The organism is Dyadobacter bucti, from assembly GCF_005869225.1.
Lineage (GTDB): Bacteria > Bacteroidota > Bacteroidia > Cytophagales > Spirosomataceae > Dyadobacter > Dyadobacter bucti.
In genome coordinates this window covers 288358-336582 of sequence record NZ_SWFP01000010.1, presented here as the reverse complement: position 1 = coordinate 336582, position 48225 = coordinate 288358, and the positions used below count along the sequence as shown (strand labels likewise).

The 48225-nt window shown below is 46.6% G+C and carries 42 protein-coding genes and 1 pseudogene (1 of these 43 only partly in view); 11 read left to right on the top strand and 32 right to left on the bottom strand.

What is annotated here, in order from left to right:
• Positions 1-186: hypothetical protein (locus FBF61_RS34925; RefSeq protein WP_205748329.1), on the top strand; the 186-nt coding region annotated here is incomplete at its 5' end.
• A 266-nt stretch (positions 187-452) separates the two neighbouring features.
• On the opposite strand, the gene FBF61_RS28745 is transcribed toward FBF61_RS34925, so the two are convergent.
• The 3 genes and pseudogenes from FBF61_RS28745 to FBF61_RS28735 all read right to left on the bottom strand — a co-directional run.
• Positions 453-833 (bottom strand): nuclear transport factor 2 family protein, encoded by a 381-nt coding sequence (locus FBF61_RS28745; RefSeq protein WP_138483989.1) that lies wholly within the window; start codon positions 831-833, stop codon positions 453-455.
• 309 nt (positions 834-1142) lie between these two features.
• The gene (locus FBF61_RS35675) at positions 1143-1481 is read right to left on the bottom strand and encodes a tannase/feruloyl esterase family alpha/beta hydrolase (protein ID WP_138484018.1); all 339 of its coding nucleotides are present in this window, start codon (positions 1479-1481) and stop codon (positions 1143-1145) included.
• A gap of 41 nt (positions 1482-1522) precedes the next feature.
• A pseudogene (locus FBF61_RS28735) lies at positions 1523-2527 on the bottom strand (tannase/feruloyl esterase family alpha/beta hydrolase); the annotation flags it as partial.
• A 477-nt stretch (positions 2528-3004) separates the two neighbouring features.
• Between FBF61_RS28735 and FBF61_RS28725 the strand changes: the two are divergent.
• From FBF61_RS28725 to FBF61_RS28705, 5 genes are all read left to right on the top strand, one after another.
• A complete protein-coding gene (locus FBF61_RS28725) occupies positions 3005-3319 on the top strand; it encodes a cupin domain-containing protein (RefSeq protein ID WP_138483983.1) in 315 nt (104 codons plus the stop codon).
• Between the two features lie 234 nt (positions 3320-3553).
• Positions 3554-4144, top strand: coding sequence for a TetR/AcrR family transcriptional regulator (locus tag FBF61_RS28720; protein WP_138483980.1), 591 nt, complete (start codon positions 3554-3556; stop codon positions 4142-4144).
• Between the two features lie 325 nt (positions 4145-4469).
• A complete protein-coding gene (locus FBF61_RS28715) occupies positions 4470-5471 on the top strand; it encodes an NADP-dependent oxidoreductase (RefSeq protein WP_138483978.1) in 1002 nt (333 codons plus the stop codon).
• Positions 5472-5614: 143 nt separating this feature from the next.
• Positions 5615-5956, top strand: coding sequence for a hypothetical protein (locus tag FBF61_RS28710; protein WP_138483976.1), 342 nt, complete (start codon positions 5615-5617; stop codon positions 5954-5956).
• Between the two features lie 10 nt (positions 5957-5966).
• The gene (locus tag FBF61_RS28705; protein WP_138483974.1) at positions 5967-6173 is read left to right on the top strand and encodes a helix-turn-helix transcriptional regulator; all 207 of its coding nucleotides are present in this window, start codon (positions 5967-5969) and stop codon (positions 6171-6173) included.
• Between the two features lie 671 nt (positions 6174-6844).
• Here the strand turns inward: FBF61_RS28705 and FBF61_RS28700 are convergent.
• The 8 genes from FBF61_RS28700 to FBF61_RS28665 form a co-directional block, all read right to left on the bottom strand.
• A complete protein-coding gene (locus FBF61_RS28700) occupies positions 6845-8284 on the bottom strand; it encodes an energy transducer TonB (RefSeq protein WP_138483971.1) in 1440 nt (479 codons plus the stop codon).
• A 345-nt stretch (positions 8285-8629) separates the two neighbouring features.
• A complete protein-coding gene (locus FBF61_RS28695; protein ID WP_138483969.1) occupies positions 8630-9724 on the bottom strand; it encodes a nucleotidyltransferase family protein in 1095 nt (364 codons plus the stop codon).
• The gene (locus FBF61_RS28690; RefSeq protein WP_138483967.1) at positions 9705-11366 is read right to left on the bottom strand and encodes an ATP-binding cassette domain-containing protein; all 1662 of its coding nucleotides are present in this window, start codon (positions 11364-11366) and stop codon (positions 9705-9707) included. Before FBF61_RS28690 ends, FBF61_RS28695 begins: the two co-directional genes overlap by 20 nt.
• Positions 11344-12024: a glycosyltransferase family 2 protein gene (locus FBF61_RS28685; protein ID WP_138483965.1), complete on the bottom strand. Its 681-nt coding sequence runs from the start codon at positions 12022-12024 to the stop codon at positions 11344-11346. Before FBF61_RS28685 ends, FBF61_RS28690 begins: the two co-directional genes overlap by 23 nt.
• Positions 12021-13439 (bottom strand): glycosyltransferase family 2 protein, encoded by a 1419-nt coding sequence (locus FBF61_RS28680; protein ID WP_138483963.1) that lies wholly within the window; start codon positions 13437-13439, stop codon positions 12021-12023. The genes FBF61_RS28685 and FBF61_RS28680 overlap by 4 nt, the downstream gene beginning before the upstream one ends.
• The gene (locus FBF61_RS28675) at positions 13426-14454 is read right to left on the bottom strand and encodes a hypothetical protein (RefSeq protein ID WP_138483961.1); all 1029 of its coding nucleotides are present in this window, start codon (positions 14452-14454) and stop codon (positions 13426-13428) included. Before FBF61_RS28675 ends, FBF61_RS28680 begins: the two co-directional genes overlap by 14 nt.
• Before the next feature lie 12 nt (positions 14455-14466).
• On the bottom strand, positions 14467-14877 hold the full coding sequence (locus FBF61_RS28670; protein ID WP_138483959.1) for a hypothetical protein: 411 nt from the start codon (positions 14875-14877) through the stop codon (positions 14467-14469).
• Positions 14878-15088: 211 nt separating this feature from the next.
• Complete coding sequence (locus tag FBF61_RS28665) at positions 15089-15877, bottom strand: methyltransferase, TIGR04325 family (RefSeq protein ID WP_138483957.1); 789 nt, start codon at positions 15875-15877, stop codon at positions 15089-15091.
• A 117-nt stretch (positions 15878-15994) separates the two neighbouring features.
• Between FBF61_RS28665 and FBF61_RS28660 the strand changes: the two genes are divergently transcribed.
• Together FBF61_RS28660 and FBF61_RS28655 are read left to right on the top strand one after the other, a co-directional pair.
• Positions 15995-16984 carry a glycosyl transferase gene (locus FBF61_RS28660; protein ID WP_138483955.1) on the top strand — a complete coding sequence of 330 codons (990 nt, stop codon included), beginning with the start codon at positions 15995-15997 and terminating at the stop codon, positions 16982-16984.
• A gap of 9 nt (positions 16985-16993) precedes the next feature.
• On the top strand, positions 16994-17863 hold the full coding sequence (locus FBF61_RS28655) for a glycosyltransferase family 2 protein (RefSeq protein ID WP_138483952.1): 870 nt from the start codon (positions 16994-16996) through the stop codon (positions 17861-17863).
• On the opposite strand, the gene FBF61_RS28650 is transcribed toward FBF61_RS28655, so the two are convergent.
• The 3 genes from FBF61_RS28650 to FBF61_RS28640 are packed head-to-tail and all read right to left on the bottom strand — an operon-like array spanning position 17860 to position 20199.
• Positions 17860-18567, bottom strand: a complete 708-nt coding sequence (locus FBF61_RS28650) for a glycosyltransferase (RefSeq protein WP_138483950.1) — start codon at positions 18565-18567, stop codon at positions 17860-17862. The two genes, FBF61_RS28655 and FBF61_RS28650, sit on opposite strands and share 4 nt — an antisense overlap.
• A 5-nt stretch (positions 18568-18572) precedes the next feature.
• Positions 18573-19418, bottom strand: coding sequence for a glycosyltransferase family 2 protein (locus FBF61_RS28645; protein WP_138483948.1), 846 nt, complete (start codon positions 19416-19418; stop codon positions 18573-18575).
• Positions 19402-20199, bottom strand: coding sequence for a glycosyltransferase family 2 protein (locus FBF61_RS28640; RefSeq protein ID WP_138483946.1), 798 nt, complete (start codon positions 20197-20199; stop codon positions 19402-19404). Before FBF61_RS28640 ends, FBF61_RS28645 begins: the two co-directional genes overlap by 17 nt.
• Positions 20200-20745: 546 nt before the next feature.
• Here FBF61_RS28640 and FBF61_RS28635 point away from each other — a divergent pair.
• Positions 20746-21666, top strand: coding sequence for a ClpXP adapter SpxH family protein (locus FBF61_RS28635; RefSeq protein WP_138483944.1), 921 nt, complete (start codon positions 20746-20748; stop codon positions 21664-21666).
• 308 nt (positions 21667-21974) lie between these two features.
• Here the strand turns inward: FBF61_RS28635 and FBF61_RS28630 are convergent, their stop codons facing one another.
• From FBF61_RS28630 to FBF61_RS28620, 3 genes are read right to left on the bottom strand one after another with little or no spacing between them, the layout of a single operon-like run.
• Positions 21975-23447, bottom strand: a complete 1473-nt coding sequence (locus FBF61_RS28630) for a hypothetical protein (protein ID WP_138483942.1) — start codon at positions 23445-23447, stop codon at positions 21975-21977.
• A gap of 33 nt (positions 23448-23480) precedes the next feature.
• Positions 23481-25049 (bottom strand): SusD/RagB family nutrient-binding outer membrane lipoprotein, encoded by a 1569-nt coding sequence (locus FBF61_RS28625; protein WP_166444628.1) that lies wholly within the window; start codon positions 25047-25049, stop codon positions 23481-23483.
• 26 nt (positions 25050-25075) lie between these two features.
• Positions 25076-28270 carry a SusC/RagA family TonB-linked outer membrane protein gene (locus FBF61_RS28620; protein WP_138483938.1) on the bottom strand — a complete coding sequence of 1065 codons (3195 nt, stop codon included), beginning with the start codon at positions 28268-28270 and terminating at the stop codon, positions 25076-25078.
• Between the two features lie 331 nt (positions 28271-28601).
• On the opposite strand from FBF61_RS28620, the gene FBF61_RS28615 reads away from it, so the two are divergent.
• The gene (locus tag FBF61_RS28615; protein WP_205748328.1) at positions 28602-29648 is read left to right on the top strand and encodes a dihydrodipicolinate synthase family protein; all 1047 of its coding nucleotides are present in this window, start codon (positions 28602-28604) and stop codon (positions 29646-29648) included.
• Here FBF61_RS28615 and FBF61_RS28610 read toward each other — a convergent pair.
• From FBF61_RS28610 to FBF61_RS28570, 9 genes are all read right to left on the bottom strand, one after another.
• On the bottom strand, positions 29642-31273 hold the full coding sequence (locus FBF61_RS28610; protein ID WP_166444627.1) for a RagB/SusD family nutrient uptake outer membrane protein: 1632 nt from the start codon (positions 31271-31273) through the stop codon (positions 29642-29644). The genes FBF61_RS28615 and FBF61_RS28610 overlap by 7 nt on opposite strands.
• A 10-nt stretch (positions 31274-31283) precedes the next feature.
• The gene (locus FBF61_RS28605) at positions 31284-34340 is read right to left on the bottom strand and encodes a SusC/RagA family TonB-linked outer membrane protein (protein ID WP_138483934.1); all 3057 of its coding nucleotides are present in this window, start codon (positions 34338-34340) and stop codon (positions 31284-31286) included.
• A 210-nt stretch (positions 34341-34550) separates the two neighbouring features.
• Positions 34551-35546, bottom strand: a complete 996-nt coding sequence (locus FBF61_RS28600) for a DUF6807 family protein (RefSeq protein ID WP_138483932.1) — start codon at positions 35544-35546, stop codon at positions 34551-34553.
• A gap of 38 nt (positions 35547-35584) precedes the next feature.
• Positions 35585-36904 carry a Gfo/Idh/MocA family protein gene (locus FBF61_RS28595; RefSeq protein WP_138483930.1) on the bottom strand — a complete coding sequence of 440 codons (1320 nt, stop codon included), beginning with the start codon at positions 36902-36904 and terminating at the stop codon, positions 35585-35587.
• Positions 36905-36975: 71 nt separating this feature from the next.
• On the bottom strand, positions 36976-38154 hold the full coding sequence (locus FBF61_RS28590; RefSeq protein WP_138483928.1) for a four-carbon acid sugar kinase family protein: 1179 nt from the start codon (positions 38152-38154) through the stop codon (positions 36976-36978).
• A 12-nt stretch (positions 38155-38166) separates the two neighbouring features.
• Positions 38167-39201 (bottom strand): 4-hydroxythreonine-4-phosphate dehydrogenase PdxA, encoded by a 1035-nt coding sequence (pdxA, locus tag FBF61_RS28585; protein WP_229215267.1) that lies wholly within the window; start codon positions 39199-39201, stop codon positions 38167-38169.
• Positions 39198-40127 (bottom strand): dihydrodipicolinate synthase family protein, encoded by a 930-nt coding sequence (locus tag FBF61_RS28580; protein WP_166444626.1) that lies wholly within the window; start codon positions 40125-40127, stop codon positions 39198-39200. The genes pdxA and FBF61_RS28580 overlap by 4 nt, the downstream gene beginning before the upstream one ends.
• Positions 40111-41286, bottom strand: a complete 1176-nt coding sequence (locus FBF61_RS28575; RefSeq protein ID WP_138483924.1) for an iron-containing alcohol dehydrogenase — start codon at positions 41284-41286, stop codon at positions 40111-40113. The genes FBF61_RS28580 and FBF61_RS28575 overlap by 17 nt, the downstream gene beginning before the upstream one ends.
• A 67-nt stretch (positions 41287-41353) precedes the next feature.
• Positions 41354-42385, bottom strand: a complete 1032-nt coding sequence (locus tag FBF61_RS28570) for a LacI family DNA-binding transcriptional regulator (RefSeq protein WP_138483922.1) — start codon at positions 42383-42385, stop codon at positions 41354-41356.
• Between the two features lie 248 nt (positions 42386-42633).
• Here FBF61_RS28570 and FBF61_RS28565 point away from each other — a divergent pair, with 248 nt between their 5' ends.
• Positions 42634-44208 (top strand): sodium:solute symporter family protein, encoded by a 1575-nt coding sequence (locus tag FBF61_RS28565; RefSeq protein WP_138483920.1) that lies wholly within the window; start codon positions 42634-42636, stop codon positions 44206-44208.
• Between the two features lie 12 nt (positions 44209-44220).
• Here FBF61_RS28565 and FBF61_RS28560 read toward each other — a convergent pair whose 3' ends face one another.
• The 6 genes in view from FBF61_RS28560 to ureC are tightly spaced (at most 26 nt apart) and all read right to left on the bottom strand, a layout consistent with a single transcriptional unit that may run on beyond the window.
• Positions 44221-44922, bottom strand: coding sequence for a hypothetical protein (locus tag FBF61_RS28560; RefSeq protein WP_138483918.1), 702 nt, complete (start codon positions 44920-44922; stop codon positions 44221-44223).
• The gene (locus tag FBF61_RS28555; protein WP_138483916.1) at positions 44895-45704 is read right to left on the bottom strand and encodes an urease accessory protein UreD; all 810 of its coding nucleotides are present in this window, start codon (positions 45702-45704) and stop codon (positions 44895-44897) included. The genes FBF61_RS28560 and FBF61_RS28555 overlap by 28 nt, the downstream gene beginning before the upstream one ends.
• Positions 45701-46336 (bottom strand): urease accessory protein UreG, encoded by a 636-nt coding sequence (gene ureG, locus FBF61_RS28550; RefSeq protein WP_138483914.1) that lies wholly within the window; start codon positions 46334-46336, stop codon positions 45701-45703. The genes FBF61_RS28555 and ureG overlap by 4 nt, the downstream gene beginning before the upstream one ends.
• Positions 46337-46362: 26 nt before the next feature.
• Positions 46363-47049, bottom strand: coding sequence for an urease accessory protein UreF (locus tag FBF61_RS28545; RefSeq protein WP_138483912.1), 687 nt, complete (start codon positions 47047-47049; stop codon positions 46363-46365).
• 8 nt (positions 47050-47057) lie between these two features.
• Positions 47058-47555, bottom strand: a complete 498-nt coding sequence (gene ureE, locus FBF61_RS28540) for an urease accessory protein UreE (protein WP_138483910.1) — start codon at positions 47553-47555, stop codon at positions 47058-47060.
• A 21-nt stretch (positions 47556-47576) separates the two neighbouring features.
• Positions 47577-48225 carry the final stretch of an urease subunit alpha gene (gene ureC / locus FBF61_RS28535; protein WP_138483908.1) on the bottom strand. 1088 nt of this gene lie beyond the right edge of the window, so only the last 649 of its 1737 coding nucleotides appear in the window; its start codon lies beyond the right edge, outside the window; the stop codon is at positions 47577-47579.

Sequence of the window (48225 nt, the reverse complement as noted above, 5' to 3'; positions counted from 1 at the left end):
AACGAGCATTCTGATCATTTCTTCCTTGAACTCAGCGTCGTAGCTCCGACGACTTTTTACAGATTTTTGGTCTTTCATTTTGCATCATGTTGTGCAAAAATGTGTGCCGCTTTTCGGAACCACCTCAACGAACCTTTCGGTTTTCACAACGACATACAACCCAATAATCCATACTCAGCATTTTAGATACAAAAAAATATACAAAATACTCATTATCAATTATTTACATAAACTCCCGCAATGTATGACAATACCAAATACACACCTCTGGTCGTTGTGAGGCATTCACATTCGCTAAAAATGGGTTTTAACCGCTACAAATGAATGCGCAGGTCCTGAATATTAACGGTTTCAGTTAGATATTGAAAATCCTATTTTTAAAAGATCAGGTGAGACATCCGGATGAGCCGCATGAATCAGTAATTAATGTTTCCGGGATCTGATTCCGCATATTATGGTAGTTGCATAAAGCTTGCACCGATCACTTTCAACCCATCATCAAAGCGTTTCCAAACTCTAAAATATCTAAATTTACCCTCCAATGGTGTTCCCATCATTTTCCCTTTCGCTGTCATTGTAACGATTGAAAGTGCGGTGTCGCCAAATATTTTAATGTCATCAATTTTTGTTGAAGCGTCTTCAATAATCATGGTTTTTGCTTTATGTGAATCCAAGTCCATTTTTTTGGTCAGAACTTGTCCTGTCGGCGCAACTGCAATTAGATCATCGTGTAACAATTGGTCAAGAATGTCAACGTTGCTCACAAGTTGAGCCGAAAAAAGTTTGTTTTCAGCTTCGACAACGTCTTGTTTGGTAATTTCTATTTTTTCCATATTTCTATTTTTAAGAACAAATCTTGTTGGTAAGCCGGCAAGAATATTCAGGGTATAGGTTGATAGTGCGTGGATCAGCGAAAGAGTAAATCGTTCGTTGGACCGGTCAAAAATAAGACGGCTTGTTAGCAATGGATGTCGGTAAAACTTGAGATTATATGTGATTTGCTTGAGACGGTACCCTATCGCCTACCTGCCCGGATCTGCCCCAATTTCCGGACGTTTCGTGAGACAGATCCTAACGTGATGACCGCCGTTCTATGGTTCGACAATTTCTAATTCAGATCTTAATTTGAGAAGCAACACCCCCTACTCCTTCGGATAAGCAAAAACAGCCCTGGTAGCAACCTTTTCCCCGACCTGTTTCGAAGCAATGATCTGGTCAGGCGCTTTCGACTGTTCTACCCAGTCTATAATAAGGCTGACCCAGTCTACCCTGTCGCAGCCTGGGCCGCCGCCGCAGTGCAGAACACCCGGAAGAAGGAACAGTCTTGCAAAAGACTGTGCGTCTTTGTCAGTTTTTAAAATGCCATTGTAATGCTCAATGGTTGCGTTTGCCGAGAGTGCAGCGTCATTCCATCCGTGAAAAAAAATGATTTTGCCATTTCGTTTTTTGAACCCGCTGTAATCGGTACTGGTGGCATCCAGGTAAGATGAAGCATACGCAGTTCCAAGGCGAAATTTTGGAAGTTGTACTTCGTATAGTTAAATGTAGAATCGTTGAAGATGAGATACTTAAAAATGTTTGTAGCAAACATATAATGCAGGCTGGGCTCTTTTTGCCGGGCGGAAACTGCCGCAGTAATCCACGGGTCCCAGGAACCGCCCTCGGCTTCTCCGCCAAATGGAAAACCGGGATAAATTTGGTTGCCATTGGCAACCAAAGGACTGTAAATCGACTTGATTGCCACGAGCTGGGCTTTTGTAAGACATGCGTTTCCCGGTTTTTGGTTAGCGCAAACAGGTAATTTAGAAAAATCAAACCTGCATTTACCTGGGTTGTTGATGATCCCGTCACCCGTCCCATCGAGTTGGTCACATTGTTTCAGAACTTCCTTGTGTAAAAGTTTGAGATTATCGGTAGTAATGACCGGGTTCGGATCTTTCGGATTCGGATAATTGAATTGGCTGTGCTGCAAAAACTTAGCAGCAATTGCCGGCCAGGCGAATGCTGGTGCCCCGGCCACGATCCCGTCAAAATCCTCGGGATAATATTGAGCCTCCACCATCGCCTGCCCGCCCCCACGCGAGCAGCCTACAAAATACGATTTGGAAGGTGCTGCACCGTAATAATTTTGCATAATGGCTTTCGAAACCACGGCGGTACGATGGATGGCAAGCCGCCCGAAGTTGAGCTGTCGCTCCATGTTGTTTTACGCCCATTTGGCATCGCCACCTCCCTCGTGGCCGGTGTCGGTGCCTGCGGTTGCAAATCCTTCGTCTATCTTAGACTTAAAATCATTTTGAATGTTTCCAACAAAACCGCCTCCTCCTGACATCAGAAAACGCGTATTGCCTTCGTCAGGCAAAAGGAGTTCAAAATTAATTTCCCGGCTTATCCTGCCCAGTACGCGACAGAAAGACTTCCTGATAACGATAGTTCCGCGCCATGGTTCCTCCGAATTCCTAATCGTATCCCCGGCATTGGACTCCGCGGCCAGAATCGTAACATCAGGAAATTGCAGGTTTTTCAACTCCGCTCAGGGCTTGCAAGGTTTTACAGTTTGGGCCGAGACAAGGCCGACAAACAAAATGAGGGCGAAGGAAACATAAAATTTTCTCATATATGAAAGGTTTTATAAGGTCGTCTCGCATTTCGTTAATAAAGCAAGATGAATTGACTTTATCCCCATTCACGCCTTGGCTGTTTTGAAAGTACCGGATGAGGCAATTCGAAATTTTTGAGGACAAAGCCGTGAACATTATTTCAAATACATTTCAGGGAAGCTCATTGTTAAATGCAGAAAATACGAACATTCAACATTCATCCCGTCAAAGAAATCAGAAAGTTACACGACAAAAAAATGGCACTTTATGAGCGGGTGTTGAAAGAAAATGATGAGATATGGGCAAGCATTAAACAATATTACAGCGTCGTAATATGAAGCGTTGACGTCCTGACATAGTCCTGAGAACCTTATTTGTTCAATTTACCTACCCAAATCATTTCGATGAAATCAATACACCGGTATCATTTTTTCCAGGGAAAATACGGCAAAGAGTTATTGGTAGACCTTGTTAGTATTTCGGACATTAACAAATACATTGAAGTTGCTCCTACCCACAGGTTAACATATTATGATATCACTTTTATAACAGATGGCAGGGAAAAAATTATTGTAAATCAGCACAAACTGTCTGTCCAACCTGGTGATGTTATCTGTTCAATTCCGGGAGAGGTATGGAGTTGGCCAAAACAAACAGTGCTTCAAGGTTATGCTTTGCTTTTTGAAGAAGCATTTCTTCTCTCGTTCTTCAATGGATAAAGGGCTTTTAAAAAAATTTCAATATTTAAAAAATGACAGCCTATTTTCAGTGCATAGACCGGGTGAGCAACTGTTCACTAAAATCCTAAATTATCTAGATCAAATCAAGAATGAACTCCAAATCGGTATAGATAGATGGAGACTGAATGTAACGGGTTAAAAATCAATAAAAGCTAGGTATTGAAATATACTTTTTAGTACATTTGTGTCGAAGTAAGATTTATATCCAGAGACATGCTTACCAAAGCGGAAAAGACCAAACAATTCATATTAGAAACAGCAGCACCCCTTTACAATGAAAAAGGTATATCAGGTGTAAATATCGATGACGTTCTGGCAGCGACCCAGTTGACGAAGGGTTGTTTATATGGGCATTTTGAAAACAAGGAAGACCTTTCCGGACAAGTAATTGATTTGTTATTGAAGAAAATATCTGACAAAATCCACTCGGCAGTAACCGAAAAGAAAACGTCAAAAGCAAAAATTTTCGCATTTCTGGATTTTTACAAAGACCCAATTGATACCTATATATCAGGAGGTTGCCCAATTTTTAACACTGCCGTGGATGCAGATGATAATTACCCGCTTATCAAAAAGAAGATAGCCGGCGTGTTCAGAGCCGGCCAGCAGGATCTTATAAATATACTTACAGAAGGAATCAGTAAAGGAGAATTCTCTTCAAATCTCGATGCTCCAGTGTTTGCTTTTAAATTGATGGCATCCATAGAAGGTGGTATCGTTATGTGCAGAACTATGGATACTGCAAAGCCAATGCAGTCACTGATCAAAAGCCTGAAGGCTGAACTAGAACAATACGGAACCTAATTTTTTTTGATACAAAATATACTAAAAAGTATATTTTGTATCAAAAAGTATAAGTTAAATTCATTAACAGCTCGCACCCAACAATCTCAAAATTTCAGTACTATGAATTTGAATAACAAAACAATCCTGATTACCGGTGGAGCTTGAAGCAAAAAAGATCAATACTTAATGCAAACGATAGGAAACAGACCATTTTTTAACAGCTGTATCGTGAGCGTTTGGGCTGTTGACGACAACTATGCTTCATGAAAGTACCTGCAACGCTCTTAGCACAAGCCGTAACCCTGGGAAGTATCAATATCATTTTAATAAAAACACCTAACGAATGAAAGCGTTTCAAATCAAAAAATATGATAAAAAAGAAGGGCTTCTTCTTGCAGAAGTCCCTAAGCCGTCTGTCAAAGACAATGAAGTTCTGGTAGAGGTACACGCCAGTGGTTTGAACCTTCTGGACTCAAAGATCAAGTCAGGTGAGTTTAAAATGATACTACCGTACCAGTTTCCATTAACCCTTGGGCATGATGCCGCCGGGAAAGTGGTCCAGGTTGGTAAAAATGTCAAACACTTCAAAGTCGGGGATCCGGTTTATGCTCGTCCGGCCGATTTTCACATCGGCACATTTGCCCAATACATTGCCATCAATGAAAACGACGTGGCCTTAAAACCAAAGAACATATCAATGGAAGAAGCGGCATCCATCCCACTCGTCGCGTTAACCGTCTGGCAGGCACTGGTAGAAATAGGCAATGTACAGAAAGGTCAGAAAGTATTTATCCAGGCAGGATCCGGAGGGGTTGGAACGATTGCTATTCAGCTGGCTAAATATCTCGGAGCAACAGTGGCGACAACAGCCAGTGAAAAAAGCTTTGACACACTAAAAAGTCTTGGTGCGGATGTACTGATCAACTATAAAAAACAGGATTTTGAAAATGTATTGCAAGATTATGATCTCGTACTTAACAGCCAGGACACGGCCACACTTAAAAAATCTCTCAATGTACTCAAACCTGGAGGCAAGCTCATCTCAATATCCGGGCCGCCAACACCCGATTTTGCAAGAGCCATCGGCGCTCCCTGGTACATAAAAATGATCCTCTCCCTAATCAGTTCAAGCGTACGGAAAAAAGCAGATAAACTCGGCGTACAGTATTCGTTCTTATTTATGAGAGCCAATGGTAAACAGCTGCACGAGATAACAAAACTGATCGAGTCGGGAGATATCAGACCTGTTGTGGACAAGGTCTTTCCATTCGCCCAAACCAATGAGGCGCTTGCCTATGTAGAGAGCGGGCGCGCGAAAGGGAAAGTTGTAGTCAAGGTCAGGTAAAGGCGTGGCACTACCATGGCATTTCTGAATGGAGGGAAACATTATAAACACTCGCTCAATCAAAAAACCAAACCATAAAAGTAAAGTTTATTTGTCTTTTAGATAAACAAAGTGTACTTTTAGACCATCGAACTTACAAAGCTATGACTAGGATATTTAAAGCTCTGGGTGTATTATTTGTTCTCGCCGGTGTTGCGATATTTTTTATTGACGAATCAACAGGTTCTGAAATACCTTTGCTGGTGGGGCTGTTTATGATATTTGTAAGCAAAGAAAAAATAGAAGACGAACGTGTCAAAATGTTAAAATCCTCTTCTGCATATACTGCACTGATTGTGGGGTACGGATTCAAGCTGATTAGTACGAATCTTCATGAACACCAAGCAATTTCGTTCCAGCTGACCGATATTAATCACTTCCTCCTACTCGTATTCGCTTTGGCTATTTGTATTTACTATTTACGATTATACCTTTCTTGGGAATAGCGGTTTAAACATGAAAAATTCCCTCAAAGTCGAACGTGCAAAACAGAATATAACGCAAGCCGAACTGGCTGAAAAAGTAGGTGTTTCACGGCAAACCATCAATTCTATCGAGATTGGAAAGTTTGTTCCATCAACGCTACTCGCCTTAAAGATTGCTTTCGTTTTCGGGACAACGGTCGACGAAATATTTGCCCTGGCAGAAACAGACTGGACTTAGCGCTGCGGATTATTTATCGCACGTTTTAAGACAAACTCATTCATCTCAATCATTCCCTGATATTACCCCCTCCCATACAGTAAAACGACTCCTATCCAGAGAAATCCTGTCAACCACATAACCCATTTTTTGCGGCGCTTCGGCCACTGTCGGATGGTAAAATAGAGAATTGTATTCACAGCGAGGGATGCCACAGCTGCTAGTGCATAATATCGAAATGGCAGTCTTTCAATTGGAATATTCCCTTTGATAAAAACATAAAATATCTGATACAAAAAAATCCCAATAATTATAAACCGCCAGGGGTCTTGTCGCATTTCGTTACGGGTATGCTCATCCATGGTATTTAAAATAACTGATGCCTGTGCCTATCGCTGCTAAACTTAAAGAAAGGCTTTTTGTATTACAATTTAAATGTCAGAAGCTTATTGTCAGTAATACCGCTATGAGAATCATATCGCCTAGGGAATTTCGGGAAAAGAATAAGAAATCAGTTTTACTGGCGCCAATCGATGAAAGTACTGAAACTGATGTCTTTTTCGGACCAGCAAGTGTTAAGTTCTCTTTAAAAGAGAGTATTGAGAACGTGAAAACTGGAAGAGTGACTTCTATCCGCGACCTCAAAACATGTGGACAGATATTCTGTAGCCTTCCCCGACAAACTTTCACCTTTACCTACTTTCAAAGTTAATGGGCAATGTATGCCTGGTAGCCACTTTTTTACCTTTTTTTACTGCGGGATCCCAGGCGCCACTCGTTTTCCTCACCAAGTCCATTACCTGCCGATCCACATTTTTGGTTACACCCCTATCCAGCGAATAGTCGCTCAGTTTTCCATTCTCGTGCACAACAAAAGAAACCAGAAGTTTGCCCCTTGGAATGCCGTTTGCAGGATTTATGGAAGGAAAGATATCGACATGCTCATTCAGTAGTTTTACAAACTCCTTTGGCCCCCCACGAAACTGCGGCGGGATTTCATCAACCGTGTATTCCGTTGGCTGCTTACCTGGATTTCGCACGCCTTTCAGTAATATTCCATCCTGATAATCTTCTTCGTAAACCAGATCATTGATGGAATGCCGACCAACCCAATGGCCTGTTTTTAAACCATTTACAACGAGTCCCTCTTCGTAAACCATTTCTCCATCATAAATTCCAGCCTGAATTCTGGCCGTTCCGGCCCCCTCTTTTACCAGAATTGTTCCGTCCATATCCCAGTTTTCAATCACTGAAACCTTCTTCTTGTTGTCCAACAGTATCACATTTCCAAGCTGGCCGTTCTCGTACCAGCTGGTGACCTGTGTGAGACTGTCTGCTGTAATTCTTTCTTCCCGCAACATTCCGTCCCTGTAATAGGATTTACTTACTGACGGTAGTTTCCCACTCCCCGGGTAGGCAACAAACGAGAGAAGCCGTCCGTCGGCCTGGGTTACTATTTCTTCCGAAGGACTTTCCCAATTGCCCATGTTGGCAGAAATACGGTAAGCCTGCACGGAATCCAGTTTGACCGGACCGGATAGCTTTACCCAGATCTCATCCTTCTGAAAAGGGAAGCTTTTCACTGTTTTCCATTCTCCACTTCTTTTTTCCTGAAACAGAATATCCGCACGTACATCCCCGTAGCGGTTTACTGGAATTACATTTCTGAATTTGAATTTTTTCTCGTCAGTAATCATCGTATGATTTTTGTCAAAATATTCAATCATTGCACTTTGCGTGCTGTCATAAGATTGAATGGGAGGCGTCCGGAAAACGACCGGGTACACAACAGCCTGCCTTACCGGCTGGCCTTTTAACATGGCAGGTTTCCAGGCTTTGTACAAACTCACGACCCGCAGCGCTTCGATATCGCACAAGCTATCCAGCGACCGCGCAATCCCGATGGCAGTCATTGTTCCGTCCGTTTCCACGACACCTTTGATCAGCACCCGTGAATTAAGTCCTTTTGCAGCGGCATGGATCGGAATCCTCAGGTTGGCCACGACGAAACGGTTGAAGAGTGCAAGCCCGCCACCAGGCTCTGCAACTTTTTCAACTTCGTTGGCCTGGTAAACTGTTTGTGCAAATGTTGAAAAACTAATCAGACAGAACAGTGCTACTATATTTTTCAATGACTAATTGTTTGATTATAGAAAGATAGAACTAGAATATTTCAATATCGCAAACATAACCAAATGTGTTATGAACTCAATGAATTCACGCTACAAACGTTGCGCATCCAGACCTATTTACACGAATGTGCCTTTCCGGTAGCCAAAGGATGCGGCATCCTTTTATACGCGCCGTCCAGATAAATCAACTTCACATGAACAGACCGGCATGGCATTCGAAGCAAAATATCATTTTTAAACAGATAGAAACATGGCCCAAAACAAACCGAGGGAATTCTCATTGGACTGGCGGAAGACGAGTGAAAAAAAAGATATAGTAGTTAGAACATTACGGCAGACATGCACTCATTTCAAAAAATAGCCGTTTTTCCGTAAAATGTATTTGTAATAGATACTCTTGCCGAGTTGAAAAGCTTTTACAAAACGATTCGCGTGAGGGAACATCCAATTAACAAATAACCTGTGATTATGAAATCGGTAACGTGCTGTTTTTCGGTAGCCTAAGTCTTTCCTGTCCGCTTCATTCGTTCGAATTGCGCCTGTCGGCATTTTAACCTCTCCCGGATTCGGAACCTCGATGCCTAAACTGATCAACAATGAACAACCGTAATCAAAAAGATCTTCCTTTTTCTCTGAAACGGCCAAATTTCTTGCCTCCTGCCAATATGTGCCCGTTGCCGTTTTATTGATCGTGGCAACATCAATAATCCAGTTAAGATTATCCCTGTTTTTAGATTCAATGGCATGGATCACAAGCATAAATATTTCGTACGCCAATTGCGGTTTTCTTGCATTCGGGATGAGCGGATAGTCATCCAAATGATCCCATAAATCTTTGGTAAAAGAAAAAGAACAGTGAGAACCTATGCGCCAATGCAAATCCAGTTGGCTGTCGTTCTTGGTATGAACACAAGAAATAGCATGATTGAAATACTGAAAAACATCCCTCCTTTTATCAAAATATTGAGCCAGTTTTTCAACAATTTTGAAATCATGAGCATGAATTATCTTCATAGCCCTGTCCAAGTCTGAGGGGTGGATCAGTAAATCAAAATCTGCCATAGGCCTGAGTTCACCAAGATCATAGAATGTTTTAAGGGAAGCTCCTTTGATTACAACACTCTCTATGCCCACATCCGCAAAGGCACTATGTATTACTCTTAATTGATTGGATAAATGCTGATTTTTTAGCCACCAGTATTTATATACGATCTTCAGACGCTTATCGTGGCTGGTAGTGATCCCATATTGTTCATTGCCATGATAAAAAAGTGGGAGTAGACGAAAACAGCCATAATCCAGTTCATCCATCACGACCTCTTTCTCCCACAAACGCACGAGATATTCACGCTCATCTTTGGTTTTTGCCAAACATGCCTTCACCATTAAAAGTTGGATGGATGTGAGGTTATCCACTGTGCTAAAAGTCTCTGATTTCATCTGCTACACGCTCAAAACCTGATTGATGACTAATGATAATAACAATCGCCTCAGCCTTGATGTTGACAATTTCGCGCTCAATCTCTTGAATAACATACTCGTCCAGGTGATTGAGAGGTTCGTCCAGAATCAGTATTTCTGACGATCGCAGAAGTTCCCGAATGAATGCTATCCGTTTTGATTCTCCGCCCGAAAGCCCTTCTCCCCTTTCGCCAACCCTTCGTCCTCCTTCCTGATGTAAGCCCGGCAGTAACCTGTACAGCCAGCTGGTTTGTAAGCTTTCCCATGCCAGCTGCGGCTCCGGATGTCCGAATAATGCATTTTCTTTGATATCGCCCATAAAAATAGGCGAGTCCTGATTCAGATAGGCAAATCGGTTTCGCAAGGACTTCAGTGTAACCCAGTCGGCCGGTTGATCATTGATTTCTAACCTGCCTTGCCCGGGCTCGATCAGTCCCATTAAAATATGTGCAACTGTCGTTTTACCGCTTCCATTGGCACCTCGCCAAAGATAGATGTTACCGGCATGTAGATCTAAGTCAACATGTTCAACCACCCATGTATCCTGGTAGCCGTATGATAAATCCCGAATGGAAATTTTTGTTATTGCCGGAAATTCCGTGAAAGAATCAGGGTCCGGGACCTTCTCTTCCTTTAAACCCAGAAACAGGGAAATGGTTTTCAGGGACTCCTGCGCTTCCATAATGTTACCCATGCCGCCAGTAACCTGACTGATATTTCCCTGTACTATGCTCACTATCAACAGGGTCAACAACAAGGCGTCCAAACCAATGAACCCCACCTTTACCCAGTAGATCCCGATTATGAATACAGCTACACGAACCATATTCGCCACGAACTGATTAATATTCCGCCAACGGGCCTGCGTCAGCAATAGTTGACTGTTAACGGCTACAAATTCGCCGGTCTTTGTCTGGTGCGCGTCGAATGACTCTGCATAGGCGCGATCCATTTTGAGCAGATCAAATTGATCCACACATTTCGCGATCCAATGATGCTGCACGCGCCAGGCTTCATGAAATTGTTTCATAAATGGCCTGGTTTGAACGGTAGCAAGTATATGGGCCGATCCCATGATCACTAAACCAGCCAGGCAGACAAAAAACAATGGTAAACTGACAAAACCAATAAAGATGCTTAAAATGCCGGCAATGAGGGCGTTGACAACAATTGATTCCAAAATGGCCACCAAACCATTCCTAACCCGCCAGGTTTCAATCAAAAGCATATCAAAATAATAAACGCGATTTTTGCCGTGGAATGTCAGCCAGTCAAGGGCATTCATTTTCTTCCAGATCCGGCTGCTTAGCTCTACCGTAAATTCACTCAGGACCGCAATGTTTATTCTTGATTGAAAATGGTGGGAAACAGCAGCGAGCAGCAGCATGAACAGCACCACCATGATATTGAAAAGGATCGCCGTGTCCGATGCAATTCCTATTTGCTTTAAAGACCGGTACAAAAATATGGGCCAGACTGCCGAAGCAAGTATGCGGAGGATACCCAGAGAAAATGACCCGACTACAGGTAGTTTGGGAATGGACTTAAAAAAAGAAATCCAAAATTTAAACAGGTTATCAAATTTCGGGGGATTTGCCTCAGGAATTTTCTCTCTTTGCATCCAAGTGCGTCTTTAACAGCTTCAAAAATACATTTTTGGAAATATTCCGTGTGGTGTTGTTTTCATGGATCCTACGGAAAGCCAATACTTGATCCAGCATAGTAAAGGGAACCTCCGCTCTGACGACCCGACTGAACCAATCCACGAAATCGCCGATCGCAACGGTTTCATCAAATAATCCGAACCGGTCAAAAACAGATCTTTTTCCCAGGAAAGAAATTTTTGAAAAACCTTTCAATGGTTCTTTCCGGGCCCGGTAGGATTGGCTGGCATTTTCTGGTAATGTTTCAAATTCCTGAACCATACAAAAACAAACATCATTTGCACTATTTGCCAAAGCTTCCATCTGCACTGCCAGCTTTTTGACATTCCATAAATCATCCGCATCCAAAAATGCGATGTACCGGGCGGACGAATATTTAATCGCGGCATTCAATGTCGCCGAAACACCTTGGTGGGGAAGGGCCTGTATGCTGATCCGATTATCGGACTTTGACATTGCGGTCACAATATTCAGCGTTTGATCCGCCGAACCATCATCCGCTACGATGATATTGAGATCTTTCCAGGTTTGATTTTGGACGGAAGCAATCGCCTCTTCAATGAATTTTTCGCCATTATAAACGGCAATAATCACGTCTATTTCAGAACCTTTCATCGCCCTTTGATTTGACGGTGCAACAAACCCAGAATCTCCTTTTTCATTAATGGTTTATTTAAACTGGCATTCTCTCCATGATACCATTTTTTCAATAACAGTTTATCTACATTGGCTTCCTTGCAACGGGCTGTACGCAGCCTGCGTATCAAATCAAAGTCACTGCTTACTTCCAGCGATTGATCAAACATATTGACACTGAGCAATGCCTGTTTTCTGATGAGTAAAGCACTTGGTACCAGAGACCGGTGCTCTTCAAATAATTTTTCACTAAAATTGGCCGGCAAGGTCACTCCCTCGTTACAGATAAATATTTGGTTACAGGTAACAAAAGAACAATAAGGATCTTTTTTCAACACGTCCCACTGATCCCGCAATTTAGACGGAGCCCATTCATCATCCTGATCCAAAAAAGCGACAATTTCTCCCGCTGTATGCCTTATACCGGTATTTCTGGCGGCAGCCACTCCGGCATTTTTCTGACAGATCACCTTTACGTCAGGATAATTGTTTTCAATGTAAGATGCCCCGCCATCCGTAGATCCGTCGTCTACGACGATTAACTCCCAGTTGGTGAATGTCTGACTCAATACGCCATCAATTGATTTTTTAACAAGGTCTTTCCCGTTGTAGAGCGGCAGGATAATACTGATCAACGGATCGGGCTGATCCACCCTGAAATCTTTAATCTGCGGCATGAATTCACTGGATTGATTTGCCTTTCTGCGTTGGACCGATTTGTGCAATATTTTTAGCAACTGCAGTTCTCCGATATTTTTATTCACCGACATATTATTCCCGTGAACATGGTAAAACAATGTGGTTGCTTCGTCAATGACAATGTTGATATTTTTTTCCCTTAATCTAAACCACCAATCCACATCTTCACTAAATGTCAATGTTTCATCGAACAGAAGCCCCTGCTCAAATATAGATTTCCTGGCCAGCAACGTACCCAAATGGACATGCGTAATGCGATTTTGCTCATCCTCAAATTTCATATTCAATTCAGGTTGGCCTTCCTGAACTATATATTGAATTTTCCCTGCTGCGACATCAATGCTGTTATCGTTGAAATAGGGTAACAAGATACTCACCTTATTGAATGGCCATTGATCGTCAGCATCTAAAAACCCTATAAACTCTCCATCCGCAGCACATATACCTGCATTCCTTGCCGCAGCCGGACCCGATTGAACGGAAGTATTTAAAAGTCTGCATTGTTCGAAATGAAGCGTCAGTTGAGTCAATTGATCCTTGAACTCTTCATCAGAAGCATCATTGACGATCAGGATTTCGACGGTGCAATCCTGAACATCCAAAGCGTCCTGCGCCAGAATACTTTCAATAGCTCTTCTTAATTCAATTCCATTATTGTGCGTAGGAACAATGACACTAATTTTAGGACAGTTCATTGGCTAAAAAATGATCAAATGATTCAACAAACTGATCCCGATTACGGCCTAAATGCCAATGGTATACCGGTAATAAAGAGGCTGCTTTCATCAGCTTACGGTAGGAATTTGGGCGGTGATGGGGTAAATGGTGCAGCGTGGTTGGCGCCATCGCCATCAGTGCCTGGGTAGGATTAGCCTTTTCAAAACGCGTGTGTTCCTGATGTGCTACCTTCGGCAATAGGATTGCCTGGACAGGAGAAACCAAAATTCCTGCTTTTGGATACATATCAGTAACATGAAAAATTGCCTTCTGCTCCTTGTAACTGGCTTTATTTCGGAGGTAAGGTTCCCATTCCGGGAATCTCGTCAGGAAATTATGGGGTTCCACTTTTGCAGTTTGATAGAGCGTATACACTTTAATTTCCTCGGCCAGTTCAACCCACACATAATCATCGCCCAGATAATCATAACCAGCGCGAAGCAAATTAAGGCACGACGTGGATTTCCCTGAGCCACTTTGTCCCGGAATCAGCACCCCGCGACCATTCTTTGCCATCGTACCTGCATGCACCAGCTGGGCAGGGAGATCCCTGGTCCATAAATGAAATAGTGCGCGAAAAGAAAAGGTGCATTCCCACCAGGGGACCTGCTCCACCTTCTGTACCCAGTAAATACCAATGGACTTACTCCTGGAATATAGAAATATCTGGGTTTGCCAGGGTTGAAAAAAGATCTGAATGTCTTCCTGATCAAGATCAGGGTGATAACCCTGGGCATTGAACCCTTCCAGCGGCGGGGCCTTCATGGCATGCGCAAGAGAATTATCATCGGCATACCAAATCGTCAACGCAGGTTTAATCTCCTCTTTTGCGTCCAGAAGATGTGCCAACGCCGGCAAAAACCGTTCTCGCAGAGGCAAGGACGGTGTACGTAAGTGAACAGTCCTGTTGGCCAGTTTTAACTGGTCCGTTTGCACATAAGGAAGTGAATCAAACAACGAAAGCACATTGTTGAAATAAGTACTTAAATCCAAATTGACTAAAATTTAGCTATTGTTACTTTGGACCGTCCATCCGTTTTCATCCACATCGTGAATCGGATCCAACATCAGCAAATCCTGCATATCCGCGTAACGATTAAACCGCCCCGGGATATAGGCATTGGGAGCGATACATTCTGGGCCGCTTTCCAACAAAATATTCTCGTCCCGCCTGATAATGTCCTGACTTACCAATTCCTTAAAAATGGAAGTCAATTCTTCTTTGATAACCTCAGTTTGTTCTGGAAATGCCTGTGAAACGACAGTAATAACCTGATTTTCACTGGAAAATGGAAGAGAATGGAGAAGGGAAACTGCGGCGCCCTGGACACTGTAATAAAGACCGGTATCTAAATTGGCGATAATATACTCGCCATCAAAAACATCGGCAGCCAAACGTTGGTTTAAGAAATACATCTATCAATAATGTTATAAGAAATTCCAGGGTTATGGGATTAGTTTGTAATCAATTAAAAATCCAACTGACAAAACTTTGATCCCCAATAGACATCATGAAGTAATGATCACATAAACTCATATAAGTTTATATCAAAGTTATTCTACCCAACAAAAGCCGAATCTACCGTTGCCGGACTAATTGCACCGGGCTATGTTTTCGCCAGCAGCGCTATTTCTTCACAAAAAAGAACCCTTTGTCATACCCGGCTTTAACATGATCGATTTCCATTTCCTGCTCACCTTCGACATAGGAAACAAACTGTGTTTTAATTTCATAATCCTGAAAGTACCCGAGAAACTTTTCCTCATTGAAAAACCAGGCGGGATAACGCGCTTCGTAAATTTCGGGGGGTACGATCTGAAGTGTAAGCCGGTCGGGTTGATTGTCATTAATAAATGCCGTCCTGTCTACGATAATGTATTTGAAATCGTACTTCATAATTTCCAGCAGGAACTCGTGTGGTTTTTCAAGATACTGCAGTACGCTCGAAAGCAGCAAAACATCAGCCCTTTTTGACGCCAGGCTTTCCAAAATAGTGAAGTGGAATTTCAAAATTTCGTCCTCAAACGATTGCTGCCCGCACCGGACATAGTTTTCCTGCTCTACAACGCTCCAGTGAATGTTTACACCAGCCGGAATAAGATCCCTTACCTGAAAATAGGTACTCCCCAAAGAACCACCGAAATCAATGACATTCAATGTCTTGTCACATTCAATAGCAGTGTAAAGAAGCGCCGAGATCACTGCATGGGGGTATATCTTCTTGTCGAATAAAACTGAGTCCCGCTCGTATACGGCCTGTCCGTTTTTGACTTTCAGCAATGCTTTTTTTGTGATATCCAGGATATTACCCGATTCATATCCGCCGGAAATGGACGTTAACGCTTCCCAGCTACTATAATTACCAAACCAGCCGTACTGGTTTCTGACGTCCTTCCTGCGCTTGAAAAATGACATTTTCTTTTGATAGAGTATAGCGCAATTTAGCTTATTGAATGAAAACAGCATTGGATTCGCGATATATCTTTGATATTTGTATTTCAAAGAATCCTTCCTCTTACGAACATTTTGCAAATGCAGAATTTTTGCACGCTTTTCAATTCATTCTACCTTTCGCGTGGATTGGCACTTTACAATTCGCTATCGAAACAAGACATTGATTTTCACCTGTATATCTTCGCATTTGACGACGCTTGCTACCATGTTCTGCGCCGGTTGGATCTATCAAATGCAACGATTATCCCGCTCGCCGAATTTGAGACACCGGAACTGCTTTCGGTGAAAGCCGGCCGTACCGCCGCAGAATATTGCTGGACATGCACTTCTTTTACCATCTGGCATAGCATCCATACCTACTCGCTCGATCACTGCACTTACGTGGATGCCGATCTGCTGTTCTTCGCAGATCCTCATGTGCTTACAGACGAAATGAGGGATAAATCTGTGCTGATTACCGAACACCGGTACAGCCGGGAATACGACCAGACCGCTTTGAGCGGCATTTACTGTGTGCAATTCGTAACCTTCAAAAATACCCAGGAAGGCCTCGCGGTGCTCGATTGGTGGATGAAATCATGCCTTGACTGGTGCTATGCGCGATTTGAAGACGGAAAGTTCGGCGACCAGAAATACCTCGACGACTGGACCGACCGGTTCAAGGGAGTACATGTACTGGAACACCCGGGCGGAGGCATCGCGCCGTGGAATTCCAAGGACTACACCTATGAAATTCAGTCGGATAAAGTGTATCTCAGGTCCCGCGACGGTGAAAAAGCGCCGCTTGTATTTTACCATTTTCACGACTTCCGATATTGTGTCGGGAAAAGCTTCCGGTTGACCGCAGAACAATATACACTTGGAAATGATGTGATAACGGTTGTTTATAATGCTTACCTCAAAGCCCTCGCTAATGCGGAATCACAAGTCCGGGCGATCGAACCGTCCGCTGTTTTCCATGAGAACCCTATGTCATTAAAATGGATAAAAGTAAGTTTGTCGCGTCGCATACAATTCATGTTTAAAGGACATTACAAAAATTACATGAAGAAAAACGCACTCTCCTAATTACCGGCTATGTCCCCGCCCCTACCAAAAATCACTGTGGTGACCCCTTCCCTTAACCAGGCGCGTTACCTGGAAGAAACCATCTGTTCCGTGTTGAACCAGGGATACCCCAACCTGGAATACATGATCATTGACGGAGGAAGCACAGACGGTTCGGTTGAGATTATCCGCAAATACGAAGGGCAGTTGACTTACTGGACGAGCGAAAAGGACAGCGGTTTGTACGATGCAATACAAAAGGGTTTTGCCAGGTCAACAGGCGAAATCATGACATGGATTAACGCCGACGATATGTATCACAGGCAGTGCCTCTTCACTGTGGCTGAAATTTTTCAGCAATTTCCTCCGGTGAAGTGGCTGATGGGCGCGAATACTTTCTTCAATGAGGCCGGCCAGTGTTTTCTCTATGAAGACCTGCCCTATTCCCAGCGGTGGTCGCGGTTGCGACTAAGATTGTTTGACGGGAAGTTCATCCAGCAGGAATCCGTATTCTGGCGGCGCGGGCTTTGGGAAGAAGCGGGCGGCTATATTGAACAAAACTATTCACTGGCCGCCGATTTCGAGTTATGGCTGCGGTTTTCGCGGTATCAGCCGTTGTATACGACATCGTTTATCCTGGGTGGGTTTCGGTTCAGGTCCGAAAATCAGAAGAGTTACGAACAGCGTGACCAGTATCTGCAACAAGTCACCGAATTATTGGCAAGAGAAAACAGAGGTGCCCTTCCCCTCCTGTTTTACCGCCTTCTGATTGGCCTCGCGAAAGCCGTCCCGAAAAGGAAATGGAGAAATAAATTACTGGCCGGCATTCTGGATCTGCCGCCTAAAATTACCTTCGACCGGGAGCACGGAATGGTATTTAGCAGGAAAAATGATTTTTAGTGACCCGATAGCCGTTCTTTGATCTTCTTGAACTGAAATCGAAGATATACCGGCAAGCCGAAACACTGCAGGATCAGTCTGCTTTTCTCCTTTTCGAAAACAAGGTCTTTCTGCAATGATGAGACACCCTTGTCGTTGAAAATCGCTATATCGTAATCCCTGAATGTAAAGCGGTAATCCTGCATTTTGTTGCATTCCATGTTAAGCACATGATCGGCAGAAATAGCGTAGCGCGTATCATACCTCCGCCCACGAAAAAAACCCGCCGGGTAGATAATGGCCTGGTGATTGATGCCGGTCTTGGCTTGTCGGTAAGGTGAAAGCTCGCCCAGGTATTTTTTTCCGGATTTTATCACGCTTCCGTAGTAGATCGAATGCGGGTCCTTCAATTCCTCCGCGAGCGCCGAAAATGCGGGCAGCAATATATCGTCGGCACCAATGAAGTACACCCATCCTCCTTTAACGTGATCCAGGGCTTTGTTCATGGCGTCGTATATCCCGCTATCCTTCTCACTTTTCCAAAAGGCAAACCTCGCTGAATTCTGACGGAGAATCTCCAGCGTATTATCTGTGCTTGCCCCATCCACTACGATGATCTCAATGTATGGATATTGTTGGGCATAGATACTGTCCAAACATTTTTGTAAATACCTGTCCGCATTGTATGTGACCAAAATGACGGATATCAGCTGATTACGCTCCATACCCCTCAAACAGCCAGCGCACTTTCAATCTGAACAACGGGCGCAAAACCACCCAGATACTGATTCAGCCCCTGAGTGCAATACACTGACTTATGCAACATACTATCCAAAAGAAGCCCATCCGTCTCCCGAAAGCGAGTCCGGTCTGCTTCCGGATGAAAAATATGGAAAACCACCCCGCCAAACTTAATTGCACGTTTTTTCAGCCCGGAATTGAGCAGCCTCACGGCAATCTCATTATCCTCCCGGCCCCATGCATGGAACACCTCGTTATAACCATTGACACGCACGAGATCTTCCTTCCAGAAAGCCATGTTGCAGCCCCTTAAGGTATAGATGTCCTGATTCCTGTACCGGTCAGCCATATACCTGCTCAGCCAGCGTATGCTGAAACGGTTGCAAATGTTCGTAAGCCCCGATTGGAAAATAGCTACACTTGGTTTTTGCAAATGCACCAGCTTATCGGACAATTGCTTATTCATCAGCACCCTGCTCCCGGCCACAAAGGTCCCGCGCTTTCGCAAGGCCAGATGATCCTTGATAAAATGCCTGTGCAACAGCAGGTCTCCGTCAATCTGGATAACATAGTCATAAGAGCATATAGCGATGGCTTTATTCCGGATCTTCGAAAGTCGGAAGCCTTCGTCCTCCTGCCAGATGTGGATAAGCTTTACGGGAAAAGTCTGACGAATGGCCTCGATAAGCTCCGCGGTTTGCGCAGTCGATCCATCGTCGGCCACTATCACTTCGCCCGGCAAAACCGACTGTTCTTTCACGCTAAGCAGGCAAAGCCGTAGCGCTTCAGGCCAATTGTAGGTAGAAATAATAAGTGAGCTAGAGAAGGTCTTCATATCCATTAGTGCATCTTTTAACTTTTGTAACCAGCGTTTCTTCAATGATTTGCCTGTGAAAAGGCTCGTTCGGTTTTGGCAATTCGTTATGATGTAGGTGAAACTGAACCGCGGCCAATTTCACGATCTTTTTCCCGATGCTGTTATTGATGAATCGGGCTGCCAGTTCCTCGTCCTCATGGCCCCACCCGTTCAGGTCATTATTGTAGCCATTGACCTGCACAAAATCCGCCTTCCAAAAAGCCAGATTACTGCCACGGACACTGCGGCTTTTCATTTCCTTCCGATGCCCAAGCCACCACAGCAAAGGCAAACGCAGTGCATTCAGACGGTTGTAAACACCGGACGAATAAAAATGGAGATTTGAACCGGGCTTTTGAAGCAAGGTTTCAGTCCTGCGCGAAGTAAGCCTTGCACGGGTCCCGCGGATAAAAACACCCGGTTCCGCCGCCGCGATATGGTCGGCTACAAACGACGGGTGCAACAGTACATCCCCATCAACCTGGATCAGGTAACTTCCGGTGCTGCGCGCGATCGCTTTATTAAGTATCCGGCTCTTCCGGAAACCCATATCTTCATGCCAGACATGCACAATAGGAACAGGGAACGCTTCCCGCATCTGGTCGATTACAGCGCGCGTTCTTCCATCCGAACCATCGTCGGCAATAATCACTTCTTTTGGTAAAACCTTTTGGGCTGCGACACTCAATAGGTTACAATGCAGTGCTTCGGACCAGTTATAAGTAGCTGTAACAAGCGAAGTCGGCGGAGCGACGTCCATCAAAAAATTTGGTCGTTTACTTGATACACTTTAATGCCAGATACCCTGTTTCACGGACATTTTCAGTCCGGTAGAGCAACGAGAGTCAAGAAAAAAGGAAATAAAATTAAAGAAGGAACAAGCGGTTACTTGTGTTGATATACGTTTGCAGGTTTTGAAGTTGTTTTTGAGATAAAAGACAGAGAGGTACAGTGCTGATAGCGGCCATTGATTTACGTTTGTTAGGGATTGAATATTTTTAGCATTGGTACAATTTAAGAACCGGAAATGAAATTTATCAAGCCTTGTGCAATATTTATTTTTACAAATTATGTAACCATTGCACTACATTAGTTAATTCCCCATAGCCTTGATAATGCATAAGAGATCAACAAGGCTCAAAAGGTTGTAGCCGTTCTGAAATTTATTTTATTCCTGAAGCAATACTTGAATAACCGCATAGCACCGGGTTGAAAGTAGTTTCCCAAAGGACATCCATAGCATTTGTAAACTTACTGTTTTCTAGCTTTGCAGGATGTTAAAAGAGAAAGTTCAAACCAAGAGATAATGAGTAACGATACATCAAAAAACAACCCGCTTTTGTGTGATCCTGAAACCGGTACGTGTGAAATACCTGAATTCAAAAGCAACGAAGCTGCAACGAGCAGCGCCCAATCAAAAGAAAAACCTGTCAAGGTCATTTATTTCACTGATCCGATTTGTTCCTCCTGCTGGGGCATTGAACCGCAATTCAAAAAGCTAAAACTGGAATACGGCAATCATATAGATATAGAATACCGGATGGGTGGTTTGCTGCCAGATTGGGGTTACAACAGCGGTGGTATCAGCAAGCCCTCAGATGTGGCGCATCATTGGGATGAGGTGAGCGGGCACTACGATATGCCTATTGACGGGGATGTTTGGTTGGAAGATCCCTTACATTCCTCCTATCCGCCTTCCGTCGCATTTAAAGCCGCCCAAATGCAGCATAAGGACAAAGCGATCCTGTTTTTAAGAGCAATCAGGGAAATGGTTTTTCTGCAGAAAAAGAATATTACCAAATGGGAGAACCTGGCTTTGGCGGCCGAAAAAGTCGGTTTGGACGCGGAGCAGTTAAAGTACGACTTTGAGAACCAGGCAAACACACTCTTTGAGGAAGATTTAAAACTGGCTCGTGAATTTGGCGTAAGAGGATTCCCGACAATGCTCTTTTTCGACAGTTCAGGCAACAAAGAGACGGTATATGGTTCAAAGCCTTATGCCTATTACGAAATGGCAATCCTGAAACTCAGCCCTGATGCCGTAAAAAGCGAATACAACAAAGACTGGGAAACACTTTTCTCCAAGTATCATTCGTTGACGGCAAAAGAATTTTCCGAACTTTCCGGGATACCGAGGAATGAAAGTGAAACGCTGTTAAATGAACTTTCAGATAAACTAAGATTGAAAAAACTGACAACCAAGAATGGGGCCATCTGGTTGAAATAAAGAAAACAGGCATAAAAAAATATTCCGTCCGGTCAATTGTTTCCGAGGCAACCTGACGGAAATTTTTGCGCACAATACCGATGTCAATTTACAAAGCTCGTGTTTTGCTTTGGAAGACTTGTTAGCCTGTCGAGCTTGGTTGTAAGTTTCGCACCGTCCGTATTCTTTACATAGCCGGCACATTGTAAGCCGCGGCGATGTCTGCAAATTCCCGGGGATGAAAATACAACATCCGATTTTTACGCCTCTTCAATGTAATCCTGCAAAGGAAAAGGTACCGGCTCAATGGAATGTTCTCAAAGAACTTATTACAAAGACCACTTCGTCACAGAAGCGAGCGAAGGCTGTTTTTTATCAAGATAATGTAACCTCAGAAACCCTGCCAGCATCAGACTGGTGCCCAGCTTGGATTCATAATATGGATCATTGGGCTCCCTTACAAAAAGCTTTCCGCTCCAAAGTTTTTTGATCCCTATATCCGCCAGCTGCCTGGCACGCTGGTACATTTTTTCGTTACCAAGGATTTCGTAGGCATCCAGCGAAAATTGAAGGTTCGAAGCAAGGCTGTTGATCACAAACTTGTCCGGCCACTGGTGGTTTTCCACCGCATCCGCCACTTTTTTTACCATCCCGAGATAGGCTTTATCCCCGGTAGTTTTGTAAAAATATGCCGCTATGCTTCCGAAAAGCAACATATCAGCCTCGCTGTACCCCGTCGAAACCATAGGGATCATGTCAGTGCCGTCTGGTTTTCCGTCCGGTTTCACCAGCAGATAGTAACCTTTGCCGGCAGCGTTCCAGGAATATTTCTCAGCGGCTTTCAGCATGGTTTCCGCCTGCGCCTTGAAATGTCCGAACTCCGGATTGAGCTCCCAGGATTTCAGCAGATAATAGCTTAGCAGGGCAGTCCCGTTCAGCGAAGAGAACATACCACTCGGACGCGGGTCATCGATGCAGCCTACCGTCAGATCGGTTTCAGGATTGCGGTATTTCCAGAACAAGTTTCCTGCACCTTCCGCCCATCTTTTCCATTCCGGATTCCGGGTTTTGGTATACAAAAACGTAAAAGAATATGCCTGAAGACCGGAATGCTTGATCCAGGCCTGGCCACCGTCCTGGTACTGCTCCAGTCCGCGGTACTCAGGTTTTTCAATTTTATTCCAGCGGGCATGCCGGTTAAACAAAAAACTCTGTGTAACCGGTGAACGGAAATGCCCTCTTACCCCCGTGATCGCCCTGTTTACCCTTGCCGAATCCATTCCCCAGAGATAATCCCAGGGCGGAGTGTTTTCTATAAACTCATGGGTAAAGAACGTCCCGGGTTTTTCGAGATCTCCCTCCATGATTTTCTCATTGAAGAAATTGTAATACAGGTGTTCCCCCCAGCCCAAAAGTCCCGTATATGGATTCTGGCAAAGGGTCAGAAAATCACGTGTATAGTCCGTCGCGGCCTGTTTGTATTTGGCATCACCGGTCAGTTTCGTCAGGTTTTCTAACAGCCTGATGGTTTCCACATCATGGTAATAATTGCTCCCCCCGACAGCCCTGTCCGATTCCCGCGTTCCTTCCGTAGGTGGAACGCGGGATTTTGGAACGCTCATATCCCGCGAATCGATCACGGAGGCGAGCATGCTGGATTGCTGAGTACCGTATACATCTTTGCCATGGAGGATCAGGTTGTCGCAATGTGTTTTTACATAAAACAGATAATCCTTGTTCTGCGCAAAAGCTCCGGTTGCCGACAACCCAAAGACCAGGGATAATGTGACCAGGTATTTCATAGATGCACTTTGAAATTGGTTAGCAATATGATGTTACTTGTCCCACCATACGTGCGTTTTGTAATTATCAGCACCCTGGCGGGCCACCGACTCATTGTAATTGTCTGCATTTAAAACAGGCTCATCGTCGGGATAGCGCAGGCGCCGCGGATATGTGCCGCCGGTCTCATTGTCGGGATAGTTCACGGGAACCAGTTTGGGATATCCCGAGCGACGGACATTGGCAAACGATTCATAACCGTTCAGGAACGTAGCCACCCAGTATTCCGAATTGATCTGCTCAAATGCCTTTTCCTTGTCTGCAACGCCAACAAATGGAAATGCAGTGAGGTATGCAGTAATATCTGCATCCGGTATAGTGGCGGAAACATCATATTGCGCCAGCGTTTTCATAGCACCTGTTACCCCGTTGCGGTAAAACTGGGCAGCGTCCCCGGTGATCCAGCCCCTTACTGCTGCCTCTGCCAGCATAAACTGAACTTCTCCATAGGTAAGAAGCATTCTTGGGCCGTCGAGTTTGGCGAAAACGTCCCTGTTCACGCCAGAAAACTGGTGTTCCTGACCCGGTACATTAGGATCGTAACTCGGGCTGCTGGGCAGGGTAATGCGGTCCAGTCCGTTCGGCATCCCCTTTTGGACAGCCGGGTCGGTGTTTTTGGTAGCTACATTGGTGGGATCGGTATACACCGCAACCGTGTATTTCAGCCTTGGATCATTGTGGCTTTTCATATAGTCAAAAAACGTCTTGGCGATCTTTCCCGGGCTCCTTCCTGACACGGCTAATGTCCAGCTCTGACCGTTGGTCAGTACTTCCTGGGTACCGGCCTTGTCAGTTCCTTTGATAAAAAGATTGTCATCGACCGAAGAGAAAACACCGCCGGCATAAGCCTTTTTTACCCAGGCCTCGGCAGCCGCAGGGTCCACCTTGGACATGCGCATCCCGAGACGGAGCATCATTGAGTAGCCGAATCTTTTCCACTTCGCAATGTTACCCGCATAAACGATATCCGGTGAAGCAAAAACAGTCTGCCCTGCGTCCAGCTTCGCGGTAGCATCCTCCAGCTCCGACAGCATATTGGCATATATGTCTTTTTGGGCATCATACTTGGGTTTGTAGATCTGTTTGTAATAACCCTGGTTTGCCTCGAAGTAGGGGATATCACCATACATATCAGTCAAGCGGTGGAAAATGACCGTTTTCCAGATCCGCGCCATATGATACAGGTTGTGGTACTGAGGTTTGTCCTTGGCCAGCGTGATCACATCCTCGATGAGTTTGGAGGAGCCTGAAACGGCATTGTATGTAGCCTTCCAGAGTTGCTCGTTGTTCCCTTTGTGATACACATATTTATCCCCCTGAAAATCAAAAATCCCTACGTTGCTGAGCGAGGCCATGTGTTGTACAAACGGCTCGGCATAATTGAGGCTGTTGCTTTCATCTCCCTTGGCAGTGTTGTACTGGCCGGTTGTAAAAAGATAGGCGGGATTAAACCGGTCGGCGGTAACAGCATTAGGATCTTTGTTCAGTTCTTCAAAACCATTGTCGCAGGAAGCCAGCAATAAGAGGCCGCTGGCGAAGCATATATAAAATATCTTTTTCATCTCCATTAAATTTAACCTTTGCATGACTAGAATTTCAGATTTACGTTGAACCCGTAGCTCCTCGTCGGAGGTAAAGCAGTCGACTCTATTCCCTGGTCATTTCCTGCGGATATGTTCGTTTCAGGATCGAGGCCGGGCGTATGTTTCATCAGGATCTGAAGGTTTCTTCCCACCAGAGATACACTTGCGCCTTTCACAAAGCCGATCTTTTCATACAATGCTTTTGGCAGATTATAGGTCAGCGACACATAACGCAGTTTGATAAAACTGGCATCATAAATATAGTCGTCCAATGCATCTCTTCGTCTTACAATGATCGCCCGGTTGTTTACCCTGCTGGCCGAAACCAGCACCTTGTTTTCCTCTCCCTTTTCGGTAACACCCGGAAGTACTGCACCCGAGGCACGCCCGATCAGCGAATGCGGCGACATACCCCGGTGGTCGAGGCTGTAATTGGTCTCAGAGTAAATCTTGCCGCCAAACTTCCCGTCTACCTGAGCAGAAAGCGTGAAAGCCTTGTAAGAGAAGTTGTTGATAATCCCGGCAGTATACTTGTTGATCCCCGACCCGAAAGAAACCACGGACGCCGGAACAATAGGCAGACCGGTTGTATCAATGATGTCGCGGCCTTCTTCATTTCTGAGGATCGTACGTCCTACGATCTGCGAGTACTCCTGCCCTTCCACATGCTTGATAAATGCTTTGGTAGATGTGGCCAGGATCAGTTCTTTGGACGTATTTGATATTTTCATCACCTTGCTTTTGTTGTAGGCAACGTTCAGAGAAACATCCCAGCTGAAATTTTTGGTGGATACTGGTTTTACGGTTGCCAGGAATTCAATACCCCTGTTGCGGATTTCACCGACATTTACAGACACCCCGGAATAACCGGTGGTAGAAGAGATCGTTTCAACCGCAATATCATTGGTAGTCAGCTTATTGTAAGCCGCAATGTCAAAACTCAGTTTATTGTGGAACAACCGCAGGTCCAGACCTGCTTCAAACTCGTTCACGCTCAGTGGCCGCAGGCTGCTGTTCGGGACTGTAAACTGGTTGATGGTTCCGAGCGAGCGGCCATCATAGTTATACGGCAGCAAACCATAGGTCAGGTTCAGGAGATACGGATCTGTATCGCCGCCCACAGCCGCATAAGCCACGCGCAATTTACCAAAGCTGATAGCTTCCGGCATTTCAATCGCCTGTGAGAACACAAAGCTCACACCCGCCGACGGATAAAAGAAGTTATTCGATTTCGGGTTCAGCGTAGAAAACCAGTCGTTTCTTCCGGTCAGGTTCAGATACAGGTAGTTTCTGTAGCTCAGCTCTGCGGTAGCAAACACGGAATTGATCTTTTTATCATACGTAGCCGTCGTGGTATTCCTGGTGGATGTGTTGTTGATCACATGGAGCTGTGGCACCACAATCCCTGAACCCACGATGGTGGTCGTATACCGGTGCTGCGACATCAGGTTGCCGCCGAGGTTTACCGCCAGGTCAAAATCCTTGCTCAGACTTTTGTTCAGCCCGATCATACCTTCATAGTTACGTTCCCAGAAGTTTTGCTGCGTCTGGTCGATCTGTCCTCCGGGACGGTAACCAGTCCCTTCCGGAACGATCTTGTTGGTCATGAAACTGTAATAGTCCTGCCCCACTTTTCCCTGAACAAAAAGCCAGTCGAAAATATTGTAACGCAGGTTAACGGTGGATATAAACCTGTCCTTGCCAGTACGGTTTTTGATCCTGTTCAGGGTATAATAAGGGTTTGTAGCGTTCAAATCCGTTCCCAGGACTTTTTCCTTGAAGGTAGTTTCATCATAACCCGGCGACAGGGCGCTGGTAGGCATGTTGCTGTTGACATACAGAATAGTGCCCGCGCTGTTTCCCTGGTTGCCTGTAAATACATAGCGGTTATCCACACGCTCGTTGATGTAATCGACATTGGCCGAAAGCGTCAGGTTTTTGGAGATGTTCTGATTAAGGCCCAGGCTGATATTATCCCTTCTCATCGTCGCATTCGGAATGATACCTTTGTTGCGCATGTCGGTGATCCCCAGGCGAAAGCTGCCTTTCTCATTGCCTCCGGAGAAAGAAATGCTGTTACTGCTGGTATGTCCGGTTCCATAAAAATCTTCCAGTACCTGGTCTTTCACGTAAGAATAAGGTCTCTGAACCCCGTCGAGCTGAATGGTCGAACTTCCGTCATACAGCGCGCCCCAGTGGTTTTGTCCGTGGTTGGCAGCATCCTGCTGGCTCGCAGGCTTCACCCCGCCATAACCCTGACCGTATTCCTTTTGTAAGTCCCAGATAAAAAACGGGACTTCGAAAGTATTGTTGGTATTGAACTCAACACCCAGCCCCTTGTTGCCCTTCCCCGACTTGGTGGTGATCACGATCGCGCCGTTTTTGGCACGTGAACCATATAAGGCTGCCGCGGTGGCTCCCTTCAGTACGGTGATATCTTCAACGTCATCCGGGTTGATACTCGAAATATTATCTCCAAAGTCCGGGTTATCGCCTTTCGGACCGCCAAACTGCGTATTGTCCATCGGCAAACCATTGATGATATACAGTGGCTGGTTATTACCTGAAATAGAGGTATTCCCACGGATCGTAACCCGGCTGGAACCCGCAGGACCCGTAGCGGCCGGACTGATGTTAACCCCTGCCACTTTGCCGTTCAGCGAGTTGGCGAAGTTGGTTTCTCTCGTTTTGGTAAAATTATCCCCGGCTATTTTGGTTACCGAATAACCCAGAGATTTGGTTTCCCGCCGGATACCCAGTGCGGTAACCACCACTTCATCGAGCGCTTTGCTTTCTGTAACCAGCTTTATTTCCAGCGTTGTCCTGCTTCCTACCTGCACTTCCTGGGCGGTGTAACCTACGAAGGAAAATACCAGGACAGCGCCGGATGAAGGCACATCAATGGAGAAATTCCCCGATGCATCCGAAGAGGTACCCTGTTGCGTGCCTTTCAGCAGGATGCTTACGCCGGGAAGGGCATCGCCTTTCTCGTCCGTTACTTTCCCTTTGATGTTCTCAACCGCCTTGGACAGACTGCGCGTCAGCCTTACGTTCGTTGTTTTCATTTCCGGAACATTCGGAAAGGTGGGCATTTCTGCCTGGGCTGTGGCCGATAGGACTGCAATAGCAGCAAGTATGGTACACCGCTTGCAGAAAATCGCTAAGTGGGTACCATTGTCTGGTAATGTTTTCTCTTTCATGCAATGTAAATGGGTTTTGGAATAATCGTTACAGATTTTGAACAGAAATCCTACACGTAAATCTGGTATTTACTTTACGCCGGAAGCCTCATATCGTACTACGTTTATTTCTATTAAATGAAAATAAACTGCAAATTTTTTCAGACTAAGTTGAAAAGGGTATTTTACTGCGCCAGCGCTCCTTTTTGCATCGTGGTATCTTACCGCACCAGGCAGTTTTGCCCCCTGCCAAAAACAAAAAAATAGTCATGTCCGGAAGCGTACTAATTGTATAATTCAGAGTAAATATTTTACTAAAACAAAATCCCTGAACCTTTAAATTTTAAACAAAGTGAGTTATCCAATTTCGAGACGAACGTTTTTAGAACAGCTGACGCCAGCAGCGATCGGCCTGGCTGCCGGAGCCGGAGCGCTTACCTCCCATGCCGCCGACCACATGAAACCGGTTGAAAAGAAGTTTGTACCTGTAATGGTCACACCTTTCAAAAGCGATTTGAAAATTGATTATGACAAATTATCGCTGCTTACCGATTTTTATCTCGCTGCCGGCGCAAAAGGCTTTTTTGCCAATTGCCTCAGCAGCGAAATGTTTTTCATGAACGATCAGGAACGCATTGACCTGACACGGCACGTGGTGAACTACGTTGCCGGTAAGGTTCCGGTAGTATCCACGGGTTCATTTGGCGATACCATTGAAAACAAGGCGGTTTTTGCCAAACAAATCCAGGACACAGGTGCCAGCGGCGTTATTCTTATTACTGGCCATTTTGCAGCCGCCAGTGAAAGTGACACAGTTTTGCTGCAGAATTTGGAGAAATTCCTTTCCCTCACCGGCGACATGAAAGTGGGGACTTACGAATGCCCCGTGCCCTACAAACGGCTTATTTCACCGGCGGTATTCAAATCGCTCGTTTCCAACCGTCGTTTTATCTACCACAAAGACACCTCGGAAGACATTAAAAATATTGAGGTTAAATTGAAAATCGCTCAAGGCACACAATTGGAATTTTATAATGCACATACTGCCACCGCCGTGGAATCCCTCCGGAAAGGTGGCAGGGGAATGTCGCCGATATCCGGTAATTTCTATCCGGAAATCCACACCTGGCTCTGCAGGTATGCGGACGACCCTTCCAAATCAGCCGATGCGGCCTGGATTCAATCGGAGATCGCCCGCACAGAACCAGTCATTTCAAAGTATTACCCGCTTAGTTCAAAATACTTTTTGAAAAAAAGAGGATTACCCATAGAACTGGTAAGCAGGTCAAAAGCGAAATCGATCCCTGCAGAGCAGATGAAGGTACTTGACGATACATACAATGTTTTTCTGGGCTGGTGCGACAGGCTGGGTATCAAGGCAGTAAATGCCCGTCAGTAACCAGGATTCTGGGTCAGCACGGAACTCTTGTTGATCTCATCCTGCGGTACCGGCAGCAGGTACATGTGCTCAGGCAGGGCAAACTGAATGACCGGCGTAAAGGAATAAGTCTTTTTGCCTGCCGCCAGTGCAACATTCATTTTCATCAATGAAGTATTGGCCGGTACCTTCAGCTTCCACCGCCGCATATCGAAAAAACGGTGTTCTTCCAGATATAGCTCCACTCTCCGCTCATTCCGGATGCGCCCGAGCAATCCGGCACCGGTATCAGTGACGGGGGGCATCTGCACACTTTGCCGCGCTCTTACCTGGTTCAGAAAAAGTCGCGCGTTTGCCTCGTCGCCCAGCTGGTAAAGTGCCTCTGCATAGTTCAGAAGGATCTCCGCATAACGTGCGTAGGGCCAGTTGGGGCTCGATGAGTTGGTACTGCCCGGACCGTTGATCGCCTCGTTTACAAACTTCCGGGTGTAGTATCCGGTATAGCTCGCATTCCAGCCCTCGTTACCCTGGTTGGAGTCCGCGCCATTGGGCAGAAAGACTTCAATCTTACGTCCTTTCCAGGGTGCACCGTCGTACAATATGGTTTCATAATAACGGGGATCACGGTTTTCCCAGAACTTTTCGAGGCTGTATGTGGGGTCATCTTTCGGAAGCAGGCCATTTTTGGTTTCGTAGGCGTCTGCCTGCTCGTGTGTAGGCACTGTCACGGCATGCCCCCCGCTGCCATTCGGAAAAAAATATCTCTCGATGGTTTCCTGCCTGAGCACATCGTTATTCATTACTTTTTCCCAGATCATCTCACTGTTGAACGGCTCTGTGAATACTTTGCTGTATTGCGGATGCAGTGAATACAACTTCAGGTCGATAACCGCTCTTGCCGCATCAGCAGCTTTTTGCCATTTGACTTTATCATTTGCAGGATTATTCAGCGCGCTGGCGGCATACAATAATGCCCTCGATTTAATAGCCATACATGCCCCTTTTGTAATCCTGCCTTTATGCGCCGGTTCGTGGGTAAGGGGTAGCAATGCCGCAGCCTCATCCAGTTCCCTGACCACAAAATCCATGACTGCATCATAAGAACTTCTTTCAACTTTAAATTCATCGTCCAGCCCAAATACATTCTCCACCAGCGGAACACCTCCGAAAAATGATGCAAGCCGGAAATATGAAAACGCCCGCAGAAATTTCATCTCCCCGGTCATCCGGTTTACGCTTTTCTCATCAATCGATTTTAGAAGTTCAAGATTCTGCCCCTGCAGTTTGTCAAAAAAGATATTGGCCTTTGTGATGATCGTATAGTAGTGTCCCCAGGTCCAGTTGAGATGGCCAAGGTTGGACGGCGTGAGCTGTCCGCGCTGGATGAGGTGGGCGCCATCCCTTTCGCGCGCAAATGATTCATCGGATGTTACACTCAAAGAACTGTGGTTAGGCCAGCCTGTCCGCATGGTTGCATAAGTTTCATTCACAAATGCCTCGACCAAAGGCACATCTGTCCATACAACCAGATCAGAAACGGCATTCAGGGGCTCTTTCTCAAGAAAATCGTTGCATGATGACGATGACATCACCAGCAGGATGCCGGCAAAAAAATGAACCGGTCGGAAATTGATAATGCTTTTCATATCCGTTGTTTTATAAGGTAATGTTAAAGCCTGCATTGAAAATTCTGTTCTGGGGATAAAAAGACCCTCTGTCCGCATCTCCTTCAGGATCAAACCATTTTAGCTTATCCAGCGTAAAAATGTTGAAACCGTTGACATAAAACCGGACGCCGTTGAGGTGAATTTTCTTTAAAAGACCGGTCGGCAGCGCATATCCGATCTCCACAGTTTTGAGACGGATAAATGAAGCATCCTTCAGCCAGAACTCCGATGTAAGGGCACTAACCTGTGCCGCATCGTAAGTCAGGTTAGGGTATTTGGAATCCGGGTTTTCTGCACTGGGACGGTTATCGGCCATTTCCTGCAGTACATTACCGAACAGCCCCTGCGGAAACCAGTAATACCGCCATGCGTTACTCTGTCCCTGGAGTAATATACCCACGTCGAAACTCTTGTAGCCCAGTGAAATCTGAGTTCCGTAAATGATCTCCGGTGTACTCGATTTGTCCAGCCTCACCCGGTCCAGGTTATCGATTTTCCCGTCATCGTTCACATCTTTATACTGGAGATCATTGACGATCGTATTGGGCACATGAGCTGAGCCGTCAATGGCTTCCTGCGTCCGGTAAATGCCCAGCGGTATCAGGTAAAGACCACTGTTGATGTTGTACCCCGTCCGTCTCTGCCATTGCGGTACGTTTTCCGGTTCATCGATATCTATAACCTTGTTTCTCGCAAAAGACATATTGGGACGGATGCTGTAATTGAGTTGCCCGAAAGTTTTCCGGTGCGACAATTCAATTTCAAAACCTTTGTTCTCGACAATACCGATGTTTTCAAGTGGCAGCTTCAATCCTGTATAGATCGGGATCGAAGCGTCACGGGCTGTAAGGATATTGCTTCGCCTGGTCTTGAACACATCAAGTGTGACGCCCAGCAAGCCATTCCAGAGTTCAGCGTTCAAACCAAGGTTGGTGGTGTTGGCTACTTCCCATGTGATATTGGGGTTGGGCGCAACATTCTGGTTCAGGCCCTTATTGAGGCTTTTGGCATCTCCCAGAAAATACCCGTTCGTAAAGCTGTATGTTGACAAATACTGAAAAGGATCAATGGCATCATTACCCATTTTTCCCCACGAAAAGCGGAATTTCAGATGATCTACCACATCATTTTTCAGGAAGTCCTCGCTGGAAGCCAGCCAGCCCAGGGATATTCCGGGAAAAAGGCCCCAGCGTTTGTCTTTCGGAAATGCAGATGAACCGTCATAACGGACATTCAGATCGACGAGATACTTCCCTTTAAAATCGTAATTGATCCGGCCGAAGAAATTCTTTCGTGTGAATTCGAGTGCACTGCCGTCCGTCAGCTGATTGGTTTCTCCCCCGGCATAGAGCTGGTCTATTGCCGTCGAAATAAATCCCCGCCGCTGGGCAGAAAAATAATTGGACCGCGTGTCCGCCAGCTCCATGGCCACAAACGAGTTGATTCTATGGTTGTTAAATCCCCTGACATATTTCAGTTTAAGGTGGCCTATCAGGTTCGATCTGTAATTGAGGCGCTCGGTCAGCTGCGGCTGGCTAAAAAACCTGGCAGGATTTTGCTGATAGGTATTGGTCTGGGCATTGTAGGAATAAACCGAATATGGTTTGTTGAATTCCTTGATCTGTTCACTGTTCTTGTCATAAGCTACAAAACCGTCCACTCCCAGGCCGATCACTTTTTCAATATTCAGGTCGAAAGAAAGCCTGGTCTGATAAATATCGGTTTTTGACTTTCTGTAACCCGCTTTATCCGAAGCCATAACAGTTGGATTATCCCCTCTTTCCACACCGTCGCCAGGCAGGCCGTTAGGGTAAAAATCGACCAGATAAGGATAATTCCGCCACATTGCTTTCACAATATCTGCGGTTGATACTCCCGGGAAAGTCCGGTTTTGCTCTTGCAAAGAAAGGTCCAGCGAAACTTTCAGGTTCGAACTGATCGACGCATCGATGTTGGAGCGGCCGCCAAGCACGTTGTAATTGTTGATGCCATTTTTAAATATACCTTCCTGATTGGCGTAGTTGCCTGACACAAAATATTTAACGATCTCGTTTCCTCCCCGGACCGACAGGCTGTGCCGGCTCTGGGTACTTACATTTTTCAACGTGGCTTTGGCCCAGTCCGTATTGGGGTAATTCAGCGGATCGGAACCGTCACGGAATTTCTGGATCTGATCCGGCGTATACCGGATATTTTGTCCCTGCGCCTGCAACTGATCATTCTGAAACCGCGCCAATGTTTCGGAATCCGCATAGTCCGGCACCCGGGTAAGTGTGGTGATCCCCTGGTTAAAACTGTAGTTGATCGAAGGTTTCCCGGAACTTCCCCTTTTGGTGGTAATAATAATGACACCATTCGCTGCACGCGCCCCATAAATAGACGCGGAAGCATCTTTCAAGATAGAAATGCTCTCCACATCCCTAGGATCGATCTGATCGAAACCCTCCCGGCCAGGTACCCCGTCGATCACGATGAGCGGCGCAGTGGAACCCAGTGTACTTTTCCCGCGGATCAGCAACTGGGCCACATCATTGCCCGGCTCGCCCGAACGGTTCAGCGCCTGAAGGCCCGGTAAACGCCCGGCAAAGGAATTGGAAAGATTCACCGCCGGGTTCTGTTCAAGTGTTTTTCCCTGCACCGTGACGATTGAACCCGTGACGGTCTTTTTTTCCTGCGCCCCATACCCTACCACCACCACCTCTCCCAGTGATTTTACATCCGGGCTCAGCTCAACATCTATTTCAGATCTGCCGCTTACCTTAACATACTCTGTTAAAAAACCTACGTAACTGAAGACCAGCTCCGCGTCTTTCGGAACCCTGATCGAGTACTGCCCGTCAGTGTCCGTGATCGCAGCATTGTTCGTTCCTTTTTCCAGGATATTTACGCCCGGCAAGCCTCCGTCGCTGGAAGTAACTTTACCGGTTACAGTGTTGGTCTGTGCGCTGGCCAGACCTGCGGAAATCGCCTGCAGAAGCAGGGCATACAGCAAATAAGTGCTTGCTTTCTTTGCTGAAGCAATCGGATTAATGTAACACTTTTGCATAGTTGAATTGGTTTGTGAATAGTTTTTCTTGACATAATTCAATTCAAAAATTAAAATAGAGATCCTGTTTGTGACGAATGACCGTCACAACCGGGCGAAAGCAAAAAATCTGGTCATAACAACCCCGGGTACACTTTCACGCAGCTACGGATGAAAGTGCACCGGAGGCAAAATTGGGATACTTAAAAAAGTCTCTTCGGGAGGGGGAATTTAATTTTTCAGGATGCGTAAATAATCCTGGTATGCGCTATTAATGTCGGTTTTGGCGCCTTTGGGTTTGCAATAGATCAGCACACCGTAACCCAGGTGAAATTGTTCTCCCTTTTTGACGGTCAATGCACTTTTTTCGCCTTGTTTCATAGCCTCCCGGCCAAAAGCATTCGCAGCCATCAGGCCATAGTCGCGGGTATGGAACCAGCTTTGACGGAAATTTGCGGGATCGGGCATGATCGTCACACCCACATTTTTATCGTCCACCAAACCGCTGTAATCGACCCAGTTGGACGCTTTACCCCAGGTTCCTTCTCCTTCTTTCAGGCCCTCGGCATTGGTAATATGCCCTTTTCCATACTGCACCGAAAATTTGGTATTAACCCGCACGCCGAGCCCCATTTCCTCCTGATCGCCAAAAACAAAATCGCCGGTTTCCGAAGAAAACGTGCTGTTTGTCAATAACAAAGTCCCCGCCGGCCTTACCAGGATCGTGTATTTGACCAGCTCGGCAAGTACCCTGTCCTTTCCATCGGCACTCATATAGTAGTTTCTGACCGTAAAAGATCCGGCGCCCGGGCCACCTTTCGGCTGCTCTACAAACATTTCGTGCTCCACTCTGGATTTGAGCCTCCAGTAATCGTTCCCGCTGATATCGCCGAAACTATGCCATATTCCAGGATGAAACGTCGCATGGTCTTTGGGATCGCCTTCCTGGGGCGGGTAATTGCGCGTTACCTGGATCCCGCAGGAGGATTTGACATGTGCAAAATACGGCCTGCTGATCTTCTCGTCCTCGTAAACGTAGCTTGCAAACGGTTTTCCACCTATGGAGATCATCAATTCCCCCGGTTTTTGTTCAAAAGTAACGGATGGCTGGCCGGAGGTTTTCTTAGCATCCTGCGCAACAACCTGCTGATTTACAACAACAAACAGAATAGCACATGTACAGGCAAGCCTTTTTAAAAGGTTATTCAGGATCGTTTTTTTATTCATAATGTCAAGAGTTTAAGTTTAGTGATCTTCAGGTATTGTTATCCTTTATAAGGAAGCTCGTAGCCTTTTCTGTATTCCCGGCCCAGCAGGGCAGTCGCCTTTGCGTCGAATCCTGGGCATTTAACAGTCGCTTTGATCGGGTCGTACTCAATCGAAGACGCTCCCAGGCGGGTAACGATGTTGGCAAGAAATGCCATATTGGTCGCTATGGCCCCTTTTTCGATCGGCGCATTCAGCTTGGCGGGATTATTCTCCCTTACTGCGGTAAGGAAATTCGCCATAATGGGTTCTACCTCATGGGGCGATTCAATTTTAATCTGTTCTTTACCTTTCGTTACCACCACCCCGGCCCTGCCAAACTCCATCTTGCCGTCGGTACCATAGGCAACATTGCCATTGTCATGTCCTTCCAGGTTATAGGGTGTCCAGAGCCGCATTTCCCAGATGATCTGGGTATCGTCATACTCAAAAATGGTCGTCTGGGTATCAGGTGTCTGGTGGTCGTCATTGTAATAATACTGTCCTCCCGACGAAATAATCCGCTTCGGATACCTGTCTCCCAGTGCCCAGACCGCCACATCGATCTGATGCACACCGTCGTTGGCCGCGTCCCCGTTTCCATATTCCCAAAACCACCTCCAGTTGTAATGCCAGCGGTTTTTGGTAAAAGGCACTTTCGGCGCGGGGCCAAGCCACAAATCATAATCCACACCTTCCGGGACCGGCTCAGCCTGCGCCCGACCAATGGCTTCACGATGCTGATGATCAATGGCTTTGATGGTATGCACTTTGCCGATGATACCGTTCTGAAGTTGTTTCATTCCTTCGATGTGCGCGCCGTTGCTGCGGCGCTGGGTTCCGTGCTGCACACATTTGTTAAAAGCTTTTGCAGCTTTCACCAGCAGATTTGTTTCACGGATATTATGGCTGCAGGGTTTTTCCACATACACATGCTTTCCTGCCATGAGCGCGGCCAGTGCGATAGGCGTATGCCAATGGTCGGGAGAGGCGATGGACACCGTATCGATTGACTTGTCTTTCAGCAACTCCCGGAAATCAGCATATTTCTTGATCTTGTCCGCATTCGGCAGATCCTTTACAGCCTTTGCGAGCTGCTGCGGGTCCACATCACAGAGCGCAACCAGGTCGCAGCCTTTGATGCTACTTAATGTCTTGACATGGTTCCGTCCCATGCCGCCCGTACCAATGACCGCATGCCTGATCTGGTCGCTCGGAGGTGTCTGCGCCCACGCACTCTTAGCTATATACGGCGCCGCAATCGCCCCGATCCCGGCAGACTTGATAAAGCTGCGACGGGTAAGCTCCGGGGAGGTCGTCTTTTCTGAATTTGTTTTCATTGGATCTTATTTTTTGCAATGGATTATTTTATATACTGTCGATTGATGTACAAGAGGCTAGACTATTACTTTCATTTCAAACTCCGCCCGTTTGTATAATCCCAGATTGAACCGGGCCATACATAACTTCCAGGCTTTAAAGTCAGGAAGATATCGTTTCTCTCCGAGGTCCGCATCCGTATGGATCCGGGTCCAAGCTCGTTAACAGGGTAAAAACGGGTATAATGCAACCGCTGGATGATCGAATACGAAGTCGATCCGCCCTCAATGATCAGTTCGTCAATTTTTGTCGCACGCATAACATTTTCCACGACCCCGGCTATCAATTCCCTGATCTTTACAGAAAGATCGGATACTTCGTCCCTGCATGCAATGGTATCAATAGCCATGATCACCTTATTCCTGCTCCGGATGCAGTCCACAATGTCAGTTGTCCATTGTTCGATGAGATCTTTGTCTCCGCCGTCCTTACAGAATAATTTCTCCGGCATATAAATGACACCCTGCCCTGCCTCCCGGGCGGCTTTGACAAGGGCACGGCTGTTGATAAAGGCACTTCCGCATACATACAATGCTTTCTCGCCCAGTTGCAAAGGATTGGAATATTCTTTTTCCGAACCCTGAATGCCTTTCAGGATAGCATCAAAAAATCCGGACCCTCCCGCTGGAATTGTACGCGCATCAATTTTCCCGGCCCATTTCTTCAGGTCACCGGTATCTGAAGTATTGCCGATGGCCAGTCCTTTTTCAGGCAGATCGTCCGCGGTGGAAATTACCGAAGTATCAGCGTGTGTACTTTTGCCGATCAGGTCCAGCACCTCGGAAGACGTCCTTTTATTGGCCTGTCCGTTTGTAAAATCGAATTCGTTCAACGGTACGCCGTCATAGTAATAAGTGCCGTTCCGGATCGTCCGCTTCAGTGCAGGATTCGCCGGGATCAGCAGTGCACGGTCTTTTCCCGATACATCCATTTGCGCCAGCAGCTCTTCGGCGACATTTCCCCTTAGTATGGAATCAATTTTTTTATATATAAAATCCGGGCGGAGGTCCAGAAGGTCACAGGTGATCTTTTTGATCAGAACCGCGGCTCGCCCCGGATCCTGCGATCGCGTATCCGTGGCTATGATCAGAATGTCCGTTTTTACGTCCCTGTTCACTTTTGTATCAATCACAACCTGAAAACCGTTGCGTATGGCTACGCCGCCAATTTCCGCTGCACCCGTAAAATCATCTGCAATGACTGCTATCATGCGTAAAAAAGCTTAAATCCTGTTATTATGAAGCTTAACGGCATACTCAATCGCCAATACCATGGCGTCGGGACTGGCAATTCCCTTTCCTGCAATTTCCATAGCCGTCCCGTGGTCCACCGACGTCCTGATGATCGGCAGCCCCAACGTGATATTCACTCCTTTGACACTGTTCATTTTTTGAGTCTTGTTATCCCAGGTGAACCCAACCATCTTGAAAGGGATATGTCCCTGATCGTGATACATGACCACACAGCCGTCGTAGCTCCCTCCTATTGCTTTCGGGAAAAGCGTATCCCCTGGAATGGGGCCGTCGACCTGGTAACCACGGCTGAGCGCTTCTTCGATAGCCGGGATGATCTCCGTTTTTTCTTCCCATCCGAAAATCCCCCCGTCACCTGCATGAGGATTTAAACCGGACACTGCAATTCTGGGATTGTCGGTACCGAGCTGCCTGCAAGCCTGGTGCATGAGCTCAATCGTGTCCAGAATACGGTCCTTTTTGACAAGATCACAAGCCTCTCTCAGTGAAACATGGGTGGAAACGTGGATCACACGGAGGTCATTTTCAACCAGCAGCATTGCGTACTTTTTGGTACCGGTATAATGCGCGTAGATTTCTGTATGCCCTGAAAACCGGTGCCCGGCCATGTGGATCGATTCTTTGTTGATAGGCCCCGTAACCGTTCCGTCGATCTCGCCTTTCATCGCCAGGTTAATGGTCTCCACCACTGTTTTGAACGCTACGTCGCCAGCCATTGCCGACATTTCCCCTTTTTTGAGCTCTTCGAAATCGACATTTTCAAGATCATACACATCTATCTGTCCAAAAAGGAACCGGCCTTCGCCCACAGTTTTGACCGGGTTCACTTTGAGGTCCAGGCCACAAAATCCGATGGCATCTGCAATCACCCTGGCATCGCCAACTAGCAGCGGGCGACAGGAATTGTATATTTCTTTGTTGGCAAAAGCTTTCACGGCAACCTCCGGCCCTATGCTTGCCGGGTCGCCCATGGTGATGCCTAAAATCGGTCTCGGATCATTCATGCTAATTCAATACTGTTTATTTGGGTCAGATCACCGAACTGAGTTATTGTTAAATTTCTGATAGCCTGTTCTTCGGCAGGCGTCACCGGATACAATGGCGGGACCATGTACGTCTGGCATAAACCATAGGCAGCCATCATAGCCTTCAATACCGGAAGTGCCTGGCTCAGCAGCCTGCCTTTTTGATAGATCTCCGAAATACCGTCTGCTTTTTGCTGCGCGCTTTCGCCGGCCGCCATATTGTTTTCGGCCGCTGCTTTGCAAATAGCATCATAAACCCCGGGCGCTATATTTCCTGTGCTGGGAATAATCCCGTCGGCACCCAGTTTCATGGCATGTTGCGACTGTGCTGCCCACCCCGTCAGAAAAGAAAAATCTGTCCGGTTTTTCCAAAGGGATATACAGGTTTCCAGTCTTTCCACACTTCTTTCCGAGTCTTTAAAACCGGCGATATTGGGGTGCCGGCTCAATTCGTCAACTACTTCAACAGGTATGGATAAATGCGTCGTGCCCGGAATATTATAGATGATCAGCGGTGCGGGGATTTGGTCGGCCAGCATTGTAAAATAGCGCAGCATCTGTTCGGAACCGGCAGGATAATAACTGGGCATTGTCGCCACAAACACGTCGGCACCGAGGTCGTGGTAGTGTCTGGCATCCTCAATGGAATCCATGATCGAGTTGCCTGAAATACCCGCATAAACCACACTTTGGCCCGCCGCCGCCTTTACTGCAGTCTCTACCAGCGTTTTCTTTTCCGCCCGCCCGATCGACGCCGACTCTCCGGTAGTCCCCAAAATAAAAGGTGATGCCCCATGGCTGACAACATGGTTTACAAGCCGCTCAGCAGACGCTACATCAATCGTAAAATCGGCCCGGACAGGCGTGACCATCGGAACGACGACACTACTAAATTTTTTCTTCATATTCCTGTATTTCTGCGTTAAAAGCCCGGGTGTATATCGTTTCCGCATCACTGAGGCTTATTTCACGCGGATTGTTTTTCAGTAAACGTTGGATTTGCATCGCATTGGCGGCCAATTTTTCCACCGCCGCAAAAGGGATATCCATTTCTCCGAGACTGGTCGGAAGCCCGCACTTTTTGATCAGACCTTTAATGATCCTGACAGCCGATCTGGCAATGTCTTTCTGAGAACCAGTCTCCTGGCTTCCCAGCGCCACCGCCACCGCCGCATAACGATCGGGAGCAGTATCCAGATTAAACTCCATCACATAAGGCAGCAGTAATGCCACTGACAAACCATGTGAAATGTGGAAATCCGTACTGAGCGGGTATGCCAGCGCGTGTACCGCGGCAGTATTTACCGGTCCCAGGCACATGCCTCCGTACATGCTTCCCAGCGCCACTTTTGCCCGTGCCTCTTCATCTTCGCCATTTTGATAGGCTCTCAGTAAATACGTCCCGATCAGTTTCACGCCCTCCAGCGCAAACAGGTCTGCAACCGGATGCGCGTGCTTGTTCGTATATGCTTCCATACAGTGCGCCAGGGCGTCTATGCCAGTCGCGGCAGTTACGGACGGAGGCACGGAGACGGTCAATGCGGGATCAACGTATGCAGCGTCGGGGACAAGCTCCGGACTGATCACCCCTACTTTCGCACCTTTTGAATTTACAAAAATGGCATTGGGCGAAACCTCACTGCCGGTACCTGATGTAGTAGGAATACAGGCCAGAAAAGTACCCCGTTTCTTTGTAAAACCATTATCTAGCACGTCGTCGACTGTCTGGCCGCTATATAGCTGGGCAGCGACCAGTTTGGCCGTATCCATTACACTTCCTCCTCCTATTCCCGCCACACTGTCGGCACGAAAAGCAGCTGCTTCCAGAACAAGCCTTTCAAAATCGTCAAATGTTGGCTCACCTGCTATGCTTGTGTTGATACAAATCCTTATCCCGGCTAATTCAAGCTGTTTCAGTTGGCTGTCCAGGCTGTCTGCCACCTGCGGAATGGTGACCAGGTACAATCTCTGATGTGGGGTTTTGAGATAATCATTCACAAACTGATCGAGGCTACCGGCCCCAAAAACCACTTTTCCCGGATTTAGTAATTGAATCCTGTTCATGCTACTCACGCTTTTATGCTAATGTAATCGTTTACATTTATGTTCAAAAAAATAGTCGTTCCTCCTGTTATGCCATTTTAAGCTTGTATCCGCACGAATTCCGGACAATGAGCTCTGTTTTGAGCACAATACTGACATACGGTCTCGCCGGGTCAGCGATGCGCTGATGCAGAAGCTCAATGGTAATCCTGCCGATTTCAAAGCCTGACTGACGTACAGCGGTCAGCGGCGGGTTCAGGGACATGGACCAGTACATATCATCAAAACCGACAATGGCCACTTGTTCCGGGATCTTAAGTCCCCTGGTATGAATGGTTTCCAAAGCACCCAGGGTGAGCAGATTGTTGGAAGTAAAGATCGCACTGGGCGGATTGGGTATGTCGAGCAGCCGGGCCGAAAGTTCGACACCGCTTTGATGGTCCGAATTCCTGCCAATAACAATTTCCCTGTCAATGGGGATACCGTATTTGTTAAGCGCCGCCTCGTACCCCGAAATCCTCTCCATTGTTGTGGGGATCAATGCGTTACCGGATATGTGCGCGATACGGGTATGCCCGACTTTGATGAGGTGTTCGACCGCATTAAACGCCCCCTGGAAATTATCCACCTTCACTACGTCCAGGTCCACATTGGCAAGGCCTCTGTCGATACAAACCACTGCATAACCCTCTTCGACCAGCTCCTTGACATAGTCGTTCATACCCGGGAACGGCGCTACGATAAACGCATCCACCGATTCGGATTTCAGTATTTCAATATAAAATTTCTGCCGTTCTTCATTCTGGGAGAAGTTGCCGATCACAATTGCAAAATTCCTTGCATAGGCATACTGTTCGATGCCTCGTATAATATCTACGTAAAAAGGGTTCTGAATATCAGGGATGAGAAGACCTATGAGTTTGCTGGCTCCGCGCGTAGTCCGTAGACGCTGGGCAACCCTGTTGGGCCGGTAGCCAAGCTGCTTGATCACCTTCTGCACCCGCAGCTCAGTCTCGCCTTTCACGACCGTCTTGGAATTGATCACCCGCGACACAGTTGCAGTAGACACACCTGCCTTGTCTGCTACTTCTTTCAGGCTAACACCCTTCTGATTTGCCATGGACGATTTATTCAATGTAAACGATTGCAACAATATTAGACGGAAATATTTTAATTAAAAAATAAAATCTTATTTTTTCTGTCATTTATACCAATCAACTACGCTCCTTTTTGATTTAAGCGTGGTATATTCTGAATATTTTATGTAAAATATTTTGTTAATTATGTAAACGTTTACATTTTTACATCCCATAATACCAAAATAACCACCCTGGCCCCATCCTGATCCCTTAACCTTCATTATTCTGTATGAGCTCACCGTTACATGTGCTGGATTACTGCATCATTCTTGCGTTCCTGATCGTAAGCCTTGCTTTTGGGCTGGTATTCGCGAAAAGCCAGAAAACCACCCAGAATTATTTTCTGGCCAAGGGTAAAATACCTTCCTGGGCACTGGGCATTTCCCTGCTCGCAACGCTGATTAGCAGCGTTACGTTTCTGGCTTACCCAGGTACAGGCTTTTCTTCCAACTGGATCCTGCTGGTGCAGGGATTAATGGTGCCGGTAGTACTTCTGGTGGTGATCTGGTTTATTGTTCCGCTTTTCAGAAAGGTCATCAATCTGAGCACGTACGAATATTTCGAGAGGCGGTTTGGTCCGTTTGCCCGTTATTACAGTTCAATCGCTTTCGTCCTCAGGCAGTTTTCCGGAATGGGCACGGTGTTTTTTCTCCTGGCAATTTCTCTCGAAAAAATGACCAACATCGACACCGTTACCATAATCCTGGTGGTAGGTTCGATCATTATTTTCATCAATCTGATGGGCGGCATAGAGGCAGTTATCTGGCTGGATGTATTTCAGGGTTTTATGCTTTTTGCCAGCGGGATTATATGCATCAGTGCACTGTTGTTTTCGGTAGAAGGAGGCCCGGCGGCTGTCTGGGAAATTGCGTCAGAAAACGGACGGACCGGTTTTGGGCCTTACGAATGGGACCTGACCAAACTGACTTTCGTCGTGATGGCGATCAACGGCGCCTTTTATGCTATACAAAAATATGCTACCGACCAGACCGTAGTCCAACGCTATCTGACCGCCAAAACCGACAAATCTGCAATTAATGCGTCGCTGTTGGGCATTTTGCTGACAGTACCGGTCTGGACACTTTTTATGCTGATCGGTACGGCTCTGTTTGTTTTTTATAAACAAAATCCCCTGCCGTCCGATCTGCGTGCCGATGCCGTTTTTCCCTATTTTATCATGACACAATTGCCAACCGGCGTCGTGGGACTGATCCTCTCGGCCATGATATCGGCGGCCATATGCAGCCTCAGCGCGGACTTGAATTCACTGGCAGCCGTGGGCGTGGAGGATTACTACAAGAAAATCAGTCCAGGAAAAACCGACAAACAATACCTTCTTGCGTCCAAGGTGATCGTCGTTTTATCAGGGTTGATCTCGGTCGGCATTGCAATGCTTTACCTCAACGCCGGGGACGAAGGAGTACTCGGCATCGTTTTTACGTTGTATGCCATTTTCTCAGGCGGGATCGTCGGCATATTTCTGCTAGGATTGTTCAGTTCGAGGGCCAATAACCAGGGTATTAACATCGCGATTGTCACCTGCATTATTTTCACGGCCTACGCTTTCCTGACCTCCACCCCTATCGGGATCGGGGAAAACAAAAAGCTGCTGCTGGATCTGGGTGCGCTCAATTTCACGCATCACAAGCTGATGCTGGGCGTTTACAGTCACCTGATCGTGATCGGCGTCGGCTATGCCGCCAGCCTGTTTTTTCCAAAACCTGAGCTGGATCAAAGGCTGCTTTACAAAGGCTGGCGTGAAATCCGCAGGGCTACGGAACGGCTGATTGAATCCACACCTTGAAAACGGTCCTTTTCACCAACCCATAAAAACCATCCCGGCACCGCATACGAAAATGGTAAATCCGGCCAGGGCGTGCATGTATTTTTCCATCCAGCCGGTCCGGAACATGGCTATTCCGTTGAGGCCCAACACGACCATGAAAAGCATGGTAGCCAGGGTAACAATCGTGTATATGACGATCATGAGCACCATGGCAGACCAGGAATGCTGCGCGGCTGGAAAATACAGCAGGGGGATCATCGGCTCGCAGGGACCGAGCAGAAATATGATGAACATGACCCAGGGCGTCACTTTGTGCTTTTCACCACCGCGAACCGCACTGCCGTGCCGGTGTTCGTACACATACATTTCGCCTTCGTCGCCCATATCAAAATGTTTGTGCGCCTTGTCCCGAAAAGCATTGGTTAGCCCCCAGATGCCATATAATATACCAAAACCGAGCAGCATCCAGCCCGCTATGCCGCCACGAACGCCTTCCAGAAATTCGACCTTGCTCAGCGACCAGCCGATGGCCGCGCCACCCAATGCCAGCAAAACCGAACTCCACACATGCCCGCAGCCGCAGATAACGGTCCACCAGATGGTCTTCGAAAAATTCCATCCCCTTGCTTTGGATAAGGCAATAAAAGGCACATAATGGTCGGGGCCGCTGAATGTGTGCAGACAGGCAATGGTAATGGTCGCTGTCAGCAGAACCTGTAATTCGGTAAGCATAAGTTATTTTCCGTTATCAATAGATCTGAAACTATCTTTAAACATTCGATCAGTTGCTCTGATTTGTTCCCCAATATCCGCATCTGAATCCCTGACGCAGGTCCTTTTGTGATACCAAAAATGATGTCCGTCTGTGTTTCCAGCAGTTCGCAGGCCGCGCTGATCGTGGCTTCGGAAGCCGTTTCTCCTCCATGGAAAATCAGTCCTGCCTGATGCGTAAATCCTTCCAGCATACCCATGCCGTGTAAATTTCCAGCTTCGGGTTTCAGCAGGACATTTTCCTTAATAATCAATTTATTATTCAAAAAAACTTCCGTTTTGGAATGATACTTTGAAAACCTGAAAAGTTCGCCGTTCAGCTTTCGGCCGCAGGTGATGACCTCTCCCCAGATCAGGGTGGCTCCTGCGGAAAGGAATATTTTATTATATGCATTGAAAATTGAGTTTTCCTGTGGCACGCACGGATGTGGCAAATAAACAAATGAAGCCCCTTTCCCCACATGCACTTCCATTTCCTGTCTCGCCCCGTCAACCATGCTGAACAGCCTTTGATAAGATTGGGTATGCAGCTGCAAGTGGCAATCGTCCTCCACTTCGACCTTGATATGGTACCGGTCGCCGTCCAGTATACCGGGCGAGGAGCTCATCTGCATGATGTGCAGAAACGGGTCTCGGCGGTTTTCGGTCACATCGGCGAGTTTGAAAGGGGGCGAAAAAAACATTTTTTTCGGAAAAGTATTTTCTCCCCGGCGCGCTGCCTGTATGTGCAGGGACGCGATCATCGGAGCAGGGCCGGCTCTTCGGTTTCTTCCAGTACCGCATATTTTTTGATCCAGCCGATCACCTGGTCCAGGCCCTGCAGGCTCATCAGATTGGTAAAAACAAAAGGCCGGCCGTTCCGCATCTTGCGCGAATCGCGCTCCATTACTTCCAGGTTTGCGTGGACATAAGGAGCAAGGTCAATTTTATTGATCACCAGCAGATCGCTCCTGGTGATGCCGGGGCCGCCTTTCCGCGGGATTTTATCACCTTCCGCCACGTCGATCACGAAAATGCTGACGTCCGCCAGGTCCGGACTGAAAGTGGCGGAAAGATTATCGCCCCCGCTTTCTATAAAAATGATCTCGATATCCGGAAACCTGCGCGCCATTTCGTCCACAGCTTCCAGGTTCATACTTGCATCCTCGCGAATGGCCGTGTGAGGGCACCCGCCGGTTTCCACACCAATGATCCGGTCCTCGGGAAGCAGGCTGTTTTGTGTCAAAAAAGCTGCGTCTTCTTTGGTATAAATATCATTGGTGATCACCCCGACGCTGTATTCCTGCGCCATGTGCCGCGTCAGTCTTTCAATCAGGGCAGTTTTTCCGGAGCCAACAGGCCCTGCCACACCGATCTTGATATAATTTCTTTCCATGGTTTTTTCAGTTTATTAAAGCCTGGTTATGACATATACAAGCGCGAATACAGGTTTTCGTGCTGGACTGCGCGGATATCAAATCCCGGGCAGCACAAGCCCAGCAGGTCCGGGTCGGGGTCAATGGTATCGTCTGCCAACTGACTGAGAAGGGGCTGGAGGGAAAATAACAGTTCCTGCCCGTCCTGCTGGCCGAGCGGTACCAGCTTTACGCAGTTGGTGACAAAACCCACACATGCATTGTAATAAAAGCCGGTCAGCATTTCCTTTTTGGCGATCCCCAGCACCTGCGCGTACAACCCGAATGCAATGGCATAATGCCCGAAAACATCGCCATTCCTGGTATCTTCCTGGTATTTACCCGAAAATGAATGCTTGCACAACGGCTGAAAAACCTTCATCAAACGGATACCCAGTTTCTGGCTTGCCTCTCTTATTTCCCGGGGCATTTTGAGCGCGGTACATTCTTCGTCAAGCCTTTGCAATGCGCCATGATCAAGATCCTGCGCCGCATTGTAGGCCAATGAAGCAAAGGCTGCATCTCCGTATTTTAAATTTTGCGAAAGCATCTGATTAATAAAATGCCTGGCTGTAACGACATTTTTCACTCCGCCTTGCTGCACATATGTTTCCAGCCCCGACGAATGCGCGTACCCTCCTATCGGCAAAGTAGGGTCGCTCAGCTGCAACAAACTCAACAGGTGCGTAGACATAGGCTCGGTCAGGTGGTCAGCTGCATGATTTTGGAAAACAAACTTGTATTTTCCTGGTCGGCATGCGGTGAAACGGTTGTTTTCAACGGATGCAGCAGTTTCCGCTGCGCCCGCGAAACCTGGTATCCCTGTGCGGTAAGCTGCCGGAACAGCGGTGCTTCGTAAGGCACCAGAAAATCCCCTTCATCCCAGAAAAGCGGCGCATGTTTGTTGCCGATTTCATAACAAAGCGAAGCAGTTTCAAACATATTCCCGGTTTTAATAACCATGCAGTCGCAAGGCATTATTTCCACCGCCACGACCACGAACTCATTTTGAAACAGAATATCATCCTGCAAAATCTCCGCCGATTCGGTCAGGAATTTCAGGGCTATCTCCTGGCCTGCCCGGCTTTTTTTCCGCAAGATCCGTTTTCTGGTTTCAAACCATTCCAGTTCCAGCCAGTCTATATGCCTGCCTTTCAGATCGTAAAGGCTGAGATTGCCGAGTTTTTCTTTGATGATCATTGCAAAAAACTGCGTTCATTTTTAAAATAAAAAATAACGTTGAGCTAATGGGGCTACTGCGATCGGCTCACAGGTAATATGTTCACCATCCACCCTGACCTGGTAATTTTCAGGGTTTACGTCTATCTGAGGCGTCGCGTCATTGTGTATCAGGTCCTTCTTGGAAATATTCCGGCAATTTTTCACCGGCAGGATCATTTTTTGCAAACCGTATTGCTGCACTACATTCCTGTCCAGTGAAAGCTGGGAAACAAAAGTTGCGCACGTATTGAAAAGCGCTTTTCCGAAAGCGCCGAACATGTGCCTGTAAATCACGGGCTGAGGCGTGGGTATGGATGCATTGGGGTCGCCCATTCTGCTGCCGATGATCATACCTCCTTTGATGATCATTTCCGGTTTTACGCCGAAAAACGCTGGTTTCCACAAAATGATATCCGCCATTTTTTCCGGTTCCACGGAGCCTACATAATCAGAAATTCCGTGTGTGATGGCGGGGTTGATCGTGTATTTGGCCACATACCTTTTGGCCCTGAAATTATCATTTCCATTGGCGCGGTCCTCTTCCAGCGGGCCTCTCTGTTTTTTCATTTTATCTGCCGTCTGCCAGGTCCTGATGATCACCTCGCTCACCCGCCCCATAGCCTGCGAGTCGGAGCTCATCATGCTGAAA

What these genes read in the sequence shown, in the direction of transcription:
- FBF61_RS28745 (WP_138483989.1), bottom strand. Translation starts at nt 833, where the DNA reads ATGGAAAAAATAGAAATTACCAAACAAGACGTTGTCGAAGCTGAAAAC.
- FBF61_RS28725 (WP_138483983.1), top strand. Translation starts at nt 3,005, where the DNA reads ATGAAATCAATACACCGGTATCATTTTTTCCAGGGAAAATACGGCAAA.
- FBF61_RS28720 (WP_138483980.1), top strand. Translation starts at nt 3,554, where the DNA reads ATGCTTACCAAAGCGGAAAAGACCAAACAATTCATATTAGAAACAGCA.
- FBF61_RS28715 (WP_138483978.1), top strand. Translation starts at nt 4,470, where the DNA reads ATGAAAGCGTTTCAAATCAAAAAATATGATAAAAAAGAAGGGCTTCTT.
- FBF61_RS28710 (WP_138483976.1), top strand. Translation starts at nt 5,615, where the DNA reads ATGACTAGGATATTTAAAGCTCTGGGTGTATTATTTGTTCTCGCCGGT.
- FBF61_RS28705 (WP_138483974.1), top strand. Translation starts at nt 5,967, where the DNA reads ATGAAAAATTCCCTCAAAGTCGAACGTGCAAAACAGAATATAACGCAA.
- FBF61_RS28695 (WP_138483969.1), bottom strand. Translation starts at nt 9,724, where the DNA reads ATGAAATCAGAGACTTTTAGCACAGTGGATAACCTCACATCCATCCAA.
- FBF61_RS28690 (WP_138483967.1), bottom strand. Translation starts at nt 11,366, where the DNA reads ATGCAAAGAGAGAAAATTCCTGAGGCAAATCCCCCGAAATTTGATAAC.
- FBF61_RS28685 (WP_138483965.1), bottom strand. Translation starts at nt 12,024, where the DNA reads ATGAAAGGTTCTGAAATAGACGTGATTATTGCCGTTTATAATGGCGAA.
- FBF61_RS28680 (WP_138483963.1), bottom strand. Translation starts at nt 13,439, where the DNA reads ATGAACTGTCCTAAAATTAGTGTCATTGTTCCTACGCACAATAATGGA.
- FBF61_RS28670 (WP_138483959.1), bottom strand. Translation starts at nt 14,877, where the DNA reads ATGTATTTCTTAAACCAACGTTTGGCTGCCGATGTTTTTGATGGCGAG.
- FBF61_RS28665 (WP_138483957.1), bottom strand. Translation starts at nt 15,877, where the DNA reads ATGTCATTTTTCAAGCGCAGGAAGGACGTCAGAAACCAGTACGGCTGG.
- FBF61_RS28660 (WP_138483955.1), top strand. Translation starts at nt 15,995, where the DNA reads ATGCAGAATTTTTGCACGCTTTTCAATTCATTCTACCTTTCGCGTGGA.
- FBF61_RS28655 (WP_138483952.1), top strand. Translation starts at nt 16,994, where the DNA reads ATGTCCCCGCCCCTACCAAAAATCACTGTGGTGACCCCTTCCCTTAAC.
- FBF61_RS28650 (WP_138483950.1), bottom strand. Translation starts at nt 18,567, where the DNA reads ATGGAGCGTAATCAGCTGATATCCGTCATTTTGGTCACATACAATGCG.
- FBF61_RS28645 (WP_138483948.1), bottom strand. Translation starts at nt 19,418, where the DNA reads ATGAAGACCTTCTCTAGCTCACTTATTATTTCTACCTACAATTGGCCT.
- FBF61_RS28640 (WP_138483946.1), bottom strand. Translation starts at nt 20,199, where the DNA reads ATGGACGTCGCTCCGCCGACTTCGCTTGTTACAGCTACTTATAACTGG.
- FBF61_RS28635 (WP_138483944.1), top strand. Translation starts at nt 20,746, where the DNA reads ATGAGTAACGATACATCAAAAAACAACCCGCTTTTGTGTGATCCTGAA.
- FBF61_RS28630 (WP_138483942.1), bottom strand. Translation starts at nt 23,447, where the DNA reads ATGAAATACCTGGTCACATTATCCCTGGTCTTTGGGTTGTCGGCAACC.
- FBF61_RS28625 (WP_166444628.1), bottom strand. Translation starts at nt 25,049, where the DNA reads ATGAAAAAGATATTTTATATATGCTTCGCCAGCGGCCTCTTATTGCTG.
- FBF61_RS28620 (WP_138483938.1), bottom strand. Translation starts at nt 28,270, where the DNA reads ATGAAAGAGAAAACATTACCAGACAATGGTACCCACTTAGCGATTTTC.
- FBF61_RS28610 (WP_166444627.1), bottom strand. Translation starts at nt 31,273, where the DNA reads ATGAAAAGCATTATCAATTTCCGACCGGTTCATTTTTTTGCCGGCATC.
- FBF61_RS28605 (WP_138483934.1), bottom strand. Translation starts at nt 34,340, where the DNA reads ATGCAAAAGTGTTACATTAATCCGATTGCTTCAGCAAAGAAAGCAAGC.
- FBF61_RS28600 (WP_138483932.1), bottom strand. Translation starts at nt 35,546, where the DNA reads ATGAATAAAAAAACGATCCTGAATAACCTTTTAAAAAGGCTTGCCTGT.
- FBF61_RS28595 (WP_138483930.1), bottom strand. Translation starts at nt 36,904, where the DNA reads ATGAAAACAAATTCAGAAAAGACGACCTCCCCGGAGCTTACCCGTCGC.
- FBF61_RS28590 (WP_138483928.1), bottom strand. Translation starts at nt 38,154, where the DNA reads ATGATAGCAGTCATTGCAGATGATTTTACGGGTGCAGCGGAAATTGGC.
- pdxA (WP_229215267.1), bottom strand. Translation starts at nt 39,201, where the DNA reads ATGAATGATCCGAGACCGATTTTAGGCATCACCATGGGCGACCCGGCA.
- FBF61_RS28580 (WP_166444626.1), bottom strand. Translation starts at nt 40,127, where the DNA reads ATGAAGAAAAAATTTAGTAGTGTCGTCGTTCCGATGGTCACGCCTGTC.
- FBF61_RS28575 (WP_138483924.1), bottom strand. Translation starts at nt 41,286, where the DNA reads ATGAACAGGATTCAATTACTAAATCCGGGAAAAGTGGTTTTTGGGGCC.
- FBF61_RS28570 (WP_138483922.1), bottom strand. Translation starts at nt 42,385, where the DNA reads ATGGCAAATCAGAAGGGTGTTAGCCTGAAAGAAGTAGCAGACAAGGCA.
- FBF61_RS28565 (WP_138483920.1), top strand. Translation starts at nt 42,634, where the DNA reads ATGAGCTCACCGTTACATGTGCTGGATTACTGCATCATTCTTGCGTTC.
- FBF61_RS28560 (WP_138483918.1), bottom strand. Translation starts at nt 44,922, where the DNA reads ATGCTTACCGAATTACAGGTTCTGCTGACAGCGACCATTACCATTGCC.
- FBF61_RS28555 (WP_138483916.1), bottom strand. Translation starts at nt 45,704, where the DNA reads ATGATCGCGTCCCTGCACATACAGGCAGCGCGCCGGGGAGAAAATACT.
- ureG (WP_138483914.1), bottom strand. Translation starts at nt 46,336, where the DNA reads ATGGAAAGAAATTATATCAAGATCGGTGTGGCAGGGCCTGTTGGCTCC.
- FBF61_RS28545 (WP_138483912.1), bottom strand. Translation starts at nt 47,049, where the DNA reads ATGTCTACGCACCTGTTGAGTTTGTTGCAGCTGAGCGACCCTACTTTG.
- ureE (WP_138483910.1), bottom strand. Translation starts at nt 47,555, where the DNA reads ATGATCATCAAAGAAAAACTCGGCAATCTCAGCCTTTACGATCTGAAA.